Raw genomic sequence first — 57,671 nt, 5'->3', positions numbered from 1 at the left:
GGGTTATACAATTCGAAAAGTTCTTTTTCGCTTTCAAATTCTATGAAACCACCATATATGTTGCCTGTTCTTCCATCAACCGTCACTATCATTCCATTTTCAAGTTTTTCAGTTGCATTCATGGTTCCGACGATGCATGGGACTTTCATCTCCCTTAAAACAATAGCCACATGACTTGTTATTCCCCCATAATCAGTAATAACTCCTCCTGCTGTTTGAAGATGTAAAAGCATGTCTCTTGAAGCTTTTGAAACAACTACAATTTCTCCACTTTTAATTTTAAAAATATCATCTTCATTTTTAATTTTTCTTACTTTTCCAACACCTACATAAGAACTTGTACCTATTCCCTTCAAAAGCTTCATATTAACATGTATATTCTTATTATAGAAATATATTTACCTAATTAAAAAACTTAAGATCAAAAATAGAAACATACTTAACAATAATCATTGATTAAAAATTTATGCAATACAGAAACTATTTAAGAAAAATGGCCAGGTGAAGAGATGACAAGAGTTATGGCAACAGGAACATTTGATATAATACATTCAGGACATGGACTTTACCTAGAAGAAGCAAAAAAACTTGGTGGAGAAGATTCCGAGTTAATTGTGGTTATAGCAAGGGATGCCACTGTCAGGGCAAAGAAAAGAGTACCAGTGGTGAGCGAAGAACAGAGACTGGAAGTTGTTAAGATGCTTAAACCTGTTGATGAAGCTTATTTAGGACATGTTGGTGATATCTTTAAAATTGTACATGAAATAAAGCCAGATATTATTGCAATTGGTCCGGATCAAAATTTTGATTTAGAAGAACTTAAAAAAGAACTTAGTAATAGAGGAATTAATGTAGAAGTTGTTAAAATTACAAAATATAAGAAAGCACCCCTTGACAGTTCATGTAAAATAATTAAAAAGATTAAAGGAATGGAATTTGATGAAAAAATATTTAAAAATTGTCAACATTAGTTTTTAATTTTTTAACCCGGTTTAAAACAAATGTTCAATATTTATACCATTATATCAAATTCTAATATGTAAGATGGTAATATGAATGGAGAATATTCAGCCTATGCTGCCGGATTTATAACAACATTTTTAATATCCTTAATTTTAGCTATATATGCATTTAAAAGGCGCTCCATTAAATTACACACTTTTTTTATCCTTGTAATGTTTTCAATATGTATATGGTCCCTTGGATCACTAATGGAATTATTATCACCAGTAATAAGCCAAAAAATACTCTGGGCAAAAATCAGCTATATTGGAATAACAACAGTTGCTCCATTTCTATTTCTATTTGTGTTAAGCTATGGAAAATATGAAAAATACCTTAAGAATTTTAATATATTGCTCTTAATGATAACACCCGTTGTTATCACTATTTTAGCATTTACAAATGAATTCCATAAACTTATATGGACAAATATCATTCCTGTTTCAACCAATATAGGCACAGTACTTGTTTATGAACATGGACTGGCTGTTTGGTTAAACCTTATTTATTCTTATCCATTACTTCTAATGGGAATGTTCTTAATGACTTATATATTCTTTAATTCTACAAAAATATATAAAATACAGACTTCAGTAGCTTTAATTGGCATCGCATTCCCGCTCGTTATTAATATAATTTATCTAACAGGAAATTTACCTGCACTTATTGATTTAACACCTATTGCCTTTTGTTTAACAAGTTTATTAGCTGCCATGGCCGTTTTTAAATTTCAATTACTTAATATTTTACCATTAGCCCACAAAAATCTTTTTAATAACATGACCAATGGATTTATGGTGTTTGATGCTGAAGATATCCTGGTTGAAATTAATCGACCTGCAGAAGAGATGTTTCAAATAACTTCAAACGATATAGGTAAAAAATTTGATGATATTTTTGAAAAAGAAGAGCAAATAAAATCTCTTTATTTAAATTCAAATATAGAAAGTCATGAAATTCTCTTAAAAAATCATTTATGGGTTGAAGTTAGGATTACGCCCCTATATGAAAATTTTGGTGTTCCCTTTGGAAAATTAATTATAATTACCAACATAGACAAACGAAAATCGTATGAAACAGCTTTAAAAGAGAAACAGAGGACCCTTGAAACATTGATAAGTAATTTACCCGGTGTTGCATATAAATGCAGAAATGACCCCCATTGGACAATGATATTTGTAAGTGAGGGTTGTCTGGAATTAACAGGATATCCAGTTGAAGATTTGTTAATGAATAAAAAAATTTCTTTCAATGATATAATACATCCTGATGACCGTGAATATGTTTGGAATGAAATCCAGAAATCTCTAAAAGACAATAAAGCATTTAAAATTATTTATAGAATAAAAACTGCAGATTCAAAAGAAAAATATGTTTGGGAACAGGGCAGATTTGTATATTCCAATGAAGAAGAATTACCAATATTAGAAGGTTTCATAACAGATATTACTGACAGCGTTAAAGCAGAAGAAATGCTTAAAAAGTCTTTGAAAGAAAAAAACATCCTTTTACAGGAAATTCATCACCGTGTTAAAAATAATATGCAAATAATTTCCAGTTTACTGAATCTACAGTCAAGATATTTGGATGATGAAGGGGCTTTAAACCTTTTAAAAGAAAGTCAAGGACGTATTAAGGCAATGGCGCTAGTGCACGAAAAATTATATCAATCAGATAGTCTTGCAAGAATTAATTTTGATGAATATGTCAAAAGTCTGATCAATGAACTTTATCGTTCCTACAGAATCAATAAAAATTTGTTAAATATAAACATTGAAATCGAAGAAATTTACCTCGATATTGATGCTGCAATCCCCTGCAGCCTTATAATCAATGAATTGATATCCAATATTTTAAAACATGCATTTCCCGACATCCATAATCCTGAAACTAATCCTTTTTCAGATGAAAAGAATGGGGGAAATGTTTACATGAAACTTTCAAAAAATGAGGATAGATTTAGATTAATTATTAGCGATGACGGTATTGGATTACCCCGTGATATAGACCTAAATAATACAAAAACATTGGGCTTACAATTAGTAAATGCCCTTGTAGATCAGCTGAATGGTACAATAGAAGTTCAAAGATACAATGGGACCAAATACGTAATTAATTTTGATGAACGGAATTCTAAAGGCATTGACTAATTTATTGGTTATCACCATTTAAAAAAAATTGAGACATATACTCCCACCTAGAAAGGTAATGAAGCATATGTACCCTTTAAAGTGTATGTAGCTGTATTCCAGTTGTTTACAACTCCAAAGGTGTTTCTGGAACTGGTTGCGTCTGCAGCATACCATTTGCCATCTACCCATATTCTGGCCCAAACGTGTCCATATACGTTGCCGCTTGTAAACCGACAACTACCATGGACATACATGGCAGGTAGACCTACAGCTCTTGAAAGAGCAATAACAAGATGTGCTGTATCCACACAGTTTCCTGTTCTTGCATTTAAAGTTCCTACTGCACCATATTTGGTGTTATAATAAAAGGAATAACCTATTTTGTCTCTTACCCAGTTGAATATTGCCACTGCTTTATCGTATGCAGAAGTTTTACCACTTGTTATTGATGCTGCAAGTGATTTAATCTGTGCATTGGTCACCTGACAATTTGCTGTGGCTGCTAAATATTTCTGTAACTCATCTGGCACCTGCATGCTAGATGTTGAAACCTTGCTCCATGGATCCACTGAAACATAACCTGGAAGTCTGCTGTTGGTATTGTAGAAGCTGAGTATCTTCGAAAACATGTAAACTAAAGATTCATATTTCATTTCACCAAGAATGGTTGTAGCATGGTTGGGTATTGAATCATTTGCATCAATGAACGCTTTTACTCTTTTTGCAAGGTCAATATATCCTGTTTCGTCTATTGTTCCATTATTAATACTTTCACTTGGGGTTACTGGAGCTTTTACTGTTTTAAGTGATACTGGCGCTTTTGATCCATCATTAATTTCAATTGTTCCAATCAGTAACAATCTTAAGAAGTCAGTCATTTTAACCTGTTCATTACCAACTGTTACATAATTTGGAAGTGCTTTATTGGTCTCAATGTACGTTTTAACGCTTGTCGCTGCTTTTTTAATCTGATCTAAACTGAAAGTTGTTGTTGAAATTGTACTCACTTTTGGTGAGGCTATTTTCATCGCTGGATTCATTGAAACGTAATTTGGTAGATAATTGTTTGTCTTAGAGAAGTTCAGGATTTTAGCGTACATGTAAACCAGAGATTCATATGGAATCTTTCCAAGTTTAGTTGTAGAATAATTCGGTACTGCACCATTGGTACTGATAAATGTATTTATTCTGTTTGCAATGTCCAGATATCCTGCTTTATTGATGTTTCCACTTACAAATGATCCTGTAGAACCTGTAGGGGCAAAAACATTCTGGAGTGTTATTGTTGTTGTTTTTCCACTGTTCAATTGTAAAACACTTGTTGTCATTAGTTTAAGGAAGTCTGATATTTTAACCTGGGTTGTACCTACGGTTACAAAGTTTGGAAGCATTTTGTTGGTTTCAATAAACGCTTTAACTTTACTGGCAGCGTCCTTAATCTGGCTTAAGGTAAAGCTTGGTGGCTTTAAGAAATCCTGACTGACCATTCCATATCTGAACAGTGCATATCCAGATGCGCCGTTTTCTGTTGCCGATTTAATGTCCTGATTTAAATCATCTGCAGTTAACAATGATGTATCATAGTCTGAAACGTATGTTTGAAGTCCTGCAACCACCGGTTTCCCACCTACTTGATCAACAATGTATTTTGTAGCTGAACCAATCCATGAGGTGTCCTGTCCATAGTTTCCCTTGTAAATCATTGGAACAATGAAATCAAGGTAAGGTGCAAGTGCTTTGTAGTCTTGACCATAAATGTTTGCGTTGTTAGCTCCTTCTGGCATTACTGCCATTGAAACAGCTACTTTCGGTTTGATGGATTTTACTGTATTGTATACGTCCTTTACAAATGAAGTTATTGTGTTTGTTGCACCAGGATGCATTTTAGCTGCATTTTCGCCAACTCCTGAGTATCTCACATAATCAAGATGAATACCATCTATTGAATAATTTTTAGTGATGTCAGTTATGAAGTTCAATAGAGTGCTTCTTTGAGTGGTATTGGCTGGATCAATCCAGTTACCATTTGCATCCTTAAAACACGTGATCCATGCATGGATTCTAATTCCTGAATTCTGGAATTTTCCCAGGATGTCCTTCAATACGCTTTCATATGTTGGAGTTGAAATTCTGTTTGTTTTAACAAATATATCGGTTATATTTGCATTCTTAAGTTCACTCAAGGTAATAGTGCTTGCATCTTCTGCTTTTAGCCAGATGCCACGAATGTTAACGTATGTTTCCCCTGCTGCAGCCTGTAAATTTCCTGAATTCACTGAATCTTGTATGGATTCTTTTTTTTGCGCTGAATCTGAAACTGTATCTACTGAATTTTGGTTGCTATTTAATGCAGATAAATCTGCGTTTTGTTTGTTTGCCTCTTCAGTTACTGTATTTTGGCTGTTTAAAGATGTATTATTCTGGATATTTTGTTGTGTTATGCTCGAAGTTTCTAACTGCTCATCTTCACTGGTTTCAGTGTTTATTGGAGTATTTTGGTTATTGTTTGTTGTTTGAATTGCATTCTTTTCTTGTATCGTATTTTGAGTTTCCTTTGAGACTACATTATCCACTGGGTATTGGATATTTGCTGTATTTTCATTATTTAAGCTGGAATTTACGATATTTTCCGCTGTTTGCTGACTTTCAGCAGCAGCAAATGTACTACCAACTGTAGATATACACATGCCGCAAATAAGTAGCATTACAAGCAACGAGTGTCGCTTGATTATACCGCCTCCTGTTTATCCAAATTGTAAATAAACCCTAAATTAAAGGTATTTTATTTACAAGTGAGGATAGTGTTATTAAACATATAAATCTTTTGGTCTAAAATCAAAAATAAAGGGAATATATAGCTTTTTTTAACATTTAAAACATTTTAATAGCGTTTTATTATTTGCATTTATTGGTCTTTGTTATCCATTAACATTCGTTATACATTATATCATCCAAAACCAAATTCTAATAAATTTAGCTATTTATAAGTTTTTATCAATTTATATTTCAATTTTTAATCAATAATCAAGTGTTTATAGGTTTAAATTCAAAAATAGGCCAATATATAGATATTTTAAACATTTAATTATTTATATTGAGTTATATTTAATGACTTCCCAGAACATATCTCTGTTATTTAACTCATTACCGCTTAAATTAATTTTAAAGTGCATTAATTTATGAATAACAAGGTTAAAACCATAATTAACCGTTAAAAAACCAGAAAATAAATATAACTCATAAAATTAATATAATACTTAATAAAATGATTTAATATTTAAATTTAGTATTAAATGATTATTAATTTTATTTCATAATCTGGACCTAATACTCAAAAATAATGTTAGTTCCTGATTTAAAAAAAAGTATTAGAAAGGTAATTCTATGTAATTACCCTTCATGACTACTGTATTCTTGTTCCAGTTATTAATGACACCCAACGTATTTTTAGAGCTTATCGCATCGGCATCATACCATTTTCCATCTATCCATAACTGTGCCCAGACATGTCCATAGACATTTCCACTTGTAAAGTTACAAGTTCCATGCATATATCTTGCTGGAATTCCCGCTGCTCTTGCCAGTGCAATCAACAAATGCGAGTGGTCAACACAATTTCCTTCTCTGTTCAGGTATGTGTTCACCGCCCCGTATTTGGTATTGTAGTAAAAGGAATAGCTCAAATTATCCCTTACCCAGTTAAAGATTTTTAAACCTTTATCATAGGTTGAACTTGTCCCTTGTGTAAGTGAAGCTGCCAGTGCTATGATTTTAGCATTGTCTGATTGACAGTTTTTGGTAGGATTCAAATATTTTTCAAGATCTGATGGTATGGAAGTTTCCTTCCAAATGTTCATTGTAACATAGTTTGGTAACCGGTTATTACTATTGTAAAAGCCCAATATCTTGGAATACATATAAATGGCTGATTCATATCCAATATTTCCTAAAGAACTTGATGCATGATTTGGTGCAGCACCATTTGAGTCTATATAAGACTTAATTCTTTGAGCAATATTTAGATATTCTGATAAGGTTATTTCCCCTATTACAGTGCTTTCAGTTGGATCTGAAGGTGAATCGACATTTTTAAGTGTTAATGAGGTTTTAATACTGCTGTTCAACTGAAGTACACTTAAAGTCATCAACCTTAACATTTCAGGCATTAAAACCTGCTTTGTACCGATTGTAACATAATTTGGTAGTCTGTGGTTTGTTTCAATGTATGATTTGATACTTGCTGCTGCGCTTTGAATTTGACTTATGGTGAATTTAATTGTACTATCACCTTGATTGAAGAAATCCTCCTCAATCAACCCATATCTGAATAATGCATATCCAGATGCTTTATTATTGATTGCTGCTGCTATGTCTTCATTTAATTCATTTGCAGGTATCTGGGTTAGATCATTGTCTGAACGGTAGGTTTGAAGTCCTGCAACCACCGGTTTTCCCCCAGAATGTTCAACAATCCATTTTGTTGTTGTACCAATCCAGGCAGAATCCTTTTTATAATTTCCCTTGTAAATCATTGGAACAAGGAAATCAAGGTATTGTGCAAGTTTTGTGTAGTCCTGTCCGTAGTATTTCGCGTTTGTGGAACATTCAGGCATTAAAGCCGCTGAAATTGCCACTTTAGGCTTAATTGCTTTCACAGCAACATTTACCCTCTGAACAAATGAGGTTATTGCTTCTGTTCCTCCCGGATGTAGATAGGCGGCATTATCGCCGGATCCGGAATAACGAATGTAATCAAGATGGATTCCATCAATGCCATAATTTTTTACTATATCAGTGATTGATTTTATTAATCCATCCACATATGCAGTGCTTTGGCCGGTTTTTGTTTCATATTTGTATGTGGTGGTGTATTGAGTTTTATATAGCCATTTGTAATTCCACTTGTACTTCCATTTGTACTTCCATTTGCCTTTATATTTATACCAATATTTATACCAGGTTTTATACCAGGATTTTTTGTAAGCTACCTTAGTAGCTACTGTATATGGAACTTTTACTGTATAACTGAATTTTCCCTGTGGATCTATCCAGTTTCCATTCGAATCCTTGAAGCATGTGATCCATGCATGTACTCTTGCATTGGTATTTGTGCTTTTGAGTTTATCTAAAAGTGCTTTTAGCACGTTTTGGTATGTTGGTGTCGTGAGTATGTTAGCTTTAATGAATATATCAGTAATCCCTGCTTTTTTGATCTCATCTATATCTAATTTGTTCACATCTTCGGCTTTTAGCCATATCCCGTGAACATTTTTATATATTTCATCTCCTGCGGCGTCGTTAGAATCTTGAACGTTAGTTAAATTAGTGCTGTTATGTGTATTTTGTGTTTCTTGGCTTGAATTTGAAGTATTCTCAGATATCTGTAGATTTTCCTCTGTTAAGTTACTTACAGGTTCTGTTGTATTGTTTTCCACAACTCCTGTAGTATTTTGAATATTCTCATCATTTTGAGTTTCTAATAGGTTTTCCTGTACAATATTTGAGTTTATGTTTGTTTCTGGATTCTGTGAATTTTCTGTGGCGGCATATATATCTGTTACATTAAGCAATGCCCCGCTCAATAAGAGGAGCATCACAAGCAACAAAAGTCGCTTCATTAATATTGCCTCCCAGTTTTTCCAGATGTCAGTCACACCGATTTGGAGTTATTGACATAATATGATCGTTGTGGGAGACATATAAATCTTTTGATTTAAATTTCTAGAAAAGAGTAATTAAGTATTCTTTTTTTATTTAAGGCGCTGAAAAAAACATTTAAAAAGTAGTTATTCTATTTATTATAATTATTTAAGATTTTTATTCAGTTATTATAAACTCTTTAATTGAAATATGTATTAATTAGTCTTCATTTAATATTTATTATAAAATATATAAAATTTAATAAAAAAAGAAATTTTTCTCAAATTCATATAGAATTTGAGTATTTTTTGTTCTATTGCTTCCAATTTTCTATCTTTCCTATGATCTTTTCAGTTTCAGGCCGGCCAATCAGGCACATAAGCCCCTATTCCATATCTGAAAAGTACAAATCCATCTGCACCGCCTGATTCTGCTGCTTGTGCATCTGCATCCAATTCCTCATTTGATAAAACCCTGGTGTCACTGTCTGACCAGTATGTTGTTAAACCTGAGTATACTGGCTTTCCTTTTGCTTGAGCAACTATGTAACTTGTAACACTTGTAATCCATGCATTATTTGCATTGTAATTTCCTTCATAAGCCATAGGTACAAAGAAGTCAAGATAGTCGGCAAGTTTTGTGTAGTCCTGTCCATAGTACTTTGCGTTTGTGGAGCATTCAGGCATTACTGCTGCTGAAAGGAGTATTCCAGGTTCAATAGATTTAATGGCAGCATTGACTCTGCTAACAAATCCAGTAACCGCATTTATTGCTGCAACCTCTCCTCCGGGTTCCTGATATGCAGCATGATTTTTACTTGCCACTCCTGAATATCTAACGTAATCAAGATGAATTCCATCAACCTTGTAGTTAATAGTTATTGCTTTAATATAATCAACTAGATAATTGTTGAAGTTCTGACTGTATCCTTTTTCTGTGACGTAACTGTAAACTGGCTGATATATCCATCCTTTTCTCCATCTGTATCTAATAACTTTTATCCACTTGTATTTCCATCTTTTACCGATTTTTTTCCATTTTACTTTCTTCCAGACTTTATATGCTACTTTCTTTTTGCCCCAGTACTTAATTGTTTTAACATAGACTTTTTTGGTGTAACTGTAGTAACCTGATGGATCTACAAAATTACCATTAGAATCTTTAAAACAAACTATCCATGCGTGGACCTTTATTCCTGCTGGTTGAAATTTACTTATTGCTAGCTGTAATTCATTGAGATAAGATTTACCTGTGGTTCCCCTTGTTAAAACAAATAAATCGGTGATTCCTTTATTAGAAAGATCTGTAACATCAGCCCCCGCAACAGCAGATCCCCACATCCAGTACGCTTTCATTAAAGGAACAACAGTAAAAGTGCTTGTATAAAATTCTACTCCGTTACCTGATAAGTCCTTTACACTATTTTCATTAAAAAGTACAGTATATTCAACACCTCTGGCTAAACTGCTGACAGGAGTTATTGTTAATATGTTATCACTGATTGATGTAGTTATAGGAATTAGTGCTCCTGTACTGTTTCTAAGCTCAATAGTTGTATTTCCTTCCTGTATAGGTTCACTGAAAGTAACATTAATTACCGTATCAACAGGGACATTGACAGAATTATTCGCTGGATTTATACCTTCAATAGTTGGCGCGATGCTATCCAATGAAGTGTCTGTTGAACAAGTTGATCCATCCTCAGCAGATACGCTTCCAATTATTGTAAAAACCACGAATATAAAAAAGCATGTGGCTAAAATTTGTCGTTTAATCTTATCGCCCCCAATTTATTCCAAAAAAAATATGATTAATGGAATTTAGACATAATATAATAATTTAAGTAGAGTATATATAATTTTTGATTCTAAATTCATAATAAAACACTATTAATGTCCTTTATTCTATTTAGAGTCATTATAGATTAATTTATAGAGAGATATTTAAAATTTATCGTCTTATCAATCATTTTAAATGGTTAATACAGTATTAATATTTATTTACAAATCATATTTCAATTTTGAGTTTAATTATCAGGATTTATGCTCTATATAATATCATTCATCGGATTTTATGCTTGTACTAACTCGTTTAATTAAATATCCTAAATTAATTTTTTAGCTAAAAATATCCATGTAATAAATATTTTATGTCAGTTAAAAAAGCTATTAAGCCTTAAACAGCCCTTACTTCCCTAAATCCTAACTCTTATATTTTATTAAATTTATATTTATTATACATGGAAATAGAGAATCTTAAAATGGCAGTTGAAATTCTGCAGAATAACGAAGACTTCGCTGCATTTATTCCAGAAGTTAGAAGCAATATAGTAATGGCAAAAGAAAATGCAAAGGATATTAACGATGTTGCAGGTATTCCAGGACGTATAACAACAGTGCATGGTAAACCAAGAGCTTTTATGGAACCAGAATTTGGGGTATCATCTCACATGGCCAGATTAGTCTTATCTATCATGAAACATGACCCTTCAAAGCGAAGCGCTGTGAACATCAAATTTGATAAAAAAATAATCAATATATGCGAAAAATTAGGCCTTAAAGTCTCATTTTATGATAGGAATGACGAACCCCAGCATATAAGGGAAGTTGAAGGTGGTACAATCCCATGGGGGGTTGAAGCTGCAATTAAAAGGATTGGAGATGTTCCTGATGTAATATATCATCAAGGGGCATGGGGTAAAGAGCCATCCATTTCATTAATAGGCACAGATGCAGTTGATGTAGCAAAAATGGCTGTTTGCATTTCAAAACTTTTTAATACAAATGATGGACATAAAGTTTTATTTACCTCACCTGTAGAAAAATCTCATCAAAAAAATCCGGAAATATCATGTATATTTTGCGCAATGGCTGAAGGTGACCCAGAAGTTTCAAAGAATGTGCTTTACAATGATGGAAAAAGTATGGTAATTCTTAATATAGCACCATACACCCAGGGCCATCTTTTAGTTGTTCCAACAAAACATTACACTGATTTAACTCAATTAGATCCAAATGATCTTAAAAATTTATTTGAAAATGTACAAAAAGCAATCTTACTTATAAGGGATGTTATAAAACCAGATGGAGTAAATATTGGAGTTAACCTCGGTGAAGTAGCAGGACAACACATCAAACATATTCATATCCATTTAGTACCCCGATTCAAATTTGAAACCACGTTTATAGGCGCTACAGCAAATACCAGAGTTATCAGAGAAAGTTTGGATGATACTTACTCAAAATACATGGAAAAAATTGAAATTTTAAATAAATAATAAAAATACAAGTATTGAGTTGAAATAATACATCAAATTCAAAGCTTTTGAGGGAAAATAATGAGATATAAAATGTATGATGAAATTTTAGAGCAGCCGAAAGCTTTAAAGAATACTCTAAAGGAAGAAAAATCCCATATGCGGGAAATTGCTGAGAAGTTCGAGGAATTTGAAAAGATATATCTTTTGGGATGCGGTAGTTCCCTTTCAACATGTTATTCTGCAAAAAGTGCCATTGATTTCATCTCAGACAAAAATATAGAAGTTTATACTGGCTATGAGTTTTTTTATAACAAAAAAACTGAAAATAAGAATTCAGGAGCTCTTTTAGCATCTCAATCTGGTGAAACTGCAGATACTGTAGCAGCTTTAAGAGCAGCACAGGAAAAAGATATCTATACAGTATCTATAACCAATGAAGGACAATGTACTATGATTAAAGAGGCTGACGACACTGTAGTTACAAGAGGAGGTACAGAGAAAGCTATTCTCGGAACTAAAACGTATGTAACACAGCTTATGAGCCTTTATGAAATTTTATTCAGCATGAAAGGGCCTGGAGATGACACAAAAAAAGAAATTTTAAAAAACATTGAAGCACTTCCATCAATCAGTGAAGGTTTAATTAAAAAAACTGAAGAGGAAAACATGGAACTGGCTGAAAAATTCAAGGATGATGAGATATTTTATTGTATGGGAAGCGGGCCAAATTATGGACTGGCCTACAAACTTGCAATGACCATGTTCATGGAAGGAGCTCTTAAGCATGCATGTCCCCTATATTCTGGAGAATTCAGGCATGGATTAATTGAAAGAGCTGAAAAAGATGTTCCAGTTGTATTTTTAAATGCTGATTATCCTGGAGATGAAATGACCATAAGATCTATTGAATTCTGTGAAAAGCTCCAGACCAAATCTCTTATTTATAATATGAAAGATTATTCAGACATGAACCCATTGATGTCTCCTTTTGCACTCGTAATTCCGCTTGAATGGTTTATTTATTATCTTGCACATTTCAACGGTGAAGATCCTGGTGCTACAAGACATATTGGGAAAGTAAGGTACTGAAAATAACCCTCTAAACTAAAATTTATTATTTATATTCAAATTATTAAAACTAAAAATCCTGAATCAACCATAAATACAATAAACTAGTCAACAGGGACCTCATATTTAACTCTTCTAACTTTTTTAGGCATTTTAACAGTTAATACACCATCTTCAAGGTCAGCTGATGATTCTTCCACTACAATCCTCTTTGGAAGCACTATTTCTTTCTTTAATTTATTATTAAGTCCTCTGTACTTTATTACTGTATCTGTTTCAACATGGCCTACTTTAATTTTAAGCTTTTTTTCAGTTAAATCTATGTCTATATCTTCTTTAGGGACTCCTGGAAGTTTTATACGGGCTATTAAATCTTTTGAGGTTTCTATTAACTCATTTTCAGGAGTACCCGAATAATTATCAATTTTTTTCTCCAGTTCTCTGGATAAGCCCCTGGCTACGTTTTTAATAATATCCAAAGCGAAATCAACTGTAAAATAAATTATTTTTTCATGATCAAATTTTCTGGGCTTTTTATCCATCTTTTTCCTCCCGATCCAAATATAAACTGTAAATTAAGAAATTCTTAGCTAAAATTAAAAAATAATAATAAAAATAAATTTCTGTAATTAAAAAATTAATTTAATATTTAATGAATTTAAGGAAAAATATAGAAATATTTTTATTCTACTGATAATGTATGTCTTTTCTTTTCTTCTTTTGGAATGGTAACTGTTAAAACACCGTTATCAAATTTAGCACTTGCTTCTTCGATTTTGACCATTTGTGGCAAACTAATTGATCTTTTAGATTCTCCATATCTTCTTTCTTTTTTAATGAAATTATCACCCTTAAACTCTGATTCATCTTCAAATATGGCCATTATTTCCAGTGAATCCTCTGTAAGGTCAATTACAATATCTTCTTTCTTTACACCTGGAAGATCTGCCTTTACCACAATGTCATTTTCAGTCTCTACCACATCCATTGCTAATTTTGCAGATGAAGCTGTGTATTCAGACATTGCCTTTTCAAAATCACCCTGCTTTTCACGGAATGTACTTATCATATCTTCAAAGATCTTTTGGGCGGTCATCTTACCTTTTTCTAATCTTTTCTCGACTGGTGCTGCTTCTTCAGTAGTAGTTTCTTCTGTTTCAACTGGGACTTCTTCAACCTCTTTTTCCATTTTAACTTCTTTTCCTTCACCCTTTTCCATTTCTAATTCTTTCTTAGTTTTAATTACCTTTTTTTCCATAATTAAATTCCCTCCAAATATTCCATATCTGGGGTTCAGAAAAATCCTCAAAAAATTTATAATGAATTTTTTGGGAGCCTACAAAATTTACAATTTTGTGGCGGAGAAAACAGAGCTTACAAACACAAAGTGTTTGTGCTCTGAAATTCTACGAATTTCGAGAGTTTTCTCCAGTTAGAAAAATACTAAGTATTTTCTAAAATCATTTAGGATTTTTTTAGAACCTCAAATTTTTTTTAAAATTTTGTGCCGCCGAACACAAAGTGTTCGGGCATTGGAAATCGAAGCTGCAAAAAACAAGTTTTTTGCGCCCCAAAAATCATAGATTTTTGAGGGATTTCCAAAGGTTCGAAAACCTTTCAGGTTTTCTCAACCTCCAGTCTCTTAGTTATTAATTCTACACCAGACCCTTTTGAGGCTGAAATCATTAAAGATTCATCTAATTTACTAATATATTTCTCTAAATACTTATTATTTTCTACCAAATCCATCTTGTTAAAAACACTTATTATGGGTGTTTCAAAAATATGTTCTATTTCCTCATAAAGCCTCATCTGAGCATCAAGTGGATAACCAGAAGTTTCAGAGGCATCGAAAATGTATAAAATAACATCAGCTAAGTGTTCCAGAGCCACCATTGCCCTGAGTTCAATGTTATTCATATCTCTTACTGGCCTATCAAGAAGTCCTGGAGTATCAATAATTTGATACTTTTTCCATTTTCTTTCAAAGTGTCCTATCTGAATTCCGTGAGTGGTGAAAGGATAATCTGCAACTTTAGGCTCGGCTGGAGTAATCTGGCGAAGAAGTGTAGATTTTCCCACATTTGGAAAACCTGCTATAACCACTGTGGTAGCTTCAAAATCAATTGTAGGCATGTTTCGAAGCTTTCCCTTTACATAATTTAAAAAATCGAGTTCATCTTCAATTTGACGCACTACAGACGAGATTCTACCAAATGCTGCTTTTCTGACATTTGCCGCGTTTTCTGGTCTTGATCTTCTTACTTTAAAAACATACTCGTTTTCAAACTTGTTAATAACTCCTACAGCCCAATTTAAAGCTCCAAGAGATTTTTTAAGTTGATCAACACCTACCATAACGTCGATATAGTCCTGGTAGAACATGTGCATGCTTTCTACCTGGGGAGTTTTGTCCAGTAAGTTGTTCAAAGTATCTTTAGTAACTTGACATGCTGTTTTTATTCTTGCCTCTTCAATTCTTTTGGCTTTTTGATGACGTGGAATTTTTGATGTTCTTACTTTGTTGGCGGCTTTCTTAGCCCTGCTAAAACTTTTATCTAATATTTCGTCAGGAGTTGGTACAGTTGGAATAAACATATAATCACTTTTTGATTTAATTTAAAAATTATAAAATTGATATTTGCCTTTATAAAACCAGCAATTTTGATATTTAAGTTTAAAAATGTCATTTAAAATTTGTTATATTAATTTAAAGAATTTTCGCTATTTTTTTAAATAAATATATCATTAAAATAACATTTATGATTTATCAATGTAATTTTCAATATTTTTCAATGTTTATATTGTCGTTTATCATTTTTAAAGGACTCTAATTTTTAATTATAAACGGATTAATTAATATTAATTTGAACAAATTTATTAATATTTGTTAACATATGTATTAAAAAAATGGAGGTTTTCAATTTGACCAAAGGAGATGTTTATAAAGCTTTAAAAGAGGATCATGAAAACGTAAAGGAATTATTCAAGGAAACAATCGAGACAGGAAACACTTCAAAATTTCCGGAGATAAAAAAACAATTAGAGGCACATATGATAGGGGAAGAAAATTTCCTTTATCCTCCAATGGAATTTGTAGATGAGGAAATGGTTAAAAAAAATAAATATGAACACGATCTTGCATGGGGAAAACTTCAATATCTAGATAATGCTCGTCAGGGGGATAAAGATTGGATGGAAAATCTAAAGGAACTTAATAATATAATTTTAAAACATGTAGAACGTGAGGAAAACGAACTTTTTCCCAAAGCATCTGAAACTCTAAGCGAGGAAGCAGAAGACGATATACTGAAATTAATAGAAGAAAAAAAATCAGAAACTATCTAATATCAATTAATAGTGAGTTCATTAAAAGGTAATGAAATTCATCAAAGTTTGCCTTAGCGTTTAAATTATTCATTGAAAATTTCAGTATTAAACTTATAGATTTTAACGTCCTGATACAGCCAGCAATCTGCTGGAAGGTTAGCTTTAACACAAGTATTGTATAGAAACTCTTCTACATTCCATCCCATTTCTACAGCAACCTGAGGAAGTAAGAGACCCCTATAAGGTCCTCTTTCTATAATAAGGCCGTCTTTTCCTATTTCAATTTTATCCATATATTCTTCAGGTCTCTCCACTTCAATAAGTTGAGGTTTTGTTAATACACTTACCTCAATTTCAAGATCATTAAGTTCGCTGGAGTTTACAGGAGAAAAACGAGGATCATTTACTGCAGCAGATATTGCAACTTCAATTACAGAATTTACAAGTGGTTTAACCGGTTCAGGATATCCAATACATCCCCTGAGTAATCCATCCTTATTAAGGGTTACAAATGCCCCCATATCCTCTTTTAGAGTATTTGGAGTATCTTCAGGAACATTGATGATTTTTCTATCCTTAATATATGTTTCTATAGATTCTCTTGCAAGTTTTACCAAAAATTTTCCTTCTTCTTCTGATATCATCACTTTACCCCCTTAAAAAAATTTAAATTTAACAATTTAGCTTGATCCACCCACGGTAGCTTCGCTAACTCTTACATGAGGTCCTCCATCTCCAACTGGAGCTGCCTGACCTGCCTTTCCACAAAAGCCCACACCCATTTTGAAGTCTTTACCCAGACCGTCCACATGGTTCAGGATTTCCAGAATATTTCCGGATAAAGATACATCTCTTAATGGATCCTTTAGTTCTCCATTTTCTATTTTGAATGATTCAGCGGCATTAAATTGGAAAATACCTTTTCCTGTATCCACCTGACCGCCTCTGGATCCCTTAAGATATATGCCATCACTTATATCTTCAATTAATTCCTCAAACTCCAAATCACCCGGTTTAAGATAAGTATTACTCATTCTGACAATTGGCTGGTCTCCAACTTTAGATCTTGCATTTCCAGATGAAGATATACCAAGCTTTGAAGCAGTCTCCCTTGAACTTAAAAGAGATACCAGTTCACCATTTTTAACCAGGACATTTTCAGCTGTTTTTACTCCTTCTGCATCGTAAGGATAATAACCAAAAGCATCCATACTGGCATCATCTATTATCGTAACAAGAGATGATCCTATTTGAGTTCCCATTTTATCTTTAAGTATTGAATCATTCTGTAAAATTAAATCCGCCTCTGAAGCATGGCCTAAAGCTTCATGAATAAACACACCAGAAAGTTCACAGTCCATTACCACCGGAAATCTCCCTGAAGGTGGTGAACCTGCATCCAAAAGCCTTACCGCTTTTTCTGCTGCTTTTCTTCCAAATTTTTCAATATCTTCATTTTTCAGCACTTCGAATCCACGAGCTCCTCCAGTGCTGGTATGTCCAAACTGGATTATATTTTCTGAAGACGCTACTGCATTTAAAAACATGCCCACCCTTGATTCTTCTGTTGTTATTGAAGCTCCTTCTGTACTTAAAAAAATATTTCTTCCTTCTGCATCAACATAGCTTACTGTAGTACTAACAATCTTTGGAATTGTGGCTGCATGATTGGCTTCAGTCATGATTCCCTTTTTTTCTTCGATAGGTACATCTGCAGGCCTTATTTTTGCTTTTAATTTAACATTATCAACTTGAGGTTGAACCTCAGCCAGTTCAACATCGCTTTTTAATGCGCTGGAAAGTTTCAGGGCAGTATCTATCATCTCATCCATTCTTGTAAGGTCCGTTGTGAATGCAGAGCCCCACGCCCCATCTTTCAGAATTCGAATGGCACTTCCAAAGTCAGATCCTGACCTGATTTCCTGGATTTTACCATCCTTCATTGTAATAGATGTATTCTGGCTATCGCTGACTCTAATATCAGCATAATCAACTTTATTTTCTATCTTATTAAGCATACTCTTAAATAAATCAATATCCATCTGATCTGCCATATTATCTACCTTTAATTTATTCATAACCCTTATTTTAATGTTTAATCTATTAAAAATGAAATTTAACTATAAATTTACTTATTATTTATGATCTTCTTGTAATATATCGTTATAGAATGACTAAAGTAAAAGTATATACTGAAAAAAATTAAATTATATAAAACGTTAAATCATATCTTAATAATCCAAGTAGATGTGACATTTGATAAAATTTGACTTAAAAAATTTCTGTTACTGTCCCCAATACAAAATTGGAACATAAATAAAAGATTTATGCAGAAAATGGAACTAATTTTATCATTTTATTTAAATTTATAAATTTATAGCCCTCAAACATATGTATTTGGGGAATACATTTGTTTTTGAAAACAAGGGATGTGTTTAAATGAAGACCATTAAAGAAATCAACCAAAAAATCGAAAATGGAAATGCTGTTGTTTTAACTGCAGCAGAGATGACAGAATATGTCAGGGAAAACGGCTCAAAAGCTGCGGCAGAGGAAGTTGATGTTGTAACTACAGGTACTTTTGGTGCGATGTGTTCTTCAGGAGCATTTTTAAACTTCGGTCATTCAGATCCCCCTATTAAAATGAACAGGACATTTTTAAACAATGTCGAAGCTTATTCAGGGCTTGCAGCTGTTGATGCATACATAGGAGCTACTCAATTAAACAGAAATCCCCAAATAGGCATGGAATATGGTGGAGCACACCTGATTGAAGATATTATAAAAGGTAAGGAAATTGAACTAGTTGTGGAAGCATATGGAACAGACTGTTATCCAAGAAAAGAAATAGAAACCATTATTGATATAGATAAATTGAACCAGGCCACAATGGTAAACCCCAGAAACTGTTATCAAAACTATGCTGTTGCCACCAACTCAACAGATGAAACCCTTTACACATATATGGGAACTCTACTTCCTAATTTTGGAAATGTGAGCTATTCAAGCGCTGGTCAATTAAGTCCTCTCCTTAATGATCCATATTTTGAAACAATAGGATTAGGAACAAGAATATTCCTCTGTGGAGGCGAAGGATATGTACTTGGAGAGGGAACCCAACATTCCACAGAAGGAGAACGTAGAAATGGCGTGCCTGTTGGCTCTGCTGGAACATTAATGCTCATGGGTGACATGAAAAAGATGAGCAGCGATTTTGTTAGAGGAGCCACAATGCAAAATTACGGACCAACACTCTATGTTGGGGCTGGAATACCAATCCCTATCTTAAATGAGGATATAGCCAAAAGAACAGCGGTGAGTGATGAAGATATAATCTGTAATGTTATAGATTACGGAGTTCCAAGACGGAGCCGTCCAGTTATAAAAGAAACCAATTACAAAGAACTTAAAACAGGGAAAATCGAAATTAATGGCATGGAAATTAAAACATCTCCACTTTCATCTTATAAAAAGGCTGAAGAAGTAGCTAATGAACTTAAAAGCTGGATAAATAATGGAAAATTCTTCCTAACAGAACCAGTTAATCGTGTGCCCTCTAAAGGATATACAGTTAAACCTCTTGAAATTAAGAAGCCATCCATTCTTATAAAAAACATTGAAAGCAAACCAGTGATAATTGCACATCCTACAGAGGAAATAAGCGATGTTGCCAAAAAATTAGTACAAAATAACATTAATCACCTGCCTGTTGTGGATAATGAAGGCAAATTAATGGGTATTGTGACATCCTGGGATATAGCAAACGCTATTGCCAAAGGCAAAGTAAAATTAAATGATGTAATGACTAAAAAAGTAATAATAGCAAGAGAAGATGAGCCTGTAGATGTTATTGCACGTAGAATAGATAAATATGAGATTTCAGGGCTTCCAATTATTGACAAAAACAATAAAGTTAAAGGAATGATTACAGCAGAAGATATTTCCCGTTTAATTGGTGAAACCGCAGAAAATAATGATGAGGTGTCTTTATGAGAGTATGGTTAAAGTTTTCACCAGATATAGTGAATAAATCCATTATTTCAGATGCAATGAAGAAATACAATATAAGTTTCAACATATTAAGAGCAAATATAACTCCAAAGGGTGGTAAGGCACTCATTGAACTTGAAGGTGACGAAGTTGATGAGGGCATTAAGTACATGGAAAATCAGGGGATACGGGTTGATCCAGTTAAAAAAGTTTTAAAAAGAGATGAAGAAAAATGCGTTGATTGCGGAGCATGTGTTTCATTGTGTCCTGTTAAAGCAATCTGCATCAAAGAAGACTGGAGTGTAGGGATAGATAATCAATTATGCATCGGATGTGGATTCTGCACCGGCTCATGCCCTATGAGGGCCATAACTATTGTGGAATGATTATTTCCTTTTTTATTTGGGCATTTTCACAAATTGATTATTATCAAATATCCAAATAGGATAATCTCCTTTTTTTATTAGAATATAATATAATAAGTAGATATCCAAATGTACGTTGGCCAAGTAAAATTTAACATTTATTAAACCATCAAGAGCTTTCTCAATTTCATTAACAGCATCCCCATGAAAGCCTTCTATTTTTACATATTCAATATCCTCATCAGAGCATTCAGGAACTTTTTCAAAAGTGTGCTGATACAAAACAATGCATCTACTGCATTCACTTTCCACCATTGCTTTTAGTGTTATGCTTTCATCATGGGCTGTAGTCACAAGCGTGCATTCCATTTTCATCACCATTTCTTTTTATGTATTTTAAGATATTTATAACCATAAACAAAAAGAATTACATTTAAAACTGTATGAGTTCTATTTAAGCTAAAAATACTAAAATGGCTTTCTGAATAAATATATTCTAAAGATCAATAGCCTAATATACTCTTTTTAATGGAATATTTAGAAAATTTTAAGTCAATCTTACAACAAATTATTATTAATTTACAATTAGGAGGAAGGCCATTTGAAAAAATTTATTCCTTTAGCTTTGATTATTATTGCAATCATAGCAGTATCTGGATGTATAGGTCAAAACATTACCGGATCTGGAAAAATAGTAAATGAATCACGTAATGTAGGCTCTTTTAACCAAATTGAACTTAATGGTGCTGGTGAACTTATTATAACTCAGGGAAACAGGGAATCTCTAACAGTTCAGGCTGACGACAACCTTATGCCTTACATTAAGACCAGCGTTAACAACAATAAATTAACCATAAACTTTGATAATGCCCTGCCTTTACCCAGACAACCCGTTAAAATCTATTTAACAGTGCGAGATATAAACTCCATCAATACATCAGGAAGTGGAAAAATTAATTCCAACAGTTTAAGGGCTAATAATTTAGCCATTAGCATGAATGGGGCTGGTGAAGGTAATTTAGCCAATTTAAATACTCAGACACTTAAAATAGTGATATCCGGTGCGGGAAGAATGACCATTTCAGGTAATGTCAACGAACAGAATATAGATATCTCTGGAGCAGGAGAATACAATGCCGCCAACTTAAACAGTAAAATAACAACCTTATCAATCAACGGAGCTGGAAGGGGAACCGTAAGAGTATCAGATCTACTGAATGCAATGATAAATGGTGGTGGAGAAATAAAATACATCGGTAATCCAAGAGTAGTTCAGCAGGTAAACGGTGCTGGAAATATTGAGCAAATACAGGGATGAAATTTAGTGTAAATTTCATCAAATTTCTTTTTTAAAGGAAATAAAAAAATAGTAGTTAAAAAATTAATTTTAACGGAATTATAAACCAAATGACTTCATGAGAAGTTCAGGGTTTACATATCCTGCTCTAAACATTTCACCAGTTCTTAAATCGTTAATAACGACTTCAGCAGGTGCAAACATTCCTTTATCAATTTTGTAGAAGTCATATTCAGCTTCTTTAAATACATCATAGAATGGTTTTCCGTATCCTGCAGATGCTGATGAAGGTAATTTTTCTGCTAATTCTTTTAAGTCATCACCTTCTGCTGATTCAATATAATAATAAGTTCTACCACCGAATAAAACAGCGTCATTTGTTTTACCCATTGCTTTAAGTCCGTCAGGGTCAACAGGTGCTATTGGGGCAATTCCTGCAGCAAATTTGACCTTTGTAACATCGAAGTGGAGTGCTTCAAGCATTTTGTAGGTACCGTTTTCTACAACCCTTCCTGCAATTTGAATTGAACCAACAATAGATGATGTTGGAGCAACGAGAACTGTCACGTTTTCCGGTAGAACATCACATGCTTTAGCTATTTCATCAGTGACTTCTGGGCCAGGTAATTTGTCAGCTTCAAGAGTCAAGATTGCGATATCTGCTTCGTCTTTGTATCCGATTTCTTCATAGGTTTCAGCAGGTTTAAGGGCTAATGCTCTTGCGGGTCCAGAACCAAGTGCGAAGAAATCGCCGACGCTTACAGACCATCCTGCTTTTTGAGCTCCAAGAGTTGATATTGCTGGAGAATTGGTTTTAATCTTTACAGAAGGTAACGCAAATTTATCTGAGAGATCACCTGGAATTGAGATTCCTACTTCTGCAAGTCCACCGAGACATACCTTTGTGTAAAGTTCCCCTGCTTTAAGGCTTCCGGAAACGTTTACACCGGCATCAATTACTGTGGAACCGTTTTCAAGCTTTTCTACCATCAAATTTAAATCTGCTGAGTTTTCTATCATATAGTCTACTGTCTTTTTTGCTTCAAGATTGACACTTACCATTATTTCACCTCAATATGTGATATTACTAAATGAATACAAAATTTGTTCTGTAAATGGAGTTTAAGCGATTATTCCTTAATTAATTTACTATTTGATTTTTTGAAATTTAGTTAAGATCAAATTTTAATTAAGAATTTATTTATAACCCTAAAATCTGTTTAGCATCATCAAAATTAACTTCGTAAATATGTGCACTAATTGAATGAATTGTAACTGTTCCTACTTCTACATTAAGCTTATCTGCAGCATATTTAGCCAGATGAGTTAATCCCACAGCATTAGGGAACCATGCACCATATATATCATGAGAACGCCATAAAGCTGTTGTGTGGAGCTTATCATCCCTTATTTTAAAGTCAACAAGGATCATACAGGGTACTTCTTTGGTTTTGGTGTCAACAGTTGGATCCCATGTTACAGATATAGCTCTCCTTGATTCTTCACAGTTTTTCAGTCTATCAATAGCCACATTAATCTGATCGATATCCTCAAAATGCTTTCTGAGCCTGTTACCATAAGTATAGATAAATCCCTGCTTATCTTTGCTTAAAAACTGTTCAGAGTACACTTCAAGCTTATCTCCGCTCCAGAAATAACCTTCAGGCACTCTAATCTTCTGTACTTTGGCAATTTTGTTTAGGTAAAAACCTTCAGACATTTGATTTCCAAGTGGATTTGTAACTGTAACAAGCGTATTTAGAATTTCTTTGGTTAATGAGCCTCTTTCGTCATTTATTTCCTTGCCTTCAGCCATGATTTTTCTTACAAGTGTTTCCCAGCCGTCTGCTATTTCTTCGACTTCAATTTGAAATGCCATTTTGGTAGCCGCCTCTTTAATTTTTATTTTGTAAATTTTAATATTTTAAATTGTTATATATTAAATTTAATTACATTCATAGATTTTTTGCAACATTCAAAATTTTTAATTTTGTTGTGCAAAAAATCCCTGTTTTTTATAGATTTTTTGCAACATCAACCATCACTTTGAGCTTTGCAAATGCTGCATCTCTTGATCTTAATCTCATTCCACAGTCAGGGTCAATGATCAAATTATCTCTCCCAACTAAATCTATTGCTTTTTTTATTAAACTTTCTACTTCCTCTTTACTTTCAACTTTATCAGTTTTATTATTTAAACATCCAAAACCTATTTTTTTACCTTTTAAATCCACATTTTCAAGAATCTGCATATTTTTAGGAATACTTGTAAATTCACAATCAATAATATCAACATCAAATCTTAAAAGCTCGTTGAAGACCTCGGTCAAATCTCCGCAAACATGTAAAGCTTTAGGAATCGATAAATCCTTTGTAATGATTTCAATAGCTTTTTTTGCAACTTTAATATCTACCATTCCTGTAGAAAGAAATGGTTCATCTATTTGAATATAAACAGCTCCTACAGCTTCTAAATATTCAGCTTCTCGTTTTAAAACATAAGCAAGGTCAATTATCGCATCTTCCTTGTTTTTATAAAATCCTTCCATCCTGGATGAGAAAACAAGTGTTGAAGGGCCTGTTATTATTCCTTTAACTCCTTTAACTCCTTCTTCTAGGCCTTTACCATGATTCTCCCCATATTGTTTAGAAATTCTTTTTGCAGTTTTAATTGCAAATTTAAGGTCATCAGCACCTATAGACCCTTGAGAATAGGTTATTTTACCAATGATTTTAGGAGTATTATCATCTACAGTCATGCCGGGTATGGCTTTTGCGAATATTTCAACCATTTTCTCCCTTACCTGACCATCAGATATAATATCAACACCAGCTTCTATTTGATCTCGCACTGCAAGCTCTATTGCTGGTTTCAATTCATCATATGTCCCAAATAATCTTGATAGTTTTTCTGATATTGATGATGGTCCTCTTGGTATTGGAGGGTAGCTTCCCACGACGGTAGTTATCATATTTTTCCTCTAAATTATTTAATTATGGATTTAAATTAAAATTTGTTCTCTATCCTCTATAATGTTGCCAATACTATAAATGAATTTTTAATAATGTAAGATAATTAAAAAATAATTTAAAAGATAATTTTCATTCCAGTATAAATCCTTTCAAGCCGATCTTTCAAAATTGGCTTCATTAAATTCATCCCACGTTCTCCTGTGCAATGTCCAGTATAGATTTGTCCAGAAACTTCGGATTTTAGCCAGTTCGCAATATCTTCAATTTCTTCTTCATCTGCCAATGCATAATCCAAACTACCTGCTTGAAGATGGAATCCACCAATCACTGATTCTATTTTCTTACCTGGAAACAAATTCTTGGCAGTATCTACAATATTCTTGATTCCACTGTGTCCACAACCTGAAAAAATTATTAAATTATCATTATTTTCAATTACCATGAACAATTCATGTTCAAATGTGTCATTAACTAGCTTTTTATCCTCTTCAGCAAATAAAACCTGATTACATGAAGGTATTGAATAATTTTTATTAATTTGAGGCACTAAAAATATATTCTGGGCAATTTCAGTGGTTTCATTAACAAAAATAAACCTATCCTGATATTTTTCTACTATTTCACCATTCATACCAATATATTTCATACCCTCAGGGCGTTTAGAATAATGTGGATATAAAGCCTCTTTTTTAATATAAACCTGTGACTTATTGTTAATTTCTAGAAATTTCATTAATCCTCCCGTATGGTCACTATGACCATGAGATATGGCCACAATATTTACCATAGAAAGATCGATGCCAAGTATAGCTGCATTTTTAATTCCACATTCTTTGGAACCTCCTAAATCAAAAAGGACATTAAATCCATTTTTTTCTATAAACATTGAAAGCCCATGTTCTATGTTTAAATTAGAGCCTTTGAATTTGCTATTTTCAAGCAGTACTGTTATTTTCATTTTATCTCACTATTTCAATTATAAATGCTCTATAGTAACAAATATCAATTCATTATATATCCAGCAAACAGAATAAATAAGTTTTTAAGACTTGATAATTTGCTATTGCTAACGTTCCTATAATTTATTTCTTTATTTCTTGCTTACAGATCTGATATAATTAGCTGAAAGACTGTAAGGATTAGATTCATCACGAATAATTTCCTTATTGGCCACTTCAAATTCTGTTTTATCAAGCATATCTAACAGTTCTTGTTAAGTGAAGAAATGGCTTGTAGGTGGTATTCTACGGTAATTTGCAAGTGTTCTAAACAAAAATTTCAGCTTTCCAAAACTGGAAAGATATGAAATATCCGGATCTGCTTTAATAAGTGAACCTTCAGGCTTTAGAATTCTATGACTCTCTTTAAGGGCTTTTTGAGGATTGTCAGTAAAAAGAAGAACTAATCCCATAAATGCCGTATCAAATGTTCCATCATTGAATTTACAATTTTCACAGTCCATGGTTTGAAATTCAATTCCTTTTAATCTTTCCTTTGCAATTTTCAGCATTTCTTCTGAAATATCAGTTGAAATAAGACTCTCTGATTTATCAGCCAATGTTCTTGTGAAATATCCTGAACCACAACCAAATTCAATTAATTTTCCCATATTTTCTTCTTTATTTAATTTTCCCAGTATTTTTGGCCTTAAATTTTCCCCTAAGATAATATCTATTGCTGTATCATACCTGGTTGAAACATTTGCCCAAAATTTAATATTTCTTTCTGACATAACATCACCCCAATTGGTATTAATTCATGTTATGTAGAAAGAAGAAAATGAAAATATTGGTTTTAAATATTTAATCACCGAATTTAATGAATTTTTTAGGCTCAAAATTGGTTGCCATAGTCCAGAAATAAGCTTCACCTTTAGCTATACGGAAAATTATAAGTCCAGGACTATCAAATGTCATACCAAACTCTTTAAGGAACGGTCGGTCTTCCAAAACCTTCTTTTTAAGTTCAGGGTCATCTACAAATTCTATTTCTCCTGCAACCCTCATCATTGTCCCTGTTGTTTCATCCGGCTGCCAGAAACATGCTTCAACTTTTGGATTTGCTTGAAGTTGCCCATACATGTCTTTCATAGCTCCTATTTGGAAATAAAATCCATTTTCATCAGCAAACCAGAATCCAAGTGCCCTTACCCTTGGTTGATCTCCTTCTGCTGTTGCCAGGTAGCAAACAGGTGTTTCATTAGCAAATTTTATGCAGTCTTTAAAATCCATAATCAATCCTCCAAAAATTTTCTATTTTGTGCCGTCAAACACAGTGTTCGGGCCACCGAATGCAATGCATTCGAGGCCGAGGAAACATAGTTTCCACCGGCATGCGAAAATTTCATTTTCGCGGCCACAAAACTTCCAGTTTTGTGAGCATGTAAAAAATCTCTGATTTTTCCGGTTGCAAATCTCCGATTTGCAAACATTCGAAATCTTTGATTTCGAAAGGTTCGGAAAATCAGCGATTTTCCCCAACTCCATTCAATATTTATTATCTTAATATTATATTATTCTTGATAAATTTTAAATTGTCGCAAAAATTCAAAAGTAAGGAGATAAACAGAAATGGAAGAACAAAAACCAAGACCTTACAGATTTACAGAAGCAATTAGTGGAGAATTAGACGATGCATTTAAAAATTTAGCCACAGAAATAATGAAAGACGGAGCATTGTCTTCTAAAGAAAAATCGATAATAGCACTAGCATGTGCAGTAGCAGTTAAATGTGAACACTGCGTGAAAGCACATAAGAAAAATGCATTAGAAGCTGGAGCAAATATGGATGAACTCCTGGAAGCTGCAGCTGTGGCAGGTCAGGTTCGTCTTGGATCAGGGTTTACTTTTGCTTCATTTTTGCTGGATAAAAGAGAAGATGATTAAAAACTTTAATAAATTCATATAAAAAAATTGAATAATGAAAACAACCTTATTTTATTAAATTAACATCCCTTAATATTCAATTCCTTTACTTTATCTATTTCTTCCTGTTCAACAGGTATTTCAACCACAGCAGTCCCATAGCAAGGTTTAGTGTAAGGGAAAAGTATTGTACCTTTTTCTTTATTTACACCTACCGGAATTGGAGGTATTCCAATAATTCTAGCACCTAATATCTTTTCTCCAGCATTTACATAGATTATTTCAGGAGCATTTTCTTCAATAACTTTGGCACAGTCTTTAAAACCAGCCCTTGATATCAATATGTCATAATCATCAGATTCCTGTAAATATGTTTCAAGGCAGAACATTATAAATTCTCCAGCTTTTTTAACATCTTATCAAACCTAACTCTTAAAGGAGTAGGATTATGATAAGCCCTTGCAGACACTATATTTGCATCTGTACTTTCTGAAACAGTATTTTCGAACTCTTCAAGCTTTTCCGGGTCTTTTTCGAAGATTATAGCAATTGACGGTACATTGAGGATGCTGTAAAATGTTACAAAATATGATACTGCTGCATCTTTGTGGATAAACCCAACAAGAAGATCATATGCTCCATCACTCAATTGGTCAATACATGAATCTATATCAATTTTTTTTTCAATATAATGTCCTTCCGGGTCTCCTACCTCTAAAAGCTTCATTGCAGAAGGTGTACTGGCAGTTGTAACTTCATAACCCATATTTTTGAGTTTGTATGTGACATAAACAGCCATTGGTGTTTGGGAAGGCGATTCAGGACATCCTAAAAGTATAAGTGCTTTTTTCATTTTTCTCACTTACATTTTTATTGATTTTATTAAATAATTACTTTTTCATAACCATTATATGGCCTACTACCATTGCACTTAAGAAAATAAATGTCAAAAGCGCGGTTCCATTTATGGATCTGTTCATTATAAATAACCCTACTATTGCCTGGGAGATAAATGCTGTAAGGGATCCGATAAGAAGTGCCTCCCTTCCAAGATACTTACGATTATCGTTTTCTCTTTTCTTACGATATATGGACAATGTTTTAAAACCTATAAAGAGAACAGCGATACACCATATTAAAACAAGAATTAAGAATCCGTATCCAAAGTCAAATGAGACCCCGAATATTCCTGGCAGCATGTAATCTATCACATCCTTTTTAGATACAAGAATTCCGTAGAATAATGGGAATGGTAAACTGAACATCATTACCAGAGACATTGGCAGGGAAATATATCCATCAGATCCACCAAGACATTCAGAGCCCCAGTAACATGATCCTTGAAGATGGCCGAAGAATGTTGAATTCTTTAAAACCAGAGATAAGCTTGGCAGTGAAAAATCTTCAATTCTTGAAATCCTTAAAAGAGGACTTAATATGGACATATCCAGTGCTTTTGAAAGAAATTCGAGTGCTCCAAAACCTAACACAGCTACTAAAGCCACTGCTAATACCTTTTTTACAGTGAAAACTGATTTTTGCCTGAAAGATTTTGAAATAATAAAGAATCCAATAAGAAGTCCTAAAAACCACAGAAGTAAGAATGATCTGTGCATTAAACCTCCAGAAATTGTAATAAACCCTATTATGAAGTATATAAACAATCTCAGATGAGTAATTTTAATACCAACTTCTTTCATCATTGGCAGAGCACTTAAAGCCGTTACTACCGCCAGTATAGCAATAGGTCCATATGGATGGGTAAATTCATAATGCGATACCGGTAAAAATAGAAACAACGCATCCATACCAAACATTAAACAAAATCCTAATCCCGCAATGAGAGCTATGAAAAGCACAAGACTCAATGATATTGGTACAATATTCAGCAGGAACATAATTCCCACATAGATTATTGCAGATACCTCTAATATTAATTGAAGATGATCATGAGCAATTAAAGCCAATTCTATTCCTCCAAGCCTTTAAGGGTTATAACTTGATAATGCAGATTAATTATAGGTTAATATAATAAAATATGTGTAATATAATACTAAATCAAAAATCTAACCATATTCCTTATTATTATATTCATATTTTTGTCTTTTATATCTATTGAACAAACCTCTTTAAAAGTGTTTGTGGTACTATTCTATATCTTTATAAAAAACCACCATGTGCTCTCCCATACCATTGTAATTTCTAATGGCAGTGGCTCCCATAATGTTTATAGTATTTCCTTCTTTTTCTTCCAGGAATCCTAAATTCCTATAAAATGATATTGACTTCCAATTTATAGGTTTTGTAATTAAATAAACCCTTTTACAGCCTTTTAAAGATGCCAGTTCTAAGAATTTTTCTACGAGTGCTTTTCCTATACCTCTACCCCTTATTTTAGGATCAACACATAAAAGATGCATATATGCTTCTTCAGGATTTTCCTGGGATATAAACCCTAAAAGAAATCCTGCCATTTCTCCAGAATCTAACTCAGCTACCAATGATGTGCTTTTGAAAAATTTAGTGAATATATGATAAATTGAGTTCCTTTCGGTTGCCATTGGGCTGCATTTTTCTGCCAGATCAGCTATCTCAACAAAATCGTTTTCCTCTGTATTTCTTACCCTATAATTTGTCATCTTTAATTTCCCCCCTATTTTTAACCAATAACATTAAATTTAAATATCACAAAACCAAATTGTTAATTACTGTAATGGTACAATTTAAATAGTATCATATTCAAGTTTTATTGTGGGCTGGTAGCTCAGGTGGTAGAGTGTCGCCTTGGCATGGCGGAGGCCCCGGGTTCAAATCCCGGCCAGTCCATCAAATTTTTTTAAAGTCTTTTCAAGCCTCAGCAGATTCATAAATATTCTTAATTATCAGATCAAAAAGATCATCAGTTTCCATTTCTTTTCTATCCTCATGATCTTTCAACAAATTCAAAGAGATGTTAATGATTTCATCTAAATCTGTAGATCTTTTCATTAAACCCTGATCAACATAATATTTATCTACTGCTAATATTTTACCAGGGTAACATGATATAACAGGAGTGCCTAATAAAGCAGCCTCTCTATTCATTGTACCTCCTGCACCGATAACTAAATCGCATTTTTTCATTAAACTGAACGTATCTACAGGCGGTTTTATTAAAGTAACATCCGGATCATCCTCAAATATCTGTTGCTGTTCTTTGAATCTTGGAATTACAAGTATATTTGCGTGTTCCTCTAATGCATCCACAATGGGTGATAAAACAGATTTTCTACAGTCAGTATCTAAATATGAGGCAAGAGCTGGTTCTGGTCTCATCAATATAGTTTTAGATTTATCTAAATTTAAATTAAGGTCTTCAAATATGTTTTTATTATATTCAAAGTCTTTAAGATGGGTAAGTTCAGATGTACCATTGTATCTAATTAAACTATTTGGATCCGCTCCTGTTTTTAAAACATCCCATGTATCTATGGCTTCAGGAATTATTATTTTATCACAGAGAGGTAATGTAAGCTTATTTGCAGCCAGGGCGTGTTCATTATCAAGGACATAAACGCGGGGTATTCCCAGTCCAAATGCAACTCGCGGAAGTTCAATGGAATGTTTTGATACTGCAACATCCGGTTTTTCCTTTGAAATTATCTTTGAAAGTTCATATGCTCTTTTTGTGCTTTCTTCAAGTTTTTGTGATAATGTTACTCCATGTTTTCCAACAGATATGTGCTCTATTTTGAAAAGATCAAGGAGTTTATGAATATCTCCAAATTTACGGGAAGTAATCAGCACATCTTCTCCTTCAGCCTTTAAATATTCAATAATACTTTTAAAAAACCTTACATGAGGTGCATTTACAAGATCGATCCATACTTTCAACTAATCACCGGCTTAAAAAATTTGAAAATCAGTCGTTCATGAATTTTTCAATATTCTCCATAATCTCATTGAGACCTTCACCTGTTTTGAGACTGCTCTTTATAACAATTACGTCTGGATTAAGCTCTTTAACATCATTAAACATTTTGTTTTCATCCGCACCGACCGCTTTAGCTATATCCACCTTGTTAATAACCACAATGTCTGCATCTTTAAATATCAAAGGATGTTTTTCTACAGTATCATCTCCTTCGCTTACACTTATGACTACCATCCTTATATGAGCTCCAAGGTCGAAATCAACAGGACATATGAGGTTACCTACGTTCTCTATAAATAGAATTTCAATATCATCAAGTGGAAGGTCGTCAAGGGCGTGTTCAACGAGATGGGCGTCCAGATGACATTCTTTACCAGTATTTAGCCCTACAACTGGAACGTTGTATTTTTCAAATCTTCCGGCATCAAATCTACTTATCACATCCCCTGCTATGACACCTATTTTATTATCCATTTTTTCAATGAGATTTTCTATAAGAGAAGTCTTTCCAGAGCCTATAGCCCCTAAAACATCCACGGTAAATACATCAGCTTTATCAAATATCCTCTGATTTCTCTTGGCAAGCTTTTTGTTAGCAACCATTATGTCGTGCTGTATTTCTACTTCAGCAATTTTATGCATCTTCTTCCTCCTTTTCTATTTTAATATTTTTAACGTTACATTCTCTTCCTTTAACTATTTCAATAGAAACTTCTTCACATTCCGGGCATTTCACAATAGGCATATAATGATCTAATTCATCTGAACCTGCTGGACCCTCATAATTACATGATTTACATTTTATTTCAATTGGAATTTCTTCTATATTTATTTCTGCACCTTCAAGAAGAGTATCTTCACTTAAAACTTCAATCATGAATTTAAGTTGTTCAGGGTTAAGTAGAGCAAGTCCCCCAATTTCTATTGTAACTTCAGTGATTTTTTGAGCGTCATTTTTTTCTGCTACATCAACTGCAGTCTTTACTATGGCATCTGCCATTGAAAGTTCATGCATTTTCTCCACCTCTAATTTATCAGACTCTGTTTATTGCTAATTAATGAAATATTAGTTTTTTTAAGATTTTAAAGTGGTGATATTAATTAAAGTAATCTAAAATAGATTAACTTAATATACGAATATTTAACTGTATATACTTTTATATACTGTATGTGTTGAATATGAAATATACCTTCACTGTTTTTAAAAATCATTATATAACATGTAGATAGATATTAAAGTAAAAAAGATGTTTACAGTACTATCTTCCACTTCATAGACTTATAATTAATTTATATTAATTGATATGATAAATAAGTTGATTTCAAATTATAAATAAAAACTTTTACAATAATTTAATAGGTGATTTTCTTGATAATAGGTGGATCCGCTTCACAAAAATTAGCAGCAAAGATTGCAAAAGAACTTAATACAACTTTAATTCCCATTGAAACACGTAAATTTCCTGATGGCGAACGATATATTCGTATAAATGGAAAATTAAAAGATGAAGCCATTGTTGTACAATCAACAGGATATCCTCAGGATGAAAATTTAATAGAGCTTTTTTTAATCCTTAAAAACTTAAAAAGTATGGGTATTAAAAAAATTAAAGTTGTAATACCTTATTTTGGATACGGAAGACAGGAAAGACGTTTTAAAAGTGGTGAAGCCATCTCAGCCACTATAATTTCAGAACTTCTGGAATTTTCAGGTGCAGATGAAATATTCTGCATAAATCTTCATGAAGATAACATTACTGAATTTTTCAATATTCCTGCCCATGATCTCTCTGCAATGCCGCCCATTGCAGATTATGTTAAAAAAACTCTTGAAAACCCTGTTATTATCGCACCGGATAAAGGAGCTCTGGGTTTTGCAAAAGAAATTGCAGATATTCTTCATTGTGAATATGATTATCTTGAAAAAACAAGAATATCGCCTGAAGAAGTTGAAACAAAACCAAAAAGTCTTAATGTTAAAGGAAAGGAAGCTGTCATAATTGATGATATTATAAGTACTGGCGGCACAATTGTGAATGCTGTAAAGATTTTAAAAGAACATGGTGCTTCAAAGGTTATTGTATCATGCGTTCACGGTGTACTTGTTGAAGATGCACTGCTTAAAATTTTTACTGCAGGTGTGGATGACATTGTTGCAACTGATACCTTAAAATCTGAAGTGAGCGTTATATCTGTGGCTTCAATTGTTGCTGAAGCACTTAAAAAAAGTGAAAATTAATTCTATATAAACATATATTCATTTTTTTCATTATCTTGGTTTACATACAGGTTTTACAGCTTTAATATTTGAATTTGAGACTTTTGAAGTTATTAAATTATCATTTATAGCCTCAAGTATATATCTTGGTCTGCAACCATATTTTTGGATGTATTTTCTAATTTGGGAATCACTTATACCTTTAAAATGGCTTTTGACTATTTCAATGGTTTCTAATTCATAATATCTTATTTCTACTACTTCAAAAAATAAGTTTAAGATCCCAGTAAATAATTTAGATGAAAATCTGAAATCTGTTAGTAGATCATATTTTTTGTTATTTAACAAAAAAGTCCAGGTAGTGTGAAAAACTAAATTCACTCTTTTTAAGTCATTATAATATTTTAAGCATTCATAAATCACTATAAAATAAAGTATTATTGATTTCAAACGATTAACTCGTAACCATTCGCTGAGTTGAATCCTATTTTTGTTTAAATATCCATAATCAAGTAATTTATCGGCAAATAAAACAATATCATACTTTGAAAGTTCTGTGTATGCTTCTTCTTTTGTTTTTACATTAAAATCTCTCTTCAATGTATTTATAAACTCTTCAAACACTTCTTTCGGACTTAATTTCAGACTGTTTAATTTTAATTCTGCATCATAAAACTTTAAATCTAAAAGATTTATAGCATGATAAATATTAGACGATTTACCAGTTCCTGGAGAGCCTGTTATGTGAACGATTCTTCCTCTCTGGACTTTTAAATCCTTGAATTTATTGTAGAGTTTTGAAAAAGCAGATGTAACCACAAAAATTTGATTATCTTCTGTACATGTGACCTTAAATTTCACCATAATATTACTATATAAGGGATTATTGTTAATATTTCCCTAGATTATCTTTAAACTATCAACTGGGCCGATTCAGATATAATAATATTTAAATTTATATTATTACATACAAATTAATGGTGGTAATCTGTGAAGTGGAAGAGCATAATAGAAACGGGAAGCTCTTTAATAACAAAAAGAAAGACTGATACATCTTCAAAAGAAGATAAAACATATATTGAGTTTGATAGAGAAAATATGATTAGATGTTTCTGTTCCCAGTGTCCAGTTCAAAAAGTTAGCGAATGTGCACAAAACAAAATGAAAATGCTGCAAATTTCCATGAAAGGAATGAGCCCAGAACCTGAAGATTTCCCTGGAATGTACTGTACCAATGGAAAAGCAGTTTGTGAAGATATTGACACCAATAAAAAATGTAACTGCATCAACTGTGAAGTTTGGAAAGAATATAAACTGGATTCAAAAGAACCCGGCATTTATTTCTGTAAAAATGGAAAAGCAAAATAAATTTAAAGATAATAAATTATTCCCTTTTATTTGCAGGCTGTCAAAAACCATGGGATTTTGACGCATCAAAAATCTGTCAAAATTATAAATTTTGACGCAGAAAATTATCAATTTTCGAATGCTTTGATTTTTGCAGGCTCCACGTTCACAGATTTTCCCTTTATTTTCCCTCTGTTCATCAAAGAAAGGAACTCTTTTGCATTTGCCTCAGGTACTTCAACAAAGGAAAATTTATCAAATATATCTATTTTACCAATTAACTGGCTGGAAAGTCCTGTTTCTTCTCCAACAGCTCTAACTATATCTTTTGCCTTGACCCTTTGTTTGCGACCTATATTCATGAAAAATCTAACCATGCCCGGACCAGCGCCAGTATCTCCAAACACTTCATCTGAAGGTTCCGAACCATCATCTTTACTCATAAACATTTTTAAAAGAGCAGCAGATGTTTCAACTGATGTGTAATCCTCTTCCATTAATCTTTCAACTAAATGAATATATTTACTTAAATCAGCATTGTTTACAACCGATTTTACTCTTTCCAAGAACATATCTGTCCTGACTTCTTCAACATCGGCAAGTGAGGGGATTTTGTGCTGTTCTATCTTGGTTTTGGTGAATTTTTGTATATCCCTTAATTGATAGATTTCTCTTCCAGATACAAATGTGAATGCCCGTCCTGTTCTACCAGCCCGTCCTGTTCTACCAATTCTATGCACATAATATTCATCGTCGTTTGGCACATCGTAATTAAACACTGCCTCAATATCATCTACATCAATTCCCCGTGCAGCTACATCAGTTGCAACAAGAATTTCTATTTGACCGCTTCTGAACTTTGCCATGACGTTATCTCTTTGCCTTTGAGTCATATCTCCATGGAGTCCATCAGAAAGGTATCCCCGAACCTGGAGATGAGTTACAAGTGTATCGACACGTTTTTTAGTGTTACAGAAAACCAATGACAATTTTGGGTTGTATATATCGATCAGACGGGATAAAAGTTCAAGTTTCATTTTTTCTTTAACTTCAAAATAAACCTGTTGAATTTCAACAGGTACTGTCATTTTTTGATGAGCAACTTTTAAAAATTCAGGGTCAGTTAAATATTGTTTAGTTAAATTTAGAATTGGCTTAGATATCGTTGCTGAAAAAAGTAATGTTTGTCTTTTATCAGGCATATCTTGTAAAACAAATTCTATGTCTTCACGGAATCCCATATCCAGCATTTCATCCGCTTCATCAAGAACCATGATTTTCACATTGTCCATTTTTAATGTTCCCCGCCTCATGTGATCCATTACACGGCCAGGCGTACCTATAATAATCTGAACACCTTTTCTTAGTGCTTTAATTTGCCTTTCTATTGGCTGACCACCATATATCGGCAAGACATTTAGTTTTTTTATGTATTTTGATAATTTCCTTAATTCTTCTGCCACTTGAATGGCAAGTTCTCTTGTAGGGCATAAAATTACCACTTGTAATTTTTTATTTTCTGGATTGACCAGTTCTAAAATTGGTATTCCAAAAGCTGCGGTTTTTCCTGTCCCTGTTTGTGCTTGACCTATTACGTCTTTTCTTTCCAGTATATGTGGAATTGCAAGAGACTGGATTGGAGTTGTTTCCTCAAAACCCATATCTTCAATTGCCTTCTTTATCTCATCTTTGAGATCCAAATCAAAAAATCTTAATTTTTCCATCTTATCGTCCTTATTTCTTAATTAATACATTTATTAAACACATTTTAGTAAAAATTAGCATGAAAATTGATATCATCCATAATTCTTATTTATTATCATATGATACAAAAGCTGGTTTAAAGCAAAAATAAATTAAAAAAATGAAAGGAATTTCCTTTCAAAGTTAAATTTAATGAGTTGCAGGTTTCTGTAGGATTCCCTTTGGAACCATATCGGTTATCTTCTGCATCTTGTCCAGAAGCCCTTTTTTACCTTTACCAATAAGTGCATGTTCAAGTACGTCATTCAAAGTTTCTACAGGAATTATTTCAATTTTATTCTTGTATCTTTCTTCAATTAACACATCATGCATGTTTGATTTAGGTATTAAGACCTTTGTAATTCCTGCTTCGGCTGCTGCCTCAATTTTACCTGTAACTCCACCTACAGGGAGTACATCCCCACGGACACTTAATGAACCAGTTAATGCAACTGACTGGTCAACAGGAATGTTTTCAAGTGAAGAAACAACTGCAGTAGCAACTGATACGCTTGCACTATCTCCTTCTACACCTTCATATGCTTGAAGGAACTGTATGTGAATATCATAGCTTGATATATCAGTTCCAGTATGCTTTTTAATTAATGCACTTACGTTTTGAACTGCCTCTTTAGCTATGTCTCCAAGTTTACCTGTTGCAATGATTCTACCTTCTTCTTTACTTTGAGCAGGAGCAGCCTCGGCCACTATTGGTAAAATTATACCGCTTCTATCTCCAATTACTGCAAGACCATTTACAGTACCTACTTCGCCACCTTCAGATTTAAATACCTTATATTTTTTCCTTTGGCCTATATAACGATCTGCAATTTGCTGTTCTAGGGTTCTTGCTAATTTTTTAGCACTTATAACATGCGATACCTTAACATTATCTGAGCCTTCTCCTTTAGCAATATCCCCTGCAGCCCTTACAAGACCCCCTAAATCTCTCAATTTTAATGTAAGTGAATCTTTTTTGCCTGCTCTTCTTTGAGCTTCTTTTATAATTTCTGCAATAGCCTCCCTACTGAAATGAGGTATTCTACCGTCCTTTTCAACTTCTTGAGCTACAAATTGAACTAATTTATCTCTATTTTCCGGATTGTCAGGCATAGAATCTTTCATATAAACTTCGTAACCATAACCTCTTATTCTTGATCTAAGAGCTATATGCATTCCTTCAAGTACCTGAAGGTTACCAGAAGCTACAAGAACAAAATCACAGGGTACTTCCTGAGATCTTACCATTGCGCCGCTGCTTGTTTCACTTTGTCCTGTTATGGAATATTTTTTCTCCTGCATGGCTGTTAAAAGCTCTTGCTGAGTCTTCATTTTCATAGTCCCAATTTCATCTATGTAAAGAACACCCTTATTGGCCTTATGAATCATTCCTGCCTCAACACGTTCATGAGCAGGGGTTCCTAATCCTCCTGATTGATAAGGGTCATGTCTTACGTCACCTAAAAGTGCTCCGGCATGTGAACCAGTTGCATCTACAAAAGGAGCTATTACGTTATTTTCGTTATTTACAAGAAGTTTTGGAACCATTATTGATGTTTTTGGCTTCATCTGCTGTAATGCCAGGAATACTATACCTGCTGCAATAATTGCCGCCAGAAATTGACCTAAAATGAATCCAACAACCAGAATAAAGGTTATTAGGATCATTGTAAACATATTTTTCTTTTCTTCCTGGCTTTTAGCTTTGGTTTTATAGTTTGTCACTATTTTTTTACCTTCGCCAGCAGGCATTACCCCCACTAATGGATTATGGTTATCTTCTATATTGGGGTATACAAGTACATCTTGAAGTTCTTCTGAAGGGAGTAATTCTGCCATTCCCTTTGCAAGCATGGATTTACCAATTCCTGGTTCACCAATTAAAAGAACATTTCTTTTTTGTTTTGCAGCTTTTTTTACAGTTTCAACTGCTTCTTCCTGTCCAATAATCTGATCTATGATCTTTTCAGGGACTTTAATTTCCTCTGATGTCTTATATGTTCTTAAATTGAATAAACTTGACTTAGAATTTAGATTTGCCATGATTAATGACAACCTCCTATTTGATATTCTATAAAAATCAACTTAATCATATCTTATAATTAAATTATTTAATATATACTATTGTTATATATAAATATCTACTTTTCGCTTTTAGTTTATAGTATTTTTTTAAAAATTAAAGCTACATTATTTAAAATCAATTATGTTTACTGTTTAATGGTGAATTATCTATTTATACCTATTTAATTATTTTTTGCTTGTACCTATATAATTAAGGTTGATACTATTTAAAATTATGGGTATATAATTCTGTATTATAATTTTAAGTTATTTAAACTTAAACATGGAATTATTAATGACTTAATATTTAAGAAAAATTAATTTATAAACATAATAAAAGATTAAATTTAAATTACTGTTCTTTTTCGATTTTTGTTCCAAGTCTAACACTTTGGATAGCTTCTCCTCGAATTATTTCCTTGACTCCATCAGTATGTTCCACGATAAAATGCATGTTGTTAAATTCAATAGCCAGCACTTTTACACGCATAGTATGGCCATTTAGGAGATTTATAGTTACATCTTCCCCTTTAAAATTCTTTAGTTCTTCAAAAAACTGGTTTTCAGTTCGAGATAAAGTTTTAGGTATTTCTAATCTTTTACCCATCATAATGAACTCCTCTTATACCTAAAGTTTAGATCAAATTTATAGTTGATATTATATCAAATATGTAATAATTATATGTAAATTATAGCATAATAAATTACTTAATTTAGACAATTTTACTAATTAAAATAACTTTATTTATGAGAATAAAAACTCATTACTAATATAAATTCTAAATATCATTATACTTGGTGGAGGCAGGATATTGGGTTCTAAAAATAAAACAATTATGGTTCAGGGAACATCATCAAATGCGGGAAAAAGTGTTGTTGTTGCAGCACTTTGCAGAATATTTTCAAAAAGAGGATATAAAGTTGCTCCTTTTAAATCTCAGAACATGTCCCTTAATTCATATACAACAAAAGAAAATGCTGAAATTGCAGTCGCTCAGGTGCTCCAAGCAGAAGCTGCAGGAGTTGATCCTTCATATCATATGAATCCAATTCTCCTTAAACCAAAAGAAGACTTCATTTCCCAGGTGATAGTTCATGGGAAGCCCGTGCACGATATGAATTTCTATGATTACCAGAACAAATTTAGAAAAAATGCATTAAAGGCTATAAATGAGTCCCTTGAATCTTTAAAGAAAGAATATGACATAATAGTGATAGAAGGGGCAGGATCACCTGCAGAGATTAACATGCAGGATAAAGACCTGGCAAATATGAAAATAGCTGAAATGGCAGATGCAGATGTTATTTTAGTTGCCGATATAGACAGAGGAGGAGTTTTTGCATCAATTGCAGGAACATTCTCTCTTCTTGAAGAAAAATACAGAAAACGAATAAAGGGAATTATAATTAACAAGTTCAGGGGCAATCTTGATATATTAATTCCAGGTATTCGTCAGATTGAAGAAATTGTAGGTGTGCCAGTTCTCGGTGTCATGCCCTATGATGAAAGCCTCAAACTTCCAGAAGAAGATTCTGCTTCTCTTTCAGAGCGAAAATACAGTAAAAATGAAAAAATAAATATTGGAGTTATGAGACTCCCCAGAATATCCAATTTCACCGATATTGATCCTCTGGAATATGAACCAGATGTAGGTATTAAACTAATTGAGATGGGAGATGAAATGGGTAAGGTTGATGCTTTAGTCATTCCAGGAACCAGAAATACTATAAATGACATGGTGGCTTTAAATGAGGCAGGATTCACAGATGAAATAGCTAATTTAGCACTTGAAATTCCTGTTTTTGGAATTTGTGGAGGATACCAGATTCTTGGAACTAAAATCATTGATAAAACATTTAAAGAATCTAAATATGGTAGTGTTAAAGGAATAGGTCTTTTAGATGCGAAAACCCGATTTGAAAGAATTGATAAAATAGTAACTCAAAGTAAAGCTGATATTATTGGAAATGGAATGTTTAAAAGCATTAAAGGAAGCTCTGTAAATGGATACGAGCTCCATGAGGGCCTCACTATTCTCGGAGAATCTAAACCTATGTTTAAAATTACCCAGGGATGTGGAAATCATCCTTCATCCAGATATGATGGTGCAATGGAAGATTATGTGATGGGAACTTATCTACACGGCATATTTCATAATTTTAAGTTTAGAAGAGTATTTACAGATTATCTAAGGGTTAAAAATGGTCTTGATGCCCTTGGTTTTAATGAAGATAACTTTGAAAATCTGAAGAAATTTTCAATTGATAGACTTGCAGAAATTGTTGAAGATAATGTTGATTTAACAATAATTGAAAAATCGCTTGAAAATTAATACAAAATTAAAAAAAATAAATGATTTACCTCTACTTTAGATAAACTCATTTAATTTGTTCTAAAGGTTTATGTTTTGACCTTATCAAGAGTATTGTACATGGAGCAGAGTGTACTACTTTTTCAGATACGCTTCCAAGTAAATGCTTGTCTATTTTGCTTTTCCCTGTACCCATAACAATAACATCAACGTCCTCCTCTCCAGCAATTTTAATGATCTGTTCTGCTGGGTCTCCTTCAACAAGCATAGGTCTAAAATTAATTTTACAATGAGCAGGTTCGCTGAATTCTTTTTCCATACTGTCTAAAATTTCTTTTCCTCTTTGTTTAAGTTCATCAACCATCATTTGCCTAACTTTTTTGGGAGTTAAGAACGGTGCAGAATTATCTGCTACATAAAGACCAATAACTTCTATTCCTCTTTCATTTATCAGATCTAGAGTATGTTCAATTATTTCATCCAGATATTCGCCGCTACTTGTTACCAATATTTTTTTATACATTTAATCACCCTAAAAATCCTATTCTTATAACCGCATATGTTATATAAGTTGCCATTAATATGATTCCATCAATTCTGGTAAGTTTCATGCCTCTTCTAATGAGTAAAAGCACTAATATTGTGACAAAAATCATTGCTGGAGCATCAAAGGTAAGTGAGAGAGGTTCTACAGGCACATTCATAATTAGAGCAGGCAACCCGATACCTATCATAATATTAAATGTGTTACTTCCAAGAACAGTCCCTATTGATAAATCATGCAATCCTTTCATAGCAGATGAAAAAGTAACAACAAGTTCGGGTATACTTGTTCCAATAGCAAGTGTAAAGAGTCCCATAATCATTTCAGGAATGCCTAATATTTTTCCAATTTCCACTCCGCTGTATACTAATAATCTACAACCTACTATTAATCCTGCAAGTCCAATTACAGTCCATAAATACGTTTTAGGACTGATTGTTTTAAGTTTTGATATAAATGAGCCTTCTTTAACCTTAGACTCATTTTCTGGCTTAATTTCAATTTGTTTTTCATCATTTTCAGCAGTTTCTTCTTTTTGAGACTTTATTAAGGCTCTAAGATAAAATGCATAGACTATTATAAAAACAACGGCTGCTATTTTACCAATATCCCCAAAAAGCATGAAGAATATAAGAATAAATGCTGTAGCAAGAGTTACCAGCCCATCTCGGGTTAATCCTTTAGGACTAGTCCTAATAACTCCTGCAAATGTTGCTGAAATACCTAATATTCCTGCAATATTCCATATATTGGATCCAATTACACATCCAACCCCTATATCCGTACTACCGCTTAAAGTAGCTATCATTGCAGAACCAAACTCAGGTAAAGATGTTCCAATAGCTGATGCTGTAACACCAAGTATTATCTGAGATATTCCCACTAAAGTACCTATTTCAACTAAGTTGTCAACGAATATGTCTGCTGATTTTATCACTATAATTAAAGAGATGATTAAAATACCGATTAATGCGAATAAAAATATTTCCATAAACTCACCGGAAGAATGTTGCCTTTTACCTTTTATAAATGTATCGAACAAATAAATATTTAATATGATCTTTATTAATTTTTCTAAAAATTGGTTGGTTGAAATATAAATTCTCAATTTACCAATGAATTTATCCATAAAAAATATTGTAGGATATATAATTCTAATTATCCTAAGAATGGTCTTATAAGAGGATTAAATAGTACTGTGATGGCTAGAATAATTCCTATTATTATTAATGGAATCCCTGCTTTTAGTATTTCTTTGATTTTTACATATCCTGTTCCATATGCCATGGCAACGGTTGGATCGGCCATTGGTAACATGAATGATAATGAACAGGCTATTGCTACTGGTACCGCGTATATTCCAACTGGTTGTTGTTGAGCCTGTGCGAGAGTGACTGATAATGGTACCAGTATTGCTGCTAAAGCGATATTGGACATTACTTGCGTTATGCTGACTGCAATTATCATTAAGACAATTGTTATGAGTAATATTGAGGGGTCACTTCCAAGCATAGCCACCAAATCATTTATTAACCATGCCGCAGCTCCAGTGTTTAGTAGAGCAGCCCCTAATGAGAGTGCTCCCCCGAAGAAGATTATTAAACCCCAATCCACGTTTGTCTGTGCATCTCTCCAATCAACAATACCCAATATAAAGAAGAGTACTGCCCCAATTAAAGCAACTGAATAACTGTTTAAACCTGTATAACTCGCAGTAATCCAGAGAAATATTGTAAACAGCAGTATACTTAATGCTACTTTCTCATTTCTTGACATTGAGCCTAATGCTTCCATTTTATAAGTTATAGTTTCTTTTCCACCGATTATTCCTTCCACTTCTGGTTTAAAGAATTTTCCTAAAAGTAGCCAGATCACAAACATCATTGCAATGGCAAGTGGAAAACCAAATATCATCCATTGTGCAAATGGAATTCCAGTATATGCAGCTGCCATTAAGTTTGGAGCTGTCCCTATCTCTGTCCCAAATCCACCAGCCAGTGAACCGTAAGAAGCCCCAAGTACCATGGCTTTAGCAAAATTACTATTACCCTTTTCAGGGTCATTAGCCCCCATTAGCGGTATTATTTCCTTTATGATTGGAAGGAGCATGGCAAATGCTACAACGTTTTCAATCCAAGCGGAAAGAATTCCAGTTGAAAATACAGCGACTAAGAGGCTTCTACCCGGTGTAATTCCTACCTTATTGAGCATTGCATAAGTCATACGCTGTGCTAGACCACTTTTTCGTATAGCCTCTGCAATAATAAATCCACCGATCATGAGGAATATAATGGGGTTTGCAAAACCAATCACGGCTTTATCAAAACTTTGAACTTGAATAATGGGCTGTATAAACAATATAATTAAAGAAGTAACAGCTAAATGTACAGCCTCAGTCGCCCACATAATTACAGCGAATATGAGCAACGCAATTGCTGCATGCCCTGCAGGAGATAAACCATTCATTGGAATTAGCATTATAACTATAAAAGCAATTATTGCCAGTGGCATTCCTAATTTCTTTATATTTATATTCATTTTAAGCCTCTGCTTTATTTAATAGGATATTAACAACAATATACAATTCTATCTTTTCAATTTCATTATCGAATAGTAAATGTATTATTTTATCAAATCGGAAGTAATTTTCAATTGACAATATATAAATGTTTTGATATTATTTTTTAAAAGATGATTTTCAACTAAATTTTAATATTATTATTAAATATCCATAATTTAGGTTTTATAATGGATTTCAAGCTATAAAATACGAAATAAGGACATTATAACAATTAACAAATATTTCATAATACTATAAAAAAGTCAATTTTGGAAGATTGTTAAAGAGATATCTTATTTTTAGTTAAAAAGGTTGTAATTCAGATTCCTATCTCTATTTTTAAAAAGAGAAATAGATATCACTCCAATGCTATTTCTTAGATCTTTTGAAAATAATTGAGTTATGCCTTTTAAGGCATTAATAATGAATAAATACATATTATTACAAAAATTGATATTGACCAAAATGAAACCTATGCGTACAAAATCTAACGAGATTGGTCCAGATTCAGGATCATTAATCTTTGATGGTATCGAAACCATAGAATCCGAAATTACTTTAATCGAATATAACAAAGAGCTATTTAAGAGAGATAGATTTGAGAAATGCCGGAAATTTAAAAAAGAAGATACAATAAAATGGATAAAAATAAATGGATTTTCATATATTGAAATACAGGAAATAGGAAAATGTTTTAATTTACATCCTTTAGTTCTGGAGGATATAAACACAGATCAACGTCCCAAAATAGAAGAATACGATGATTATTTATATCTGGTTTTAAAATCATTTAACAAATCAAAATCTGAAATAATTATAAAGCAGATAAGTCTTATTCTGGGAAAAAATTTTGTTATCTCTTTTCAGGATGAAAAAAGCGAGATATTTGACCTTATTACAAATAAAATTAGTATAAAAGAAAGTATAATAAGAAATAATGATGCTGACTTCCTTCTTTATTCTCTTTTAGATACAATTGTGGACAGTTATTTTATCATCCTTGAAGATATAGATGACAGAATAGATTCCATTGAAAAAGAATTAATTGATGGTACAAGTAAAAAAACTTTAAATTCAATTAATAAACTAAAAAGAGATATAATAACCCTTAGAAAATCCATCTGGCCATTAAAAGAGATGACAAGTACCCTAAAAACCAGTAATTTTTCTTTAATCGGAGATACAACAAATTTATATTTACGAGATGTGTATGATCATAGTGCTCAGGTTTCAGATATGTTAGATATCTTTAGAGACACAACATCAGGGATGCTGGATACCTACCTTTCAAGTATGAGCAATAATTTAAATGAAATTGTAAGATTATTAACTATAATTTCAGTGATTTTTGTTCCTTTAACTTTTATTACTGGATTTTTTGGAATGAATTTTCAGAACATGATTACCAAAATTTCTATACCTCTAATATTTTCAGAAGTATTAATTGTAATGTTCGTTATTCCAGTAATTATGTTAATATATTTTAAAAGAAAAAAATGGCTGTAATATTAAAAAAATCATTAAAAATAATTTTATGTTTAAATAATCAATATTACTGCTATTGGACATCTATTATCATAACCTAAATGTTTATATACTATGAACATAAAATCATGGTATGCGGCGTTAGTCCAGTCTGGTTAAGACTCTGGCCTGCCACGCCAGTGACCCGGGTTCAAATCCCGGACGCCGCATCGCGGCTGTAGTCTAGTCTGGTTAGGACTTGGGCCTTCCAAGCCTACGACCCGGGTTCAAATCCCGGCAGCCGCATTCTTAATTTTATTTATTAATTCTATTTTTAAATGTCTTTAAAAACTAATTATCTGATAATTGAAGCACAAATAGTAATTAAAATTTGATTAAAAAATTTAAAAATTATTGAAAAAGAGTATAACTTATTGTGGAACTAATATTTCAGCAGCCACCAGTCTGCATATATCTGTTTTTGTGATGACACCAACAGGTTTTTCGTCTTCCAGAACCAGTAAACCTGATACATCAGCTCTTAACATTAAATTTGCGGCATCTTCAATTTTATCGTCTGCAGAGATGGAAATGATATCTTCTGACATTATATCTTCAATGATTAAATTATTTGAAGTTTTAGAACTTGGCTTAAGAGTTCCTAGTATGCCTACAAGGTCAAGGTAAGAGATCACACCAATAGGATTTCCATCTTCATCCACGACAAAAAGTCTTCTTACTCCTGTTCTGTACATCTTTTCAAATGCTTCAAGAGGTTGTGTATCCTGATTAATCGCTATAACACCACTATTCATTGCTTCTCTTACTTCCATATTATCACTCCAAATTTTGCACTGCGTTAATATTATATTATAGTTATAAAATTATGGGGATTTAATTTTTTTTATTTTATTACCTGTATATTACCTATTCCTGATTGAGTAATTAACATATTGTTTGAGTAAAGCAATATTGTTCCTCAAGGACAAAGTATAAATAGTAATAACTCAATCAAATAGTATTATATCATATTATTCTTCGGAATAATATGCATAAATATTGTTTCATATGCGCAATATTGCTCTACGATGATTAAGTATAAATAGTAGAAAAGCGTATGAAATTAATAAAGTAATATTGGAGGGAAAGTTTTGATGAGAATTAGTATGTCACTACCAAAAAAGCTGTTAAATGAATTTGATGGGGTATTAAAAGACAGAGGATACCAATCAAGATCAAAAGGTATCAGAGATGCCTTAAAAGATTACATAGTAAGGTATCAATGGATGAATGAGATGGAAGGAGAAAGAATAGGTATTATTGCAGTAATCTACGACCATCATTACACTGGTGTAATGGAAGACCTTACAGAAATCCAGCATGATTACAAAGACTTCATTAACGCAGTTATGCACGTACACATGACAGACAAACACTGTCTTGAAGTTATAGTCGTTAAAGGAGACGTTAAATATATCCGTACACTCTCAGAAAAAATAATGAGACTCAAAGGTGTTGAACATGTACGGCTTACAAGCACAGCTGTCGGAAAATCTCTAGATCTCGACAAATCTGGTGCAGGTAGTGCAATATCACCTTAAATTAACTTTTTAAAACCTAGTATTTATCAAACCATGGAACTCAGCTCATGGTAATTTATGGTAAAATGTGCGCCGAAAAGCTGCTTTTTGAAGATTTATCTTCAATAAAATTTAAGATGCGCACTACACCCTACCATTTTAATCTTTTATCTGATGAAGAGAGATTATCCGCATTTTTTGAAGCAATTAAAGAAAAAGCTAACGGTACTGTTTATGATATAGGTTCTGGGTGCGGAATACTTTCAATCTATGCCTCATTTTACTCTAATTTTGTTTATGCTGTCGAAATAGACCCAAATTCTGCAAAAATGGCTGAATTTAATGTTAAACCGTTTGAAAATATTTCACTAATTAATAAAGATGCAAAAGAAGTAGTTTTCAAGGATAAAGCAGATGTTATTATCTGTGAAATGCTGGATACGGCCTTAATTGATGAAGAACAAGTTCCAGTACTTAATTCCATTCTAAAATACCTTAAAAGCAATGGAGAAGTTATTCCAAAAGGAATTATAAATGGTGCTGAAGCAGTTCATATGAATTCCTGCCATATCTGTTATGATGATAGTTTTACAGGTGTAAAAAATCTTAATCATGAAATAATGAGTGATTTTGTAATATATAACAAAATAAGCTTTAATAACAAAATCAGTGAAGATGTAGAAGCAATTATAGAATTTGTAATTTCTAGAAAAGGAATTGTATCTGGAATTAAAATCAGCACTTTAACATTATTAACTGATAATATAATTTGTGGGCCAACAGACATGTTTAATCCAGCACTTCTTATTCCCACGAAAAAAATCAGTGCAGATATAGGTGATAAAATTAGAGTAAAATTAAATTATAAAATGGGTGGTGGATTAAATAGCATTAAGACAAGAATTGAAAAAATTTCTTAAAGATTATAAAAAAGTAGTTATTTTAGGCATAGGAAACGAAATAAAGGGCGATGATGCTTCTGGTCCACTTATAGCCAGAAAAATATCTGCATTATTAAACAAAAACAAAAATGTAGTTGTTTTTGATGGTGGAACCGTTCCTGAAAACTATACTGGATCAATTAGAAAAGAGAATCCTACTCATATCATCCTCGTTGATGCTGTTGAAATGAAAAAAGAACCGGGATATATCCGGGTAGTGGAAAAAGATGAAATTGCTAATTACAACATTTCAACTCATGCTATGCCCGTATCATTTTTAATAAAGTATATGGAAACTACTATTGATGCAAAAATAATTCTTGTGGGTATTCAACCTAAAAGCATGGGTTTTAACGAAAAAGTTTCAAAAGAAGTTGAAGATAGTATTGATAAGGTGGTTAAATCCATTATCCAAATAATGAATTCTTAAAAGATCTTTCATAACTTCTGCTATTATATCTCTGCATGAAGCCAGTGTTTCTTTAAGTCAGCAGCACGATTCCAATTAAATCTTTTATTCTTATAGCTCCTGTTTACTGCTTTTAATTGCTGTTCATCACAATATTCTCACTGGTTCGATAAATAACATTTAAAACTATTAATTTTTTAGTTTTAGTGGGCAGAGATCCATCTTTTAGAATTATTCTATCATACTTTCCTATTATGTTTATTAATTCATGATTTATTTCCTCATAAAAGTTCGTATCTTGTGAAAACCTATCAATTTGTCTGTTTAATTGTTCCATGTTTAAGTGTCACATGAATCACCAATTAGTTGTTATATACAAATATATGATCATCTAATTTAATAACTAAAATTAAATTTATCATAATAGAAATGTTTTAAATGCTGATTTATGTATTAAATAAATTAAAATATGTAGAGATCACATGTTTTTTAAGTAATAAAAAAATCAATCCTTACAGACTGTAATAAGTTAATTTAAATATATATTACTACAGTACAGTTAATATTGTGATTTTTCAGTGATAATATGAAAATTTTATTTATAGGTGCAAGACTTTTTGAAGATATTGCATTATACACAAAAAATAAAGGAATTACAAGTATATTAACAGAATCGAATCCAGATTCAAAAAATTTAAATCTTGCAGATGCCCATTTCATCGTTCCCAGAGGAATGAAAGGACCTAAAGAAGTCGCACTTTCAGAAGATGTAGATGCAATAGTACCGCTTATTGGGATAGATAAGCCCCTTGTTGAAGTTGCAAAATTAAAAAAAGATTTAGAAGATAATTATGGACTACCAGTAATAGCATCTCCATTAAATGCAGTACTTACTGCAAGAGATAAACTAAAAACTAAAGAATTCTTCATTAAAAACAAAATAAAAACCCCAGATTTTATTAATATCTCTAAAAACCATTTAACTGATTTTCCCATAGTATTAAAGAAATTAGAAGGACAGGGAGGAAATGGAGTAAAAATCGTATCTAATAATGACGATTTAGATCGTTACATTGATGATTTTGAAGGAGCAATTGCAGAGAAATTTATTCAGGGGATTGAAATATCCATTGAAGTTCTAAGATATAATGAAAAATCAGTTCCTCTTGTTCCTGTATATAAAGGTAGAACAACACTTGATTGTATTCATCCATTAGATAAATTAAAAACTGCCCCACTTGCAGTAAATAATCTTAATAACGAATATATACGTCAAAAAGCTTCTAAAATTGCCGATATTTTAGGATCTGAGGGAAATATTGATATTGATATAATTTTTGATGAAAAAGAAAATATTTCTTACTTTATAGAAATAAACACACGTCCCAGTGGCACAAGATATTTAACCACTGCTTCAACAACTATAAGTCCTATGCAAGAACTGGTTGATATGGCTATAGGCGAATGGAATCCTAAAGCAGTGGAAAACAGAATTAAAAAATACAGTGCTCTTGAAATACCTATAGGCAATTATAAAAATGAAAAAAATAACTATAAATTTAGGAATTTTTATGGTGAAAATAGCTGGGTGATCCATGGCCATCCTGATTTTCAACGCATCACTATTCGTGCAGAAAGCTTTAAAAAGGCATTTAAAACTGCAGAAGAGCTGAATATAGATTATAAAAAGTTCCAGTAACATTATACAATTTTAAAATAAGTCATAAATATTATTTAATAATAAAAGTAAATAAAATTAGAATATAAGGTGATTAATTGAATATTTCACAAATTGATATTTTTCTATTCATGATTGCATTTCTATCAACAGTATTTTTCACTATATTTGTTAGAAAAATATTGAAGGATGCTAAAATAACAGATAAACCGATTGTAACAGAGCACAGCCATAAAGCAGGTACCCCAACAATGGGAGGGCTGGCAATTTTGCTTGGAATCCTCCTTACTACTTGTATCTACTTTAAAAATCAGAATTTAGTTATTATGGCTCTGCTAATGTTAACAGCAAGCATAATCGGGCTTTTTGACGATTTAATTGGATTAAGAACTAAAGAAATCCAGAAAAAAATAAAAAACATTAGTTCTTCACCTTTAGAAATTGGACGATTAATATTGAAACCGGGTGAAGAAGCTAGGGTTGCCACACCTAAAGCAAAAAAAGACCTTAAAAAGCATTTAGAGGATAAAAAAGTTGAAATAATCGGCGAAGCTCCAATAAAAAGCGAAGTAAAAGAGAGCGAAAAGATATTTGCCCAATTTTTAATTTCTCTGTTTTTAATAGGTACTGGGGCCGTGAGTTCTGCAGTTTTAGGATTTGATCTGGGTATTTTTGTGATACCTTTCATAATATTTGGTATAATTGGTTCTATTAATGCTGTAAATCTTATTGATGGGATGGATGGCCTTGCAGCAGGTATCATTGCTATTGCATCATCTGCATGTGCAATTTTTTCAATTTCTATCGGCAATATTAATGGATCAGTTTCATTTATTGCACTTGCCGGAGTATCCTTCGGATTTCTAGTATTAAACAGATATCCTGCCTCAATATTCATGGGCGATACTGGATCATTCGCTCTTGGTGCTGGTTATATCACAGCTGCCTTTTTAGGTGATATAATTTATTTTGGAGTAATTGCAATTACTATTCCAATCCTTTCAGTAATAGTAAGCCTTATGCATCGCGCTCATATCATAAAATTACCTGTAGAGCCATTACATCACACATTACATTATAAAGGATTATCAGAAAAGAAAATAATACTCCTTTACTGGGGAATTACCATTATAATATGTGCTACAGCACTTTATTTTTACCATTATTTTATAATTTAACATTGTGAGAAAATGAAGGAACTTTCAACATCATATATTGCAAAAGAGATTGATGGAACACTTATTGGTCCAGATAAGAGTGTAGATGGAATTTTTAATTTCTTAAATTCTGCAAAAAAAGGTGATGCTGTAATAAGGCACTGGATAAATGAAATTGGAGTGGAAATGGCTGTAAAAAAAGGTGTTTCATGCTTAATTACTCAAAATCCAAGGGATAATGCAATAAAAATGGCAGAAAAGTTAGGAATACCACTTATCATTACAAAAAAGATAGAAATGGCTAATGCTTTTGCCATTAAATGGGCCATTAAAAATTTTGCTGATGATTCTTTTCGCGTAGTTATAACAGGGACTAATGGCAAATCTACAACTGCACATATGATTTATAATATCCTGAAAGAAGCTGGTTTTAACACATACTCCAATACTGACTCAAAATCAGAATTTAATACCCTTATAGATCCAATGGTTGCAAAACAAATTGCAGAATTTGACGATGAAATAGATGCAATGGTAATTGAAGTATCAGAAGTTCAAGGATGGCTTAATGATATTATGAAGGATCATGCTTATATAATGACATCTGCAATTAATCCTGATGTTGTGGTCATAACTAACGTTGCATTAGACCATATCGGTCTCGTAAATTCCATTGAAGAAACATTTGATGAAACATCTGGAGCTGTAAAAGCCCTAAAAAAAGAAAATGGATCGCTGATTTTGAACTTTGATGATCCGCTGGTCAGAAAAATGAGTGATTTAAATCCGGATAAAAAAACCATATTTTTTGGAGATAATGCTCAAATAAACTTAAAAGATGAAGGAATTTTCTATAACAATCATCTAATAATAAAAAATCATGAACTTCCATTTAAAAGCCAACATTTCATTCAAAATATAATGGCAGCAATTGGGGCTACATTAGCTCTAGATATTGATCATGATATAATTCGGAAGGCAGTCTCAAAATACATTCCTTTAAAACGAAGATTTACAATAATTCGTAATGAACCATGTATTATAGACGATTTTGCCCATAATCCAGATGGTATAACTGCAACAATAAAAAATGCAGCTTTAATTGGGAAAGGAAATTTTTATATTATTTCTGCAATACGAGGATCAAGAGGAAAAGCGATTAATCAAGCTAACGCTGAAGCAATCGCCGAAGGACTCACAAATATACCATATAAGTTAATTATTACCAGTAGTAGTGATGTTGTTGATGATTTAAATATTGTAAATCCAAATGAAAAAAAAGTTTTTATAGATGCACTTCGTAAAAAAGAGATAAAATATATCTTTCATGAGAAACTATATGATGCATTAGAATATGTATTAAATATATCAAAAAATGAAGATGTAATTCTATTAATTGGTGCGCAAGGAATGGATCCTGCATCTGAACTTTTAGAGAAGATTTTAAGTTCTAAATAAGTACTAAACCAATTATTCACATCTGGTGATTGAATGTTCATAAAAATAAGAAGAGACACTTTAATTATCCTAATACTTGCATTCATGTTAATTGTATCAGGGAGACTGATGACATACATGTCCTTTGCAACTTCTACTGAAGTAGATCAGGGAATACCAGTAGCAGGTGTTATAATTAAAGGAAATGATATAGTTCCAACAGATTCTATTAGAAGTAACGTTGGCGCTGCTGGTTTCAGGCAAGGTAGTTATATTAAAGGAGATACTCTGGTTACAAATAAAAGAGAATTGCCTTTAAGTGAAGCAGTAGAAAATGCTAAAAAATTTGCTACAATGACCACTATTCCCGGTACAAGATTAACCCCAATTGTAGCAGCAGACGTTAAAGTGGATAAAGAACAGGGAATTATAACAATAAATGTTATTGAAGACTGGTCAAATGTACAAGTAAATACGACAGCAGGTAAATAATTTGGAACGGAGCAATTATACATGAAAAAAATTTCACAGAAACTTCAAGGAGAATATTTTAAAAAAATTTTATTACTTCTATTAACCGTTGCAATGCTCATTGCTCCTGCTGCAGCTACTTGTAACATAGTAATAATTACAGATCCTACCGGGAAAGATCCAAATGGGGCAGCAGCAGGTAGTATGTCATTTCAACAAAACATGTTTCAATCAACTTTTTTATCTTCACCTAACGATCATTTTGCTGTTCTTTCTGGTGGTGAAGGTGAATCCATACCCAGATTACAAGCTATTGTAGCATCTACACAAGCCCTTAAATCTGGTGCCACACCTTCACAGGCTGCATCTCTTGCAAACAATTATGGAGGAATCAGGATCATGGTCGGAACCCCTACACAAGGTGCTGCAGTAGGAGGTTATTTCCAGGTTTATGTAGTAATGGTAGAAGATAATGGAACAATTACAGTCACACCCTATTCTGGAGGACTTGCTGTTTTACCGCCAGGAAAAAAAGGAGCCATCATTCACTTATTAAATACGCCAGGTAATCCTAAGTATGGGACAGCCAATGCAGTACGTCAACAAACTGCAGTAAATATGGGTAAAATGATAAGAGATGGATATCCTGCCACCAAAGTACTTGAAGAAGCATTTAAAGAAGTATCTAAAGATGCTGGAGAAAGATATGGTGGTGGTGGCGTTAATCTGGTATCAAGTATATCTACTGGAGATATGTTTACTCCAGATAAACTCAATACAACCGGTTATCCAATGGACACCCCATATAGTAAAGTTTGTCCAAATGACGGCTGGAGCATAGGATATCCCGGAGCAGAGAATTATCAAACATGTCCAATTGATGGATCGCCCTTAAAAACATTGTATGCTTATGATGCATTAGGAAATGCCATTACAGTTACATCACAAACAGTTCAGGTCTCTGTTTATGGAACAGACGAAGTTGGTATCAGAGAAACCACTGAAGAAATAGTCAAAGCATCAGTTAAGAAACATAGTTACAGCAATACAGAAATAGCAAACAGCATAAATAGAGGAATTGACAATGGACTCCTTGTTGGTGTTAATTATGTAGAGCCAAAGGATATAAATGTGAAACCAAGCTCAAGAGCAGTTGGTGTTTACTTTAAACCACTTCCAGATAAAAGATCAGCGCCACCGTGGAATTTACCAGTAAGTTCCTCTATTTTAGACATAATTGGAAATACCCAGACTGCTATTGGAATAATATTAATACTTCTAGTCTTATTCAGAAGTACGTTAATTAGTTCATTCTTAAAAAAATAATCACGGCTTATAAGCCACTTAAATTATTTTTTAAGCATATTTTTAGAAATTTATTAGAAAAATGAGTGATATATATGGCTTTAATTCTAATTCGTGCAAGTAGTCAGGGTAAACTCCTGAATGCCATTGCAGATATAGAAAGACATGCTGCTTTAAAAATTGCAGGAAAACCAAAAATAGTTGAAATAGAAATGGCAGATGAAGTAGCTAAAAGTATACTTAAACAGAAATTAAAGACAAAAAGTAAAATAGCAGCAATAGTAAGTGTTTTAGAGGATACAACAAAATCAATAATGCAAATAAAAAAAATACATCCTCCTGCACATTTACTCGTTATAAGTGATGAATATACCGAATATAACCAAATAAAGGAAATATTTGGGAAATCACCACCTTTAAAAGGTTATTACTCTCCAAAATAAATAAAATTGGCAGGGTGCTTTTAATGATCAAGTAAACTTAAATGATTCTAATTCCTTTTAATTCTAGCTATATCCCCAATTGTGGCTCCTCTTCGAGCAGAAGGCCCTACATCATCAGGTATAACATCTTCCAACTTCTCCATAAGTTTAATATTTAAAATTCTTTCCAGTTTTCTTGCAAGCTTAATATCTGGTACCATTTTTCCAGATTCCAGCCTATTAATTACAGAAGCTTTTTCATATATTTTTTCAGCCAGATCTTCACGAGACCATCCCTTCTTTTCCCTTGCTTCCCTTATGATAACATTGTAATCTTCAAGGATTTCATGCGAAGGTTCTTCAAATCTTGGTTTTCTCCTTACAGGCCTGTGTTTCCTGAGTTTAGGTGGTTCTCTTTGAACTTTTCCAAATTTAGCGCATGCATTACAAGTAAGCATGGTAGAACTTTCAATTTTTGTCTTCATTGGTTTTCCGATTATTTTCTTTCCACATATCTCACATCTCATGCTGATCCCTTTGTATTTACGTTAAAACACTATTTAAATATTCTACTTGTAATAAAAAATAATTATAGTTTTTAAATATATTGTGTATCCTCAATATTTAAATATTATTAAAACAAAAATAACACTAAAATCCAATAATATTTTTTTAAATTTGATAAAAAAATCCAAGATAAAAAACTGTATGGAGTGAGCATGGATCATGGAAGACATGTCCAAAAATATGATGAAAAAAACTGAAGACCTTAAAAAGGAAATAAAACTTCTGAAAGAAGAAAATACTAAAACAAAACGAAATCTAATGTGGAAAGTTAGAAAACTCGAAAAAGATAAAGTTTTAGTTGAAAATGAAAAAATGAGGCTGGATAGGGAAGTAAAATCCCTGAGAGGTGAGATTGAAAGATTCAGATCCCCTCCACTAGTTGTAGCCACAGTAACAGAAGTTCTTGAAGATGGGAAACTGGTTGTTAAAAGCAGTACTGGACCCCATTTTGTCATTGGCTTTTCACGTTTATTTGATACTGAATCCCTTGAACCAGGTTCAAGAGTTGCTTTAAACCAGCAGACTTTCAGTATCGTAAATGTATTGCCTTCTGAAAAAGACCCTATTATAACTGGAATGGAAGTAGAAGAAAAACCTGAAGTAAGCTATGAAGAAATAGGCGGACTTGAAGAGCAGGTTGTTGAAATTAAAGAAACAGTTGAATTACCACTTAAAAAACCAGAATTATTTACAAATATTGGAATTGAACCTCCAAAAGGAGTGCTTTTATACGGCCCTCCAGGAACTGGAAAGACCCTACTTGCAAAAGCAGTAGCAAATGAAACCAATGCAACATTTATAAAAATAGTTGCATCAGAATTTGTTAAAAAATACATTGGTGAAGGTGCAAGATTAGTTAGAGGTGTTTTCGAACTTGCAAAAGAAAAAGCCCCAAGTATAATCTTCATCGATGAAATTGACGCAATTGCAGCAAAGAGACTTAAAAGTTCTACAAGTGGTGACAGAGAAGTTCAGAGAACTCTTATGCAGTTACTTGCAGAGATGGATGGTTTTGAATCCAGGGGAGATGTTGGTATTGTTGCAGCGACCAACAGACCCGATATATTAGACCCTGCACTTTTACGTCCTGGAAGATTTGATAGGTTTATAGAAGTCCCAATACCAAATGAAGATGGAAGAATGGAGATTCTGAAGATACACACCAGTTCAATGTCTTTAGATGAAGAAGTAGATATCAGACTTGTTGCATCACTTACAGAAGGTGCTTCTGGTGCAGATCTTAAAGCAATCTGTACTGAAGCTGGTATGTTTGCGATAAGGGAAGAAAGATCTACTGTTACCATGAACGACTTTATGGACGCAACTGACAAAATTGTAGGTCTGGAAAAAGAAGAAGAAGTTAAAAGAGAAGCCGGCGTAATGTACGGTTAATCTAATTCTTTTATTTTTTTATTTTAATTAAATTAACCTTAAATACTATGTATTTAGGCCTACAAAATTTCGATTTTGTTGCGTTAACAATCGGAGATTTTTAACAGCATGTAAATCTACGATTTTTGTGTTCGAAAATTATTTATTCTATAATTTAAAACTTATTTTTAGCCGATGATGAACCCTATGAGCTCTGATTGGTGATGAATGATGGGCGAACTGAGGCT

Annotated in this window: 55 protein-coding genes and 3 tRNA genes (1 of these 58 running past the window's edge); 26 read left to right on the top strand and 32 right to left on the bottom strand. The window is 32.7% G+C overall.

What is annotated here, in order from left to right; translation table 11 throughout:
- On the bottom strand, positions 1-365 hold the 5' end (the start) of the coding sequence (locus tag QMD61_06105; protein MDI6724201.1) for a PEP-utilizing enzyme. The gene continues 871 nt to the left of window position 1, outside the view; only the first 365 of its 1,236 coding nucleotides appear in the window; its start codon is at positions 363-365; its stop codon lies beyond the left edge, outside the window.
- A gap of 144 nt (positions 366-509) precedes the next feature.
- Here QMD61_06105 and QMD61_06100 point away from each other — a divergent pair, with 144 nt between their 5' ends.
- The gene (locus tag QMD61_06100) at positions 510-971 is read left to right on the top strand and encodes an FAD synthase (protein MDI6724200.1); all 462 of its coding nucleotides are present in this window, start codon (positions 510-512) and stop codon (positions 969-971) included.
- Positions 972-1,052: 81 nt separating this feature from the next.
- On the top strand, positions 1,053-3,152 hold the full coding sequence (locus QMD61_06095) for a histidine kinase N-terminal 7TM domain-containing protein (protein MDI6724199.1): 2,100 nt from the start codon (positions 1,053-1,055) through the stop codon (positions 3,150-3,152).
- Positions 3,153-3,199: 47 nt separating this feature from the next.
- Here the strand turns inward: QMD61_06095 and QMD61_06090 are convergent, their stop codons facing one another.
- The 3 genes from QMD61_06090 to QMD61_06080 all read right to left on the bottom strand — a co-directional run bounded on the left by QMD61_06090 (position 3,200) and on the right by QMD61_06080 (position 10,510).
- Entirely contained in the window at positions 3,200-5,839 is a 2,640-nt protein-coding gene (locus QMD61_06090) for a pseudomurein-binding repeat-containing protein (protein ID MDI6724198.1), read from the bottom strand.
- Between the two features lie 663 nt (positions 5,840-6,502).
- The gene (locus QMD61_06085; protein MDI6724197.1) at positions 6,503-8,752 is read right to left on the bottom strand and encodes a transglutaminase domain-containing protein; all 2,250 of its coding nucleotides are present in this window, start codon (positions 8,750-8,752) and stop codon (positions 6,503-6,505) included.
- Positions 8,753-9,130: 378 nt separating this feature from the next.
- Positions 9,131-10,510: an Ig-like domain-containing protein gene (locus tag QMD61_06080; GenBank protein ID MDI6724196.1), complete on the bottom strand. Its 1,380-nt coding sequence runs from the start codon at positions 10,508-10,510 to the stop codon at positions 9,131-9,133.
- 524 nt (positions 10,511-11,034) lie between these two features.
- Between QMD61_06080 and QMD61_06075 the strand changes: the two genes are divergently transcribed.
- The gene (locus QMD61_06075; GenBank protein MDI6724195.1) at positions 11,035-12,051 is read left to right on the top strand and encodes a thiamine-phosphate synthase family protein; all 1,017 of its coding nucleotides are present in this window, start codon (positions 11,035-11,037) and stop codon (positions 12,049-12,051) included.
- A gap of 60 nt (positions 12,052-12,111) precedes the next feature.
- Entirely contained in the window at positions 12,112-13,122 is a 1,011-nt protein-coding gene (locus tag QMD61_06070) for an SIS domain-containing protein (protein MDI6724194.1), read from the top strand.
- A gap of 83 nt (positions 13,123-13,205) precedes the next feature.
- Here the strand turns inward: QMD61_06070 and QMD61_06065 are convergent, their stop codons facing one another.
- From QMD61_06065 to QMD61_06055, 3 genes are all read right to left on the bottom strand, one after another.
- Positions 13,206-13,643, bottom strand: a complete 438-nt coding sequence (locus QMD61_06065) for an Hsp20/alpha crystallin family protein (protein ID MDI6724193.1) — start codon at positions 13,641-13,643, stop codon at positions 13,206-13,208.
- Between the two features lie 140 nt (positions 13,644-13,783).
- Positions 13,784-14,359 carry an Hsp20/alpha crystallin family protein gene (locus tag QMD61_06060; GenBank protein ID MDI6724192.1) on the bottom strand — a complete coding sequence of 192 codons (576 nt, stop codon included), beginning with the start codon at positions 14,357-14,359 and terminating at the stop codon, positions 13,784-13,786.
- A gap of 359 nt (positions 14,360-14,718) precedes the next feature.
- Positions 14,719-15,699, bottom strand: coding sequence for an NOG1 family protein (locus QMD61_06055; GenBank protein ID MDI6724191.1), 981 nt, complete (start codon positions 15,697-15,699; stop codon positions 14,719-14,721).
- 327 nt (positions 15,700-16,026) lie between these two features.
- On the opposite strand from QMD61_06055, the gene QMD61_06050 reads away from it, so the two are divergent.
- The gene (locus QMD61_06050; protein ID MDI6724190.1) at positions 16,027-16,449 is read left to right on the top strand and encodes a hemerythrin domain-containing protein; all 423 of its coding nucleotides are present in this window, start codon (positions 16,027-16,029) and stop codon (positions 16,447-16,449) included.
- Between the two features lie 65 nt (positions 16,450-16,514).
- Here the strand turns inward: QMD61_06050 and QMD61_06045 are convergent, their stop codons facing one another.
- Positions 16,515-17,075 carry a TIGR00296 family protein gene (locus tag QMD61_06045; GenBank protein MDI6724189.1) on the bottom strand — a complete coding sequence of 187 codons (561 nt, stop codon included), beginning with the start codon at positions 17,073-17,075 and terminating at the stop codon, positions 16,515-16,517.
- A 36-nt stretch (positions 17,076-17,111) separates the two neighbouring features.
- On the bottom strand, positions 17,112-18,485 hold the full coding sequence (locus QMD61_06040) for a TldD/PmbA family protein (GenBank protein ID MDI6724188.1): 1,374 nt from the start codon (positions 18,483-18,485) through the stop codon (positions 17,112-17,114).
- 385 nt (positions 18,486-18,870) lie between these two features.
- Between QMD61_06040 and QMD61_06035 the strand changes: the two genes are divergently transcribed.
- Positions 18,871-20,424 carry a homocysteine biosynthesis protein gene (locus QMD61_06035; protein MDI6724187.1) on the top strand — a complete coding sequence of 518 codons (1,554 nt, stop codon included), beginning with the start codon at positions 18,871-18,873 and terminating at the stop codon, positions 20,422-20,424.
- Positions 20,421-20,807, top strand: coding sequence for a 4Fe-4S binding protein (locus QMD61_06030; GenBank protein MDI6724186.1), 387 nt, complete (start codon positions 20,421-20,423; stop codon positions 20,805-20,807). Before QMD61_06035 ends, QMD61_06030 begins: the two co-directional genes overlap by 4 nt.
- Before the next feature lie 12 nt (positions 20,808-20,819).
- Here the strand turns inward: QMD61_06030 and QMD61_06025 are convergent, their stop codons facing one another.
- Positions 20,820-21,155, bottom strand: coding sequence for a hypothetical protein (locus tag QMD61_06025; protein ID MDI6724185.1), 336 nt, complete (start codon positions 21,153-21,155; stop codon positions 20,820-20,822).
- A 232-nt stretch (positions 21,156-21,387) separates the two neighbouring features.
- Here QMD61_06025 and QMD61_06020 point away from each other — a divergent pair, with 232 nt between their 5' ends.
- Positions 21,388-22,104: a head GIN domain-containing protein gene (locus tag QMD61_06020; protein MDI6724184.1), complete on the top strand. Its 717-nt coding sequence runs from the start codon at positions 21,388-21,390 to the stop codon at positions 22,102-22,104.
- 78 nt (positions 22,105-22,182) lie between these two features.
- Here QMD61_06020 and mch read toward each other — a convergent pair whose 3' ends face one another.
- The 6 genes from mch to QMD61_05990 form a co-directional block, all read right to left on the bottom strand.
- Positions 22,183-23,145, bottom strand: a complete 963-nt coding sequence (mch, locus tag QMD61_06015; GenBank protein MDI6724183.1) for a methenyltetrahydromethanopterin cyclohydrolase — start codon at positions 23,143-23,145, stop codon at positions 22,183-22,185.
- Positions 23,146-23,284: 139 nt separating this feature from the next.
- The gene (locus QMD61_06010; protein MDI6724182.1) at positions 23,285-23,962 is read right to left on the bottom strand and encodes a thymidylate synthase; all 678 of its coding nucleotides are present in this window, start codon (positions 23,960-23,962) and stop codon (positions 23,285-23,287) included.
- A 136-nt stretch (positions 23,963-24,098) separates the two neighbouring features.
- Positions 24,099-25,055, bottom strand: coding sequence for a methionine synthase (locus QMD61_06005; protein MDI6724181.1), 957 nt, complete (start codon positions 25,053-25,055; stop codon positions 24,099-24,101).
- Positions 25,056-25,171: 116 nt separating this feature from the next.
- Positions 25,172-26,014 carry an MBL fold metallo-hydrolase gene (locus tag QMD61_06000; protein ID MDI6724180.1) on the bottom strand — a complete coding sequence of 281 codons (843 nt, stop codon included), beginning with the start codon at positions 26,012-26,014 and terminating at the stop codon, positions 25,172-25,174.
- 255 nt (positions 26,015-26,269) lie between these two features.
- On the bottom strand, positions 26,270-26,788 hold the full coding sequence (locus tag QMD61_05995; protein MDI6724179.1) for a class I SAM-dependent methyltransferase: 519 nt from the start codon (positions 26,786-26,788) through the stop codon (positions 26,270-26,272).
- Between the two features lie 70 nt (positions 26,789-26,858).
- Positions 26,859-27,287, bottom strand: a complete 429-nt coding sequence (locus QMD61_05990) for a pyridoxamine 5'-phosphate oxidase family protein (protein ID MDI6724178.1) — start codon at positions 27,285-27,287, stop codon at positions 26,859-26,861.
- A 339-nt stretch (positions 27,288-27,626) separates the two neighbouring features.
- Between QMD61_05990 and QMD61_05985 the strand changes: the two genes are divergently transcribed.
- Positions 27,627-27,941, top strand: coding sequence for a carboxymuconolactone decarboxylase family protein (locus QMD61_05985; GenBank protein MDI6724177.1), 315 nt, complete (start codon positions 27,627-27,629; stop codon positions 27,939-27,941).
- A 59-nt stretch (positions 27,942-28,000) separates the two neighbouring features.
- Here the strand turns inward: QMD61_05985 and QMD61_05980 are convergent, their stop codons facing one another.
- The 4 genes from QMD61_05980 to QMD61_05965 all read right to left on the bottom strand — a co-directional run bounded on the left by QMD61_05980 (position 28,001) and on the right by QMD61_05965 (position 30,559).
- Positions 28,001-28,312, bottom strand: a complete 312-nt coding sequence (locus QMD61_05980) for a DUF1894 domain-containing protein (protein ID MDI6724176.1) — start codon at positions 28,310-28,312, stop codon at positions 28,001-28,003.
- Positions 28,309-28,773 (bottom strand): DUF1890 domain-containing protein, encoded by a 465-nt coding sequence (locus QMD61_05975; protein MDI6724175.1) that lies wholly within the window; start codon positions 28,771-28,773, stop codon positions 28,309-28,311. Before QMD61_05975 ends, QMD61_05980 begins: the two co-directional genes overlap by 4 nt.
- Before the next feature lie 37 nt (positions 28,774-28,810).
- On the bottom strand, positions 28,811-29,887 hold the full coding sequence (locus tag QMD61_05970; GenBank protein MDI6724174.1) for a hypothetical protein: 1,077 nt from the start codon (positions 29,885-29,887) through the stop codon (positions 28,811-28,813).
- Positions 29,888-30,067: 180 nt separating this feature from the next.
- A complete protein-coding gene (locus QMD61_05965) occupies positions 30,068-30,559 on the bottom strand; it encodes a GNAT family N-acetyltransferase (GenBank protein ID MDI6724173.1) in 492 nt (163 codons plus the stop codon).
- Between the two features lie 114 nt (positions 30,560-30,673).
- Here QMD61_05965 and QMD61_05960 point away from each other — a divergent pair.
- Positions 30,674-30,746: transfer RNA gene (locus QMD61_05960), tRNA-Ala, on the top strand.
- Between the two features lie 21 nt (positions 30,747-30,767).
- Here QMD61_05960 and QMD61_05955 read toward each other — a convergent pair.
- The 3 genes from QMD61_05955 to hypA are packed head-to-tail and all read right to left on the bottom strand — an operon-like array spanning position 30,768 to position 32,848.
- Entirely contained in the window at positions 30,768-31,793 is a 1,026-nt protein-coding gene (locus QMD61_05955; GenBank protein ID MDI6724172.1) for a DUF354 domain-containing protein, read from the bottom strand.
- Positions 31,794-31,821: 28 nt separating this feature from the next.
- A complete protein-coding gene (gene hypB, locus QMD61_05950) occupies positions 31,822-32,475 on the bottom strand; it encodes a hydrogenase nickel incorporation protein HypB (protein ID MDI6724171.1) in 654 nt (217 codons plus the stop codon).
- The gene (gene hypA / locus QMD61_05945; GenBank protein ID MDI6724170.1) at positions 32,468-32,848 is read right to left on the bottom strand and encodes a hydrogenase maturation nickel metallochaperone HypA; all 381 of its coding nucleotides are present in this window, start codon (positions 32,846-32,848) and stop codon (positions 32,468-32,470) included. The genes hypB and hypA overlap by 8 nt, the downstream gene beginning before the upstream one ends.
- 354 nt (positions 32,849-33,202) lie before the next feature.
- Between hypA and QMD61_05940 the strand changes: the two genes are divergently transcribed.
- Positions 33,203-34,072, top strand: coding sequence for a ribose-phosphate diphosphokinase (locus QMD61_05940; protein ID MDI6724169.1), 870 nt, complete (start codon positions 33,203-33,205; stop codon positions 34,070-34,072).
- A 30-nt stretch (positions 34,073-34,102) separates the two neighbouring features.
- Here the strand turns inward: QMD61_05940 and QMD61_05935 are convergent, their stop codons facing one another.
- Positions 34,103-34,870, bottom strand: a complete 768-nt coding sequence (locus QMD61_05935; protein MDI6724168.1) for a hypothetical protein — start codon at positions 34,868-34,870, stop codon at positions 34,103-34,105.
- Between the two features lie 171 nt (positions 34,871-35,041).
- On the opposite strand from QMD61_05935, the gene QMD61_05930 reads away from it, so the two are divergent.
- The gene (locus tag QMD61_05930; protein MDI6724167.1) at positions 35,042-35,419 is read left to right on the top strand and encodes a DUF2769 domain-containing protein; all 378 of its coding nucleotides are present in this window, start codon (positions 35,042-35,044) and stop codon (positions 35,417-35,419) included.
- Positions 35,420-35,526: 107 nt separating this feature from the next.
- Here QMD61_05930 and QMD61_05925 read toward each other — a convergent pair whose 3' ends face one another.
- The 3 genes from QMD61_05925 to QMD61_05915 all read right to left on the bottom strand — a co-directional run bounded on the left by QMD61_05925 (position 35,527) and on the right by QMD61_05915 (position 39,815).
- Positions 35,527-37,122: a DEAD/DEAH box helicase gene (locus tag QMD61_05925; protein MDI6724166.1), complete on the bottom strand. Its 1,596-nt coding sequence runs from the start codon at positions 37,120-37,122 to the stop codon at positions 35,527-35,529.
- A 169-nt stretch (positions 37,123-37,291) separates the two neighbouring features.
- Positions 37,292-39,184 (bottom strand): ATP-dependent protease LonB, encoded by a 1,893-nt coding sequence (gene lonB, locus QMD61_05920; GenBank protein ID MDI6724165.1) that lies wholly within the window; start codon positions 39,182-39,184, stop codon positions 37,292-37,294.
- 373 nt (positions 39,185-39,557) lie between these two features.
- Positions 39,558-39,815, bottom strand: a complete 258-nt coding sequence (locus tag QMD61_05915; GenBank protein MDI6724164.1) for a hypothetical protein — start codon at positions 39,813-39,815, stop codon at positions 39,558-39,560.
- A 226-nt stretch (positions 39,816-40,041) separates the two neighbouring features.
- Here QMD61_05915 and cobQ point away from each other — a divergent pair, with 226 nt between their 5' ends.
- Positions 40,042-41,538: a cobyric acid synthase CobQ gene (gene cobQ, locus QMD61_05910; protein MDI6724163.1), complete on the top strand. Its 1,497-nt coding sequence runs from the start codon at positions 40,042-40,044 to the stop codon at positions 41,536-41,538.
- A 46-nt stretch (positions 41,539-41,584) separates the two neighbouring features.
- Here the strand turns inward: cobQ and QMD61_05905 are convergent, their stop codons facing one another.
- From QMD61_05905 to QMD61_05895, 3 genes are all read right to left on the bottom strand, one after another.
- The gene (locus QMD61_05905) at positions 41,585-42,040 is read right to left on the bottom strand and encodes a universal stress protein (protein MDI6724162.1); all 456 of its coding nucleotides are present in this window, start codon (positions 42,038-42,040) and stop codon (positions 41,585-41,587) included.
- Positions 42,041-42,044: 4 nt separating this feature from the next.
- Positions 42,045-43,052, bottom strand: coding sequence for a calcium/sodium antiporter (locus tag QMD61_05900; protein MDI6724161.1), 1,008 nt, complete (start codon positions 43,050-43,052; stop codon positions 42,045-42,047).
- A 167-nt stretch (positions 43,053-43,219) separates the two neighbouring features.
- Positions 43,220-44,599, bottom strand: a complete 1,380-nt coding sequence (locus QMD61_05895; protein ID MDI6724160.1) for a DASS family sodium-coupled anion symporter — start codon at positions 44,597-44,599, stop codon at positions 43,220-43,222.
- Positions 44,600-45,095: 496 nt separating this feature from the next.
- On the opposite strand from QMD61_05895, the gene corA reads away from it, so the two are divergent.
- The 3 genes from corA (at position 45,096) to QMD61_05880 (ending at position 46,391) form a co-directional block, all read left to right on the top strand.
- The gene (gene corA / locus QMD61_05890; GenBank protein ID MDI6724159.1) at positions 45,096-46,127 is read left to right on the top strand and encodes a magnesium/cobalt transporter CorA; all 1,032 of its coding nucleotides are present in this window, start codon (positions 45,096-45,098) and stop codon (positions 46,125-46,127) included.
- A gap of 114 nt (positions 46,128-46,241) precedes the next feature.
- A tRNA-Gly gene (locus tag QMD61_05885) sits at positions 46,242-46,315 on the top strand.
- A 2-nt stretch (positions 46,316-46,317) separates the two neighbouring features.
- Positions 46,318-46,391 (top strand) — tRNA-Gly (locus QMD61_05880).
- A 125-nt stretch (positions 46,392-46,516) separates the two neighbouring features.
- Here QMD61_05880 and QMD61_05875 read toward each other — a convergent pair.
- A complete protein-coding gene (locus QMD61_05875; GenBank protein MDI6724158.1) occupies positions 46,517-46,918 on the bottom strand; it encodes a CBS domain-containing protein in 402 nt (133 codons plus the stop codon).
- A 321-nt stretch (positions 46,919-47,239) separates the two neighbouring features.
- On the opposite strand from QMD61_05875, the gene nikR reads away from it, so the two are divergent.
- The 9 genes from nikR to QMD61_05830 all read left to right on the top strand — a co-directional run bounded on the left by nikR (position 47,240) and on the right by QMD61_05830 (position 55,506).
- Positions 47,240-47,686: a nickel-responsive transcriptional regulator NikR gene (nikR, locus tag QMD61_05870; protein MDI6724157.1), complete on the top strand. Its 447-nt coding sequence runs from the start codon at positions 47,240-47,242 to the stop codon at positions 47,684-47,686.
- Positions 47,687-47,733: 47 nt separating this feature from the next.
- Positions 47,734-48,585, top strand: coding sequence for a 50S ribosomal protein L11 methyltransferase (locus tag QMD61_05865; GenBank protein ID MDI6724156.1), 852 nt, complete (start codon positions 47,734-47,736; stop codon positions 48,583-48,585).
- Positions 48,569-49,036: a hydrogenase maturation peptidase HycI gene (gene hycI / locus QMD61_05860; protein ID MDI6724155.1), complete on the top strand. Its 468-nt coding sequence runs from the start codon at positions 48,569-48,571 to the stop codon at positions 49,034-49,036. The genes QMD61_05865 and hycI overlap by 17 nt, the downstream gene beginning before the upstream one ends.
- A 565-nt stretch (positions 49,037-49,601) precedes the next feature.
- Positions 49,602-50,714 (top strand): ATP-grasp domain-containing protein, encoded by a 1,113-nt coding sequence (locus QMD61_05855; protein ID MDI6724154.1) that lies wholly within the window; start codon positions 49,602-49,604, stop codon positions 50,712-50,714.
- Positions 50,715-50,791: 77 nt separating this feature from the next.
- Positions 50,792-51,871 carry a glycosyltransferase family 4 protein gene (locus QMD61_05850; GenBank protein ID MDI6724153.1) on the top strand — a complete coding sequence of 360 codons (1,080 nt, stop codon included), beginning with the start codon at positions 50,792-50,794 and terminating at the stop codon, positions 51,869-51,871.
- Between the two features lie 12 nt (positions 51,872-51,883).
- Entirely contained in the window at positions 51,884-53,308 is a 1,425-nt protein-coding gene (locus tag QMD61_05845) for a Mur ligase family protein (protein MDI6724152.1), read from the top strand.
- Positions 53,309-53,341: 33 nt separating this feature from the next.
- Positions 53,342-53,779: a hypothetical protein gene (locus tag QMD61_05840; protein ID MDI6724151.1), complete on the top strand. Its 438-nt coding sequence runs from the start codon at positions 53,342-53,344 to the stop codon at positions 53,777-53,779.
- Positions 53,780-53,872: 93 nt separating this feature from the next.
- Positions 53,873-55,084: a hypothetical protein gene (locus tag QMD61_05835; GenBank protein MDI6724150.1), complete on the top strand. Its 1,212-nt coding sequence runs from the start codon at positions 53,873-53,875 to the stop codon at positions 55,082-55,084.
- A 74-nt stretch (positions 55,085-55,158) separates the two neighbouring features.
- Positions 55,159-55,506, top strand: coding sequence for a DUF356 domain-containing protein (locus QMD61_05830; protein MDI6724149.1), 348 nt, complete (start codon positions 55,159-55,161; stop codon positions 55,504-55,506).
- A gap of 47 nt (positions 55,507-55,553) precedes the next feature.
- Here the strand turns inward: QMD61_05830 and QMD61_05825 are convergent, their stop codons facing one another.
- On the bottom strand, positions 55,554-56,012 hold the full coding sequence (locus QMD61_05825; protein ID MDI6724148.1) for a multiprotein bridging factor aMBF1: 459 nt from the start codon (positions 56,010-56,012) through the stop codon (positions 55,554-55,556).
- A 199-nt stretch (positions 56,013-56,211) separates the two neighbouring features.
- Between QMD61_05825 and QMD61_05820 the strand changes: the two genes are divergently transcribed.
- Positions 56,212-57,444: a proteasome-activating nucleotidase gene (locus QMD61_05820; protein ID MDI6724147.1), complete on the top strand. Its 1,233-nt coding sequence runs from the start codon at positions 56,212-56,214 to the stop codon at positions 57,442-57,444.
- The last annotated feature ends 227 nt before the right edge of the window (positions 57,445-57,671 follow it).

It is taken from the genome of Methanobacterium sp., assembly GCA_030017655.1.
GTDB lineage: Archaea > Methanobacteriota > Methanobacteria > Methanobacteriales > Methanobacteriaceae > Methanobacterium_D.
Note: the sequence above shows the minus strand (reverse complement) of the source record. Positions and strands in the feature narration are given on the sequence as shown.

What these genes read in the sequence shown, in the direction of transcription:
- QMD61_06055 (MDI6724191.1), bottom strand. Translation starts at nt 15,699, where the DNA reads ATGTTTATTCCAACTGTACCAACTCCTGACGAAATATTAGATAAAAGT.
- QMD61_06030 (MDI6724186.1), top strand. Translation starts at nt 20,421, where the DNA reads ATGAGAGTATGGTTAAAGTTTTCACCAGATATAGTGAATAAATCCATT.
- QMD61_05985 (MDI6724177.1), top strand. Translation starts at nt 27,627, where the DNA reads ATGGAAGAACAAAAACCAAGACCTTACAGATTTACAGAAGCAATTAGT.
- hypA (MDI6724170.1), bottom strand. Translation starts at nt 32,848, where the DNA reads ATGCATGAACTTTCAATGGCAGATGCCATAGTAAAGACTGCAGTTGAT.
- QMD61_06075 (MDI6724195.1), top strand. Translation starts at nt 11,035, where the DNA reads ATGGCAGTTGAAATTCTGCAGAATAACGAAGACTTCGCTGCATTTATT.
- QMD61_06000 (MDI6724180.1), bottom strand. Translation starts at nt 26,014, where the DNA reads ATGAAAATAACAGTACTGCTTGAAAATAGCAAATTCAAAGGCTCTAAT.
- corA (MDI6724159.1), top strand. Translation starts at nt 45,096, where the DNA reads ATGCGTACAAAATCTAACGAGATTGGTCCAGATTCAGGATCATTAATC.
- QMD61_05830 (MDI6724149.1), top strand. Translation starts at nt 55,159, where the DNA reads ATGGCTTTAATTCTAATTCGTGCAAGTAGTCAGGGTAAACTCCTGAAT.
- QMD61_06025 (MDI6724185.1), bottom strand. Translation starts at nt 21,155, where the DNA reads ATGGAATGCACGCTTGTGACTACAGCCCATGATGAAAGCATAACACTA.
- QMD61_05925 (MDI6724166.1), bottom strand. Translation starts at nt 37,122, where the DNA reads ATGGAAAAATTAAGATTTTTTGATTTGGATCTCAAAGATGAGATAAAG.
- QMD61_05825 (MDI6724148.1), bottom strand. Translation starts at nt 56,012, where the DNA reads ATGAGATGTGAGATATGTGGAAAGAAAATAATCGGAAAACCAATGAAG.
- QMD61_05975 (MDI6724175.1), bottom strand. Translation starts at nt 28,773, where the DNA reads ATGAAAAAAGCACTTATACTTTTAGGATGTCCTGAATCGCCTTCCCAA.
- QMD61_05835 (MDI6724150.1), top strand. Translation starts at nt 53,873, where the DNA reads ATGCTCATTGCTCCTGCTGCAGCTACTTGTAACATAGTAATAATTACA.
- QMD61_05875 (MDI6724158.1), bottom strand. Translation starts at nt 46,918, where the DNA reads ATGGAAGTAAGAGAAGCAATGAATAGTGGTGTTATAGCGATTAATCAG.
- QMD61_05895 (MDI6724160.1), bottom strand. Translation starts at nt 44,599, where the DNA reads ATGAATATAAATATAAAGAAATTAGGAATGCCACTGGCAATAATTGCT.
- QMD61_05865 (MDI6724156.1), top strand. Translation starts at nt 47,734, where the DNA reads ATGGTAATTTATGGTAAAATGTGCGCCGAAAAGCTGCTTTTTGAAGAT.
- mch (MDI6724183.1), bottom strand. Translation starts at nt 23,145, where the DNA reads ATGGTAAGTGTCAATCTTGAAGCAAAAAAGACAGTAGACTATATGATA.
- QMD61_06005 (MDI6724181.1), bottom strand. Translation starts at nt 25,055, where the DNA reads ATGATAACTACCGTCGTGGGAAGCTACCCTCCAATACCAAGAGGACCA.
- QMD61_05855 (MDI6724154.1), top strand. Translation starts at nt 49,602, where the DNA reads ATGAAAATTTTATTTATAGGTGCAAGACTTTTTGAAGATATTGCATTA.
- QMD61_05965 (MDI6724173.1), bottom strand. Translation starts at nt 30,559, where the DNA reads ATGACAAATTATAGGGTAAGAAATACAGAGGAAAACGATTTTGTTGAG.
- QMD61_05905 (MDI6724162.1), bottom strand. Translation starts at nt 42,040, where the DNA reads ATGTATAAAAAAATATTGGTAACAAGTAGCGGCGAATATCTGGATGAA.
- nikR (MDI6724157.1), top strand. Translation starts at nt 47,240, where the DNA reads ATGAGAATTAGTATGTCACTACCAAAAAAGCTGTTAAATGAATTTGAT.
- QMD61_06010 (MDI6724182.1), bottom strand. Translation starts at nt 23,962, where the DNA reads ATGGCATTTCAAATTGAAGTCGAAGAAATAGCAGACGGCTGGGAAACA.
- QMD61_05990 (MDI6724178.1), bottom strand. Translation starts at nt 27,287, where the DNA reads ATGGATTTTAAAGACTGCATAAAATTTGCTAATGAAACACCTGTTTGC.
- QMD61_06065 (MDI6724193.1), bottom strand. Translation starts at nt 13,643, where the DNA reads ATGGATAAAAAGCCCAGAAAATTTGATCATGAAAAAATAATTTATTTT.
- QMD61_06100 (MDI6724200.1), top strand. Translation starts at nt 510, where the DNA reads ATGACAAGAGTTATGGCAACAGGAACATTTGATATAATACATTCAGGA.
- QMD61_06070 (MDI6724194.1), top strand. Translation starts at nt 12,112, where the DNA reads ATGAGATATAAAATGTATGATGAAATTTTAGAGCAGCCGAAAGCTTTA.
- QMD61_06040 (MDI6724188.1), bottom strand. Translation starts at nt 18,485, where the DNA reads ATGGCAGATCAGATGGATATTGATTTATTTAAGAGTATGCTTAATAAG.
- hypB (MDI6724171.1), bottom strand. Translation starts at nt 32,475, where the DNA reads ATGCATAAAATTGCTGAAGTAGAAATACAGCACGACATAATGGTTGCT.
- QMD61_06060 (MDI6724192.1), bottom strand. Translation starts at nt 14,359, where the DNA reads ATGGAAAAAAAGGTAATTAAAACTAAGAAAGAATTAGAAATGGAAAAG.
- QMD61_05840 (MDI6724151.1), top strand. Translation starts at nt 53,342, where the DNA reads ATGTTCATAAAAATAAGAAGAGACACTTTAATTATCCTAATACTTGCA.
- QMD61_06045 (MDI6724189.1), bottom strand. Translation starts at nt 17,075, where the DNA reads ATGATATCAGAAGAAGAAGGAAAATTTTTGGTAAAACTTGCAAGAGAA.
- QMD61_05915 (MDI6724164.1), bottom strand. Translation starts at nt 39,815, where the DNA reads ATGATGGGTAAAAGATTAGAAATACCTAAAACTTTATCTCGAACTGAA.
- cobQ (MDI6724163.1), top strand. Translation starts at nt 40,042, where the DNA reads ATGGTTCAGGGAACATCATCAAATGCGGGAAAAAGTGTTGTTGTTGCA.
- QMD61_05845 (MDI6724152.1), top strand. Translation starts at nt 51,884, where the DNA reads ATGAAGGAACTTTCAACATCATATATTGCAAAAGAGATTGATGGAACA.
- QMD61_05995 (MDI6724179.1), bottom strand. Translation starts at nt 26,788, where the DNA reads ATGTCAGAAAGAAATATTAAATTTTGGGCAAATGTTTCAACCAGGTAT.
- QMD61_06085 (MDI6724197.1), bottom strand. Translation starts at nt 8,752, where the DNA reads ATGAAGCGACTTTTGTTGCTTGTGATGCTCCTCTTATTGAGCGGGGCA.
- QMD61_06035 (MDI6724187.1), top strand. Translation starts at nt 18,871, where the DNA reads ATGAAGACCATTAAAGAAATCAACCAAAAAATCGAAAATGGAAATGCT.
- QMD61_06090 (MDI6724198.1), bottom strand. Translation starts at nt 5,839, where the DNA reads ATGCTACTTATTTGCGGCATGTGTATATCTACAGTTGGTAGTACATTT.
- QMD61_06095 (MDI6724199.1), top strand. Translation starts at nt 1,053, where the DNA reads ATGAATGGAGAATATTCAGCCTATGCTGCCGGATTTATAACAACATTT.
- QMD61_05820 (MDI6724147.1), top strand. Translation starts at nt 56,212, where the DNA reads ATGGAAGACATGTCCAAAAATATGATGAAAAAAACTGAAGACCTTAAA.
- lonB (MDI6724165.1), bottom strand. Translation starts at nt 39,184, where the DNA reads ATGGCAAATCTAAATTCTAAGTCAAGTTTATTCAATTTAAGAACATAT.
- QMD61_05900 (MDI6724161.1), bottom strand. Translation starts at nt 43,052, where the DNA reads ATGGAAATATTTTTATTCGCATTAATCGGTATTTTAATCATCTCTTTA.